44 protein-coding genes (2 of these 44 only partly in view) are annotated in these 57,671 nt (G+C 71.5%); 17 read left to right on the top strand and 27 right to left on the bottom strand.

Going from position 1 to position 57,671, the window contains the following annotated elements; genetic code table 11:
• Window positions 1-232: the beginning of a type VII secretion integral membrane protein EccD gene (gene eccD / locus ACIQ9E_RS28390; RefSeq protein WP_403711831.1), read on the bottom strand. It extends 1,271 nt beyond the left edge of the window; the window shows 232 of its 1,503 coding nt (coding positions 1-232); it begins with the start codon at window positions 230-232; its stop codon lies beyond the left edge, outside the window.
• Window positions 233-906: 674 nt separating this feature from the next.
• On the opposite strand from eccD, the gene eccCa reads away from it, so the two are divergent.
• The 4 genes from eccCa (at window position 907) to ACIQ9E_RS28370 (ending at window position 8,614) form a co-directional block, all read left to right on the top strand.
• Entirely contained in the window at window positions 907-4,881 is a 3,975-nt protein-coding gene (eccCa, locus tag ACIQ9E_RS28385; RefSeq protein WP_403711807.1) for a type VII secretion protein EccCa, read from the top strand.
• A gap of 221 nt (window positions 4,882-5,102) precedes the next feature.
• Entirely contained in the window at window positions 5,103-5,609 is a 507-nt protein-coding gene (locus ACIQ9E_RS28380) for a hypothetical protein (protein ID WP_403711805.1), read from the top strand.
• Between the two features lie 130 nt (window positions 5,610-5,739).
• The gene (locus tag ACIQ9E_RS28375; protein ID WP_403711803.1) at window positions 5,740-8,022 is read left to right on the top strand and encodes a hypothetical protein; all 2,283 of its coding nucleotides are present in this window, start codon (window positions 5,740-5,742) and stop codon (window positions 8,020-8,022) included.
• Window positions 8,023-8,062: 40 nt separating this feature from the next.
• On the top strand, window positions 8,063-8,614 hold the full coding sequence (locus tag ACIQ9E_RS28370) for a hypothetical protein (RefSeq protein WP_403711800.1): 552 nt from the start codon (window positions 8,063-8,065) through the stop codon (window positions 8,612-8,614).
• A gap of 108 nt (window positions 8,615-8,722) precedes the next feature.
• Here the strand turns inward: ACIQ9E_RS28370 and ACIQ9E_RS28365 are convergent, their stop codons facing one another.
• The 7 genes from ACIQ9E_RS28365 to eccB form a co-directional block, all read right to left on the bottom strand.
• On the bottom strand, window positions 8,723-9,022 hold the full coding sequence (locus ACIQ9E_RS28365) for a WXG100 family type VII secretion target (protein ID WP_366259689.1): 300 nt from the start codon (window positions 9,020-9,022) through the stop codon (window positions 8,723-8,725).
• A 63-nt stretch (window positions 9,023-9,085) separates the two neighbouring features.
• Entirely contained in the window at window positions 9,086-9,451 is a 366-nt protein-coding gene (locus ACIQ9E_RS28360; protein ID WP_403711798.1) for a WXG100 family type VII secretion target, read from the bottom strand.
• Window positions 9,452-9,517: 66 nt separating this feature from the next.
• Complete coding sequence (locus ACIQ9E_RS28355) at window positions 9,518-10,765, bottom strand: S8 family serine peptidase (protein ID WP_403711797.1); 1,248 nt, start codon at window positions 10,763-10,765, stop codon at window positions 9,518-9,520.
• 25 nt (window positions 10,766-10,790) lie between these two features.
• Window positions 10,791-12,503: a hypothetical protein gene (locus tag ACIQ9E_RS28350; protein WP_403711795.1), complete on the bottom strand. Its 1,713-nt coding sequence runs from the start codon at window positions 12,501-12,503 to the stop codon at window positions 10,791-10,793.
• 3 nt (window positions 12,504-12,506) lie between these two features.
• The gene (locus ACIQ9E_RS28345) at window positions 12,507-12,887 is read right to left on the bottom strand and encodes a hypothetical protein (protein WP_403711793.1); all 381 of its coding nucleotides are present in this window, start codon (window positions 12,885-12,887) and stop codon (window positions 12,507-12,509) included.
• Between the two features lie 407 nt (window positions 12,888-13,294).
• A complete protein-coding gene (mycP, locus tag ACIQ9E_RS28340) occupies window positions 13,295-14,530 on the bottom strand; it encodes a type VII secretion-associated serine protease mycosin (RefSeq protein ID WP_403711791.1) in 1,236 nt (411 codons plus the stop codon).
• Between the two features lie 14 nt (window positions 14,531-14,544).
• Window positions 14,545-16,065, bottom strand: a complete 1,521-nt coding sequence (eccB, locus tag ACIQ9E_RS28335) for a type VII secretion protein EccB (RefSeq protein WP_403711789.1) — start codon at window positions 16,063-16,065, stop codon at window positions 14,545-14,547.
• Window positions 16,066-16,260: 195 nt separating this feature from the next.
• Here eccB and eccE point away from each other — a divergent pair, with 195 nt between their 5' ends.
• From eccE to ACIQ9E_RS28290, 9 genes are all read left to right on the top strand, one after another.
• A complete protein-coding gene (eccE, locus tag ACIQ9E_RS28330; RefSeq protein WP_403711787.1) occupies window positions 16,261-17,622 on the top strand; it encodes a type VII secretion protein EccE in 1,362 nt (453 codons plus the stop codon).
• A 56-nt stretch (window positions 17,623-17,678) separates the two neighbouring features.
• Window positions 17,679-18,329 carry a hypothetical protein gene (locus tag ACIQ9E_RS28325; protein ID WP_403711829.1) on the top strand — a complete coding sequence of 217 codons (651 nt, stop codon included), beginning with the start codon at window positions 17,679-17,681 and terminating at the stop codon, window positions 18,327-18,329.
• 303 nt (window positions 18,330-18,632) lie between these two features.
• Complete coding sequence (locus tag ACIQ9E_RS28320) at window positions 18,633-18,866, top strand: DUF397 domain-containing protein (RefSeq protein WP_366259702.1); 234 nt, start codon at window positions 18,633-18,635, stop codon at window positions 18,864-18,866.
• Between the two features lie 378 nt (window positions 18,867-19,244).
• The gene (locus ACIQ9E_RS28315) at window positions 19,245-22,226 is read left to right on the top strand and encodes an SCO5717 family growth-regulating ATPase (protein ID WP_403711785.1); all 2,982 of its coding nucleotides are present in this window, start codon (window positions 19,245-19,247) and stop codon (window positions 22,224-22,226) included.
• A gap of 204 nt (window positions 22,227-22,430) precedes the next feature.
• Complete coding sequence (locus ACIQ9E_RS28310) at window positions 22,431-24,287, top strand: ABC transporter substrate-binding protein (RefSeq protein ID WP_403711783.1); 1,857 nt, start codon at window positions 22,431-22,433, stop codon at window positions 24,285-24,287.
• Window positions 24,288-24,290: 3 nt separating this feature from the next.
• Complete coding sequence (locus ACIQ9E_RS28305) at window positions 24,291-25,367, top strand: ABC transporter permease (RefSeq protein ID WP_403711781.1); 1,077 nt, start codon at window positions 24,291-24,293, stop codon at window positions 25,365-25,367.
• The gene (locus ACIQ9E_RS28300) at window positions 25,364-26,251 is read left to right on the top strand and encodes an ABC transporter permease (protein WP_403711779.1); all 888 of its coding nucleotides are present in this window, start codon (window positions 25,364-25,366) and stop codon (window positions 26,249-26,251) included. Before ACIQ9E_RS28305 ends, ACIQ9E_RS28300 begins: the two co-directional genes overlap by 4 nt.
• Window positions 26,248-27,246 (top strand): ABC transporter ATP-binding protein, encoded by a 999-nt coding sequence (locus tag ACIQ9E_RS28295; protein ID WP_403711777.1) that lies wholly within the window; start codon window positions 26,248-26,250, stop codon window positions 27,244-27,246. Before ACIQ9E_RS28300 ends, ACIQ9E_RS28295 begins: the two co-directional genes overlap by 4 nt.
• A 58-nt stretch (window positions 27,247-27,304) precedes the next feature.
• Window positions 27,305-28,261 (top strand): ABC transporter ATP-binding protein, encoded by a 957-nt coding sequence (locus ACIQ9E_RS28290; protein WP_403711775.1) that lies wholly within the window; start codon window positions 27,305-27,307, stop codon window positions 28,259-28,261.
• A 355-nt stretch (window positions 28,262-28,616) separates the two neighbouring features.
• On the opposite strand, the gene ACIQ9E_RS28285 is transcribed toward ACIQ9E_RS28290, so the two are convergent.
• The 8 genes from ACIQ9E_RS28285 to rimP form a co-directional block, all read right to left on the bottom strand.
• Complete coding sequence (locus ACIQ9E_RS28285) at window positions 28,617-29,558, bottom strand: bifunctional riboflavin kinase/FAD synthetase (protein WP_403711773.1); 942 nt, start codon at window positions 29,556-29,558, stop codon at window positions 28,617-28,619.
• Between the two features lie 106 nt (window positions 29,559-29,664).
• Entirely contained in the window at window positions 29,665-30,564 is a 900-nt protein-coding gene (gene truB / locus ACIQ9E_RS28280; protein WP_403711771.1) for a tRNA pseudouridine(55) synthase TruB, read from the bottom strand.
• The gene (rbfA, locus tag ACIQ9E_RS28275) at window positions 30,561-31,046 is read right to left on the bottom strand and encodes a 30S ribosome-binding factor RbfA (protein ID WP_403711769.1); all 486 of its coding nucleotides are present in this window, start codon (window positions 31,044-31,046) and stop codon (window positions 30,561-30,563) included. Before rbfA ends, truB begins: the two co-directional genes overlap by 4 nt.
• A gap of 60 nt (window positions 31,047-31,106) precedes the next feature.
• Window positions 31,107-31,400, bottom strand: coding sequence for a DUF503 domain-containing protein (locus ACIQ9E_RS28270; RefSeq protein ID WP_403711767.1), 294 nt, complete (start codon window positions 31,398-31,400; stop codon window positions 31,107-31,109).
• A 140-nt stretch (window positions 31,401-31,540) separates the two neighbouring features.
• Window positions 31,541-34,663 carry a translation initiation factor IF-2 gene (gene infB / locus ACIQ9E_RS28265; RefSeq protein ID WP_403711765.1) on the bottom strand — a complete coding sequence of 1,041 codons (3,123 nt, stop codon included), beginning with the start codon at window positions 34,661-34,663 and terminating at the stop codon, window positions 31,541-31,543.
• A 148-nt stretch (window positions 34,664-34,811) separates the two neighbouring features.
• Window positions 34,812-35,099, bottom strand: a complete 288-nt coding sequence (locus tag ACIQ9E_RS28260) for a YlxR family protein (RefSeq protein ID WP_403711763.1) — start codon at window positions 35,097-35,099, stop codon at window positions 34,812-34,814.
• Between the two features lie 178 nt (window positions 35,100-35,277).
• Window positions 35,278-36,291, bottom strand: a complete 1,014-nt coding sequence (gene nusA, locus ACIQ9E_RS28255; RefSeq protein ID WP_403711761.1) for a transcription termination factor NusA — start codon at window positions 36,289-36,291, stop codon at window positions 35,278-35,280.
• A gap of 2 nt (window positions 36,292-36,293) precedes the next feature.
• Window positions 36,294-36,791 carry a ribosome maturation factor RimP gene (rimP, locus tag ACIQ9E_RS28250; RefSeq protein ID WP_403711759.1) on the bottom strand — a complete coding sequence of 166 codons (498 nt, stop codon included), beginning with the start codon at window positions 36,789-36,791 and terminating at the stop codon, window positions 36,294-36,296.
• A 394-nt stretch (window positions 36,792-37,185) separates the two neighbouring features.
• On the opposite strand from rimP, the gene ACIQ9E_RS28245 reads away from it, so the two are divergent.
• Genes ACIQ9E_RS28245 through ACIQ9E_RS28235 form a run of 3 tightly spaced genes read left to right on the top strand, consistent with a single transcriptional unit; the run spans window position 37,186 to window position 38,928 of the window.
• Window positions 37,186-37,536 (top strand): hypothetical protein, encoded by a 351-nt coding sequence (locus ACIQ9E_RS28245; RefSeq protein ID WP_403711757.1) that lies wholly within the window; start codon window positions 37,186-37,188, stop codon window positions 37,534-37,536.
• Window positions 37,533-37,988 (top strand): ferritin-like domain-containing protein, encoded by a 456-nt coding sequence (locus ACIQ9E_RS28240; RefSeq protein ID WP_403711755.1) that lies wholly within the window; start codon window positions 37,533-37,535, stop codon window positions 37,986-37,988. The genes ACIQ9E_RS28245 and ACIQ9E_RS28240 overlap by 4 nt, the downstream gene beginning before the upstream one ends.
• Before the next feature lie 37 nt (window positions 37,989-38,025).
• Entirely contained in the window at window positions 38,026-38,928 is a 903-nt protein-coding gene (locus tag ACIQ9E_RS28235) for an aminoglycoside phosphotransferase family protein (RefSeq protein ID WP_403711753.1), read from the top strand.
• A 203-nt stretch (window positions 38,929-39,131) separates the two neighbouring features.
• Here ACIQ9E_RS28235 and ACIQ9E_RS28230 read toward each other — a convergent pair whose 3' ends face one another.
• The 11 genes from ACIQ9E_RS28230 to ACIQ9E_RS28180 all read right to left on the bottom strand — a co-directional run bounded on the left by ACIQ9E_RS28230 (window position 39,132) and on the right by ACIQ9E_RS28180 (window position 56,631).
• Complete coding sequence (locus ACIQ9E_RS28230; protein WP_403711751.1) at window positions 39,132-40,829, bottom strand: proline--tRNA ligase; 1,698 nt, start codon at window positions 40,827-40,829, stop codon at window positions 39,132-39,134.
• 78 nt (window positions 40,830-40,907) lie between these two features.
• A complete protein-coding gene (locus tag ACIQ9E_RS28225) occupies window positions 40,908-41,477 on the bottom strand; it encodes a GNAT family N-acetyltransferase (protein ID WP_403711749.1) in 570 nt (189 codons plus the stop codon).
• A 93-nt stretch (window positions 41,478-41,570) separates the two neighbouring features.
• The gene (locus ACIQ9E_RS28220) at window positions 41,571-42,416 is read right to left on the bottom strand and encodes a GNAT family N-acetyltransferase (protein ID WP_403711747.1); all 846 of its coding nucleotides are present in this window, start codon (window positions 42,414-42,416) and stop codon (window positions 41,571-41,573) included.
• A gap of 618 nt (window positions 42,417-43,034) precedes the next feature.
• Window positions 43,035-44,192, bottom strand: coding sequence for a flavodoxin-dependent (E)-4-hydroxy-3-methylbut-2-enyl-diphosphate synthase (gene ispG, locus ACIQ9E_RS28215; protein ID WP_366259738.1), 1,158 nt, complete (start codon window positions 44,190-44,192; stop codon window positions 43,035-43,037).
• 177 nt (window positions 44,193-44,369) lie between these two features.
• Window positions 44,370-45,671 carry a M50 family metallopeptidase gene (locus ACIQ9E_RS28210; RefSeq protein ID WP_403711745.1) on the bottom strand — a complete coding sequence of 434 codons (1,302 nt, stop codon included), beginning with the start codon at window positions 45,669-45,671 and terminating at the stop codon, window positions 44,370-44,372.
• Complete coding sequence (dxr, locus tag ACIQ9E_RS28205) at window positions 45,668-46,924, bottom strand: 1-deoxy-D-xylulose-5-phosphate reductoisomerase (protein WP_403711743.1); 1,257 nt, start codon at window positions 46,922-46,924, stop codon at window positions 45,668-45,670. The genes ACIQ9E_RS28210 and dxr overlap by 4 nt, the downstream gene beginning before the upstream one ends.
• A gap of 202 nt (window positions 46,925-47,126) precedes the next feature.
• Window positions 47,127-49,076, bottom strand: coding sequence for an acyl-CoA dehydrogenase family protein (locus tag ACIQ9E_RS28200; protein ID WP_403711741.1), 1,950 nt, complete (start codon window positions 49,074-49,076; stop codon window positions 47,127-47,129).
• A gap of 314 nt (window positions 49,077-49,390) precedes the next feature.
• On the bottom strand, window positions 49,391-50,836 hold the full coding sequence (locus ACIQ9E_RS28195) for an aldehyde dehydrogenase family protein (RefSeq protein ID WP_403711739.1): 1,446 nt from the start codon (window positions 50,834-50,836) through the stop codon (window positions 49,391-49,393).
• A gap of 263 nt (window positions 50,837-51,099) precedes the next feature.
• Window positions 51,100-52,083, bottom strand: a complete 984-nt coding sequence (locus ACIQ9E_RS28190; RefSeq protein WP_403711737.1) for an EamA family transporter — start codon at window positions 52,081-52,083, stop codon at window positions 51,100-51,102.
• Window positions 52,084-52,535: 452 nt separating this feature from the next.
• The gene (locus tag ACIQ9E_RS28185) at window positions 52,536-54,155 is read right to left on the bottom strand and encodes a PucR family transcriptional regulator (protein WP_403711735.1); all 1,620 of its coding nucleotides are present in this window, start codon (window positions 54,153-54,155) and stop codon (window positions 52,536-52,538) included.
• A 193-nt stretch (window positions 54,156-54,348) separates the two neighbouring features.
• Window positions 54,349-56,631: an ATP/GTP-binding protein gene (locus ACIQ9E_RS28180; RefSeq protein WP_403711733.1), complete on the bottom strand. Its 2,283-nt coding sequence runs from the start codon at window positions 56,629-56,631 to the stop codon at window positions 54,349-54,351.
• 493 nt (window positions 56,632-57,124) lie between these two features.
• On the opposite strand from ACIQ9E_RS28180, the gene gabT reads away from it, so the two are divergent.
• Window positions 57,125-57,671, top strand: the 5' end (the start) of a protein-coding gene (gene gabT, locus ACIQ9E_RS28175; RefSeq protein WP_403711731.1) for a 4-aminobutyrate--2-oxoglutarate transaminase. The gene runs 788 nt beyond the window's last position; 547 of the gene's 1,335 nt are visible here — the first part of the coding sequence; it begins with the start codon at window positions 57,125-57,127; its stop codon lies beyond the right edge, outside the window.

The following is a 57,671-nucleotide window of genomic DNA, read 5'->3' as shown; positions in this document are numbered from 1 at the left end:
TGCCGTCGCGGCGTACGAGGTGGTAGCCGACGGGGGCGCCGGGCTCGGGGCTCTGGCCGGAGAGGCGGAGGATTTCGGGGTAGAGGTCCGCGACGGCGATGTCCTCGGGCAGGGCGACGTCGACGCGTCCGTCCGGCGCGACGACGGTCACCCGGCAGAAACCGGTTCCGCTGCCGGCCGGGGCCACCGGTCCCGGCCGGCCCGGCCCGTGCGCCGCCGCTGAGGTCACCATACTCACCTGCTGCATCCCCTCGTGATGTTCACCTGCACCGGCTCGGGACCCTGCCGTTCCGGGTGCTGTCGTTCTGCGGACCGTGTTCCGTGTCCCTGTCGTATGTCCCGTGTCCCGTGTCCCGTGTCCCGTATTCAGCGTCCCGTACTCAGCGTGCCGTGTCCCTCGTCCTGTGTTCCGCGCTCCGTGTTCCGGTGCGACGACTCCGGTCCGGCCGCGGCCCGTTGTCCGTACGCCGTTCGTACGCGCCCGGCCGCGGGCCCGTCCGGTACGTACACCGACTCCGTACGAAGGCTTCACACTTCGCCTCCATACGGTGGATCCGCATCCCCCTACCGGAACTCTGTGCACGATAGGTCGGCTTTGCACCCCACCCGGACGGCCCGAATTCGCACCCTCGGCCCGTATTCAATTCATCCGGACTATTTTCCACCGGACCGGCACCGCACTCCGAATCACCCGTTTTCTCCGGTGATTCCCCGGTGATCAGCGGGTGATTCCCGGGTGATTCCCCGGATGTTCCGCGCGGGCGGCGCGGGTGCGCAAACCGATCGCGTCACCCTACCCCGCACCCCGTACGCGCCGCGCAAGTAGGATCCCTCACCGCGGACGGGGCGGACGCCACGGGGGCGCCGACAGAAACATTGCCGTCCGGCAAGGGAATTGGTGAGCTTGTGAGTCAGATCGTCGTCAAGCGCCCACCACGGGCCCTGCCTTCCGAGGTGCCCGGCGACCCCCTTCAGTTGCAGCCTCCTCCGGAACTCCCCCGCGGGCAGCAGGAGGGCGCGCTGATGCAGCTGCTGCCGATGCTGGGCATGGGCGGTTCGGTGGTGTTCTTCTTCATGACGCCGAACCCCATCATGCGGATCATGGGCATGATCATGATCGCCTCGACGATCGCCATGGCCATCGCGATGCTGGTCCGCTACCGGCGCGGGACCCAGGGGGAACTGGCGGATCTGCGGCGCGACTATCTGAAGTACCTCAACCAGACCCGGCGTCAGGTACAGCGGACGGCACGGCTCCAGCGGGACGCCCAGTACTACCTGCACCCGTCGCCCGAGCAGCTGTGGGCGCTGGTCGCCGAGGGCAGCAGGGTCTGGGAGCGGCGGATCGGCGACCCCGACTTCGGCCAGGTGCGGATCGGTCTGGGCAGCCAGCAGCTCGCCACCCCGATCCTGGCGCCGGAGACCGCGCCGGTCGACGATCTGGAACCGCTGACGGCGAGCGCCATGCGGCAGTTCCTCACCGCGCACAGCACGCTCGACGGCTTGCCGCTGGCGGTCTCGCTGCGCGCCTTCTACCACCTGACCATAGGCGGACGCCCCGATTCCGTACGCTCCGCGGCCCGTTCCGTGATCGCGTCGCTGGCCTCGCTGCACTCCCCCGACGACCTCACCGTGGTGATCGCCGCGAGCCGGGAGTCCGTGGACCACTGGGAGTGGGCGAAGTGGCTGCCGCATCTCCAGGCGGGCGGTGAGGGCGACGGCGCCGGCAGCCGCCGGCTGATCACCGTCGATCCACGGGAACTCGACGAACTGCTCGCGTCCCGGATCGACGGCCGGCCCCGCTTCCAGGGCGGCGGAGGACCGCTGCTCGACCAGCCGCATGTGGTGGTGGTGCTCGACGGCCAGTCGGTCACGCCGACATCGCCGCTGGCGGCGCCCGAGGGCATTCAGGGCGTCACCGTCATCGAGGTCGTACCGGGTGAACTCAGCGGACCGCGCGGCGGGCTCGCGGTGATCGTCACCCCCGACTCGCTGCGGCTGGAGTCCGGGCACGGCATGGTGTACGACGGCGTTCCCGATCTGCTCGGTACGGAGGCGGCCGAGGCGCTGGCCCGCCAGCTCGCGCCGCTGCGGATGGCCAGTGGCGGGGACGACGACGAACCGCTGCTCGCCAATCTCGACTTCACCGATCTGCTGAATCTGGGCGACGCGGCCTCCGTCGACGTCAGCCGCACCTGGCGGCCGCGCTCCCAGTCGGAGCGGCTGCGCGTCCCCATCGGGGTGGGCGAGGACGGGGTCCCCGTCATGCTCGACCTGAAGGAGGCGGCGCAGGAGGGCATGGGCCCGCACGGACTCTGCGTCGGAGCCACCGGTTCCGGCAAGTCCGAGCTGCTGCGGACACTGGTCCTCGGACTCGCCGTCACCCACTCCTCCGAGACCCTGAACTTCGTCCTCGCGGACTTCAAGGGCGGTGCGACCTTCGCCGGAATGTCGCAGATGCCGCATGTCGCGGCCGTGATCACCAACCTGGCGGACGATCTGACGCTGGTGGACCGGATGGGCGACTCCATCCGCGGTGAACTCAACCGGCGGCAGGAGCTGCTGCGCGACGCGGGCAACTACGCCAATATCCACGACTACGAGAAGGCGCGGGCCGCCGGTGCCCCGCTCCAGCCGATCCCGTCGCTGGTCCTGGTGATCGACGAGTTCAGCGAGCTGCTGACGGCGATGCCGGACTTCATCGAGATGTTCGTGCAGATCGGCCGGATCGGCCGCTCCCTGGGCGTGCATCTGCTGCTGGCGTCGCAGCGTCTGGAGGAGGGGCGGCTGCGGGGTCTGGAGACGTACCTCTCGTACCGGATCGGTCTGCGGACCTTCTCCGCGGCCGAATCGCGGGCGGCGATCGGCGTGCCCGACGCGTACACGCTGCCGAACGTGCCGGGCTCCGGCTATCTGAAGTTCGGTACGGACGAGATGCTGCGGTTCAAGGCGGCGTACGTCTCCGGGGTCTACCGGGAGGGCGGCACCCGGGTGGCCGCCGCGGGCGGTCCGCTGCCGGTGGACCGGCGCCCGGTGCATTTCACGGCCGCGCCGGTGCCGGTGCGGTACGCACAGCCCGCGGCCGGGCCGGCCGTACCCGACGCCCGGCAGCCGGAGGACGACGCGCTCGCCGACTCCGTCCTCGATGTGATCGTGCGGCGGCTGGAGGGGCGGGGCGCCGAGGCCCATCAGGTGTGGCTGCCGCCGCTGGACAATCCGCCGCCGCTGGACGAGGTCGTTCCGGGGCTGGCGAACGTGCCGGGCCGGGGGCTCACCCGGCCCGGTTACGAGGGGGCCGGACGGCTCGTCGTCCCCCTCGGTGTCGTCGACAAGCCCTTCGAGCAGCGACGGGACACGCTCTACCGCGATTTCTCGGGCGCCGCGGGCCATATGCAGATCATCGGCGGCCCGCAGTCCGGCAAGTCGACCCTGCTGCGGACGCTGATCTCGGCGTTCGCTCTCACCCATACCCCGCACGAGGTGCAGTTCTACGGTCTCGACTTCGGTGGTGGCGGTATGTCCGCGGTCGCCGGGCTGCCGCACGTCGGCGGGATAGCGTCCCGGCTCGACCCGGAGCGGGTGCGGCGCACCGTGGCCGAGGTGTACGGCATCCTCACCCGGCGCGAGGAGTACTTCCGCAGCGCGGGGATCGACTCCATCGCGACCTTCCGCACCATGCGGGCCCGCGGCGACATCTCGGTGACGGACCAGCCCTGGGGCGACGTCTTCCTGGTCGTCGACGGCTGGGGCAACTTCCGTACGGACTACGAGGCGCTGGAGCCCGCGGTCCTCGACATCGCCGCGCGGGGCCTGGGCTACGGCATCCACATCGTGCTCACCGCCGGCCGTTCGATGGAGGTCCGGGCCAACCTGAAGGATCTCCTGATGAACCGGCTGGAGCTGCGGCTCGGTGACACCATGGACTCCGAACTGGACCGCAGGGTCGCCGCGAACGTCCCCACCGGAGTGCCCGGACGGGGTCTGACCCCGGAGAAGCTGCACTTCATGGCGGCGGTGCCGCGGATCGACGGAATCAACTCCGACAGCGACCTGTCCGAGGCGACCGCGGCGATGACCCAGGAAGTCACCCGCCACTGGACCGCGCCCGGCGCACCGGCCGTACGGCTCCTCCCCCGCGAACTCCCGGCGGCCAGGCTGCCCGGCGGCCAGGCGGACCCCGGGCGCGGAGTCGCTTTCGGCATCGACGAGAACAACCTCGAACCGGTCTGGCTCAACTTCGAACGCGACCCGTTCTTCCTGATCTTCGGCGACAGCGAATCCGGCAAGTCCAACCTGCTGAAGCTGCTGATCAAACAGCTCACCGAGCGGTACGACGGCGACTCCGCGAAGTTCTTCGTCATCGACAACCGGCGGGCGCTGCTGGACGTGACCCCGGCGACCCATCTGGCGGAGTACGTCCCGATGTCCAACGCCATGGAGCACCATGTCGACGCCCTCGCGGACCTGATGCAGCGCCGTACCCCGTCGGCGGACGTCACCGCCCAGCAGCTGCGGGACCGGAGCTGGTGGCGGGGGCCATCGGTCTATGTCGTGGTCGACGACTACGACCTGGTCTCCACCTCCAGCGGCAACCCGCTGAGCAAGCTGACCGAGAACCTGCCCTTCGCACGGGACGTGGGCGTCCGCTTCATCATCGCCCGGAGCGCGGCGGGCGCGAGCAGGTCCTCGTACGAACCCTTCATGCAACGGATGATGGAACTCGGCGCGCAGGGCGTCCTGCTCTCCGGTGACCCGCAGGAAGGGGACATCCTGGGCGGTGTGCGGATGCGCCCGATGCCGGCGGGGCGCGGGATCTTCGTCTCACGGCAGCGGGGGAATCCGCTGGTGCAGACGGGGCTCATGCCGGAGGACGCGGAGTGAGGGAGGGGCCCGGCGGTCCCCGCCGCCGGGCCCTTCGCATCGCGCCTGCCGACAGGTAAACGCGTACGCCTCACGCATCGGCGTACGCCGGTCTCGGGGCACCGGAAGGCGCCGTCACTCGATTGAACGAATCGACTGCCACAGCAGCACCGACCGGAGACAGGCCGGAAACCCCCGGTTTCATGCCCTCACCGGAAGGCGCGACGGAAGGAGAACACCTGATGGCGTGGGACGAATGGGACCAGCTCAAGGCATCCGCCTCGGAGCGCAGCACCCGGATGCAGCTCAACGGAGTCCCGGAGGACGAACGACTGGCTGCTCCCAAGGAGGGAGACCTCACCGTCGCCCAAGCCGACCTGGCAGCCGTGGGCGATCACGCCTACAAGCTCTACAACCGCCTGTGGCCGGAGGCCCGCCAAGCGGTGATCCCCGGTACGGACAAGGCAGCGGCGAGCCTGACGAGTCAGGATTTCGCCCTCGGCGGTGCTCTCACCCATCTCTCCGGCCGATGGGAGAAACAGCTCAAGTCCCTGATGGATGCATGCGCCCACATCTCGAACCACATGGACTTCAGCAAGAAGACGCACAAGGACGACGACGAATGGATCCAGCGGTCTGTGAGCAGCATCTACGAACTGGACCAAGGCTTCGACGACTCCTACGCACCGGCTGGGGCGAAGAACAGTATCTACGGGGAGAAGAAAGACGAGAAGGAGAAGGACAATTGAGAGAGACCACCGAATTACCGGTGCGCAGCCGGGCAGCACTCGACAACGCCCTCGGAGGCCGGAAAGGAACCACTGGAAGCCGCCGTGACCGTGGGGCAGTCAGGACGAGGAAGAACATCAGGGAAAAGTCGTGAAATTCGAATCACTGCTCTCCGCCAAATTCGAAGCACTAGACGACGCCGTCAGCGACTGGAGCAAGGTCGTCGGGAACCTCGAGAAACTGGAGAGCGAGGCCCGGAACGGACTGCGGGGAAAGGCGAACAAGGCCGACTGGACCGGCGTGAATGCTACGGTGTCCCGGCAGTTCATCGGCAAGACCGCCGGGGAGTTCACGGATGCCCACACCCAGGCCACTTCGATCCGGAACATTCTCCGTGACACCCGCGACGAGTTGAAGGCCTCCCAGAAGGAACTCAAGGACACTCTTCAGCGCTTCCGGAGCAAGAACCTGACCGTGACCCCCACCGCCGACGGCGGGTTCACCGTTACCAAGGTCGTCCATCCCGATCGGGCCGCATCGGGCACCACAGTGCCCGATAGCACCCCGGACGACACAACGGCCCTCAGGGACGCCCTCCAGGCCGTCCTGAACAAGGCCACGGAGATCGACGACACCGCGGCGCGCTTGCTCAGAACCCTCGTCGACCAGACCGACCACGGCTTCTCGGACGCCCGGTACGCCGACCGCGACGCCGGAGCCGATGCTCTGAAGAACGCGGACCGGCTGGCCGTGATCGCGAAGAAGAAGCCCGAGGACCTCACTCCACAGGACTTCGACGCTCTCAACACGGGGCTGAAGAAGTACGCGAACGACGATCTGTTCGCGGAGCGGTTCGCCACCGCGGTCGGCCCCAAGGGGACCCTCGAACTCTGGGCCGGGCTCAACGACCCCCACCGGGCCACGGACATCTGGCAGAACCGCCGCGACGACTACGGCGAACTTCAGAAGAACCTGAGTCTCACACTGGCAAACGCCACCCAGAGCGACACACGTGCCATGAGTCAATGGAAGTACGACATGGTCGACCTGGGCGACCAGCAGGTCGGCCGCACCATGTCGGTCTCGGGCTTCCAGGTCATGAGCAATCTGATGCGCCACGGCAACTTCGACGACCGGTTCCTCAACAACTACGGAACCGCGCTGATGATTTCCGAGAAGGAGCGGACCAGCAACGGCAAACACGACGCGATCGGCTGGCAGCAGCCGAGTCCGCAGTTCAACTACACCGGTACGGACGAGGGCGTCGACCCCGTGGTCGGCTTTATGAAGGCACTCTCGTCGAGCCCGGCGGCAGCCACTGAGTTCTTCGGCGAAACCTTCCTCAGCAAGGGCGAGGACCACGACTTCAAGGACGACAAAGGAAAGACGGCCGAACTCTCGAACTTCGACTATCTGTTCGAGGAGCGCAACTGGCCCGGAGACACCGACGCCAAAGGCAAGGAGAGCATCGCCGGCCGGAACTACATGGCCCTCGCTCTGGAGGCGGCCACGACGGGACACCCGGCGGGCCAGATGCCGACGCAGGACACTCCGCCGCACACGGCTCAGCAGGCGGCGCTGATGGAGAAGCTCGTTGCGTCGGTGAGCGAGGACCCCAAGCGTCTGACGGATCATATGTACATGGCGGACAGCATCGGGCAGATCACTTCCGAGTACCTGCCGGACATCAATCGCACCACGTCGGGCGATGTCAAGGGCAACATCGACGACCTCTTTCCCATCGCTGGGTCTCCCGCCGTATTTAATCACTCCGATGTCAGCCGCTTCCTGGTCACCGTCGGCCAGTCACCCGAGGGTTATGCAGCAGTGCAGACCGGGCAGTCAGCGTATGCAGGGTTCCTCATGGAATACCATCTCGATCCCAACCTACCGGCTGACAAACGGTACCCTCAGGACCCGCAGGAGACTATCGAGGCGATTTCCCGCAGAGTCGCCGAAGTCGACGGTTCGCTGGCCGTCGGGCGCCAAGAGGCGATCCTCGGCCCGGCAGGAAAGGATGCCAAAGACTTTCAGGACGCCATGGCGCAGCAGAAGAACATGTGGTCCGGCGCCATCGGAATGGGCATTGGTGCGGGTGCCAGCATGGTGGCAACGCCTATCACCGGAGCCCTCGTCGGCGGTGCGGCCACCGCTGTCACAAGTGTGGTTCTTGAGCACATCTTCCAACAGGCCGAGACCAATAAGCTCCAGGACGCGGCCCGGGACGTGGCACCTCTCTGGTCTGCCAGCCGGACGGACTCCATCGGCATGCTCCAGGTCGCCGTCCAGGAAGCTGCGGAAAAGCATGGGCTTGATTACAAAAATTCGGCAACGGACTGGGTTCGAGATCCAGTACATAGCGGATATTCCGATGCCTCCACCAACGCCGCACAAATGGCTCAGGATCTCACGACAGAGGTTCAAAAGGGTTGATGTTTCGACAGCTACTCATGGCCATTGGAGATAGGCTCAGATGAACCTTACTCGCACAACTTCCACGTACACTACTCTCGCTGCTGCCGTAGCAATTACTCTGACCTTGTCGGGTTGCGGATCAAACGCTCCAAAGAAAAAGGAGTACGCCGCCCCGCAACAGCTGTGCGGAGTAGCGGTCACCAAGGATCTTGTCGAGCCGATACTCCCTCCCGGGAAAAAGATCGAAATGAAAGAAAGTGGAAACGTCGGGAGCGTAGAGTGCGAGGTCTTTATCGACGGGAAGCCCGTTATGGAAGCTCGTTTGGAGTGGTTCCAGGGGGACCAAACGGTGGTCGGGATCTCAAGGTCGGAGTGGAAAAGCATCATCGAAGATACTAACGCGGACCAGACCTTCGGTTACTCCGACAGGGGAGGCAGCATCTTGGTGAAATGCCCTAACCCCAGCCTTGCGCACCGCAAGAGTATGCGATTCTTTGGCACCATCGTTCTCTACGATGAAATGAAGCGCAACAAGTCGGACGTAAAGGCGCTCGTTACCGCATACGGCAAAGAAGCGTCCAAGGCCGAGGAGTGCGGAGGCAGGAAATAGCATCGCCAAAAGTAGCCAGGGTGGGCATCTCCCGCGCATGCCCACCCTGACGCTATTCATTTAAAGTATCATCTCGTTTGACTGCGACCTGTACAGCCGAGTTCTTTCCTAGAAGTTCCCAGCGGCCTTCCTGTCGCCCGCCTGATACGCCGGAGCCGCCTCACGGACGGCGCGGGCGATGCCCTTCAGGGCGTTGTGGATCTGACGTGTCTCGTTGTCCCACTTCTTGTGGGCCGCATCGGCAGCCGTCTTGGCCTCACCCTCAAAGGTGGCGGAAACGCTGCGGATCTTGTTCTGAAGGTCTTCGAGCGTCTGGTCCAGACGCTGCGCCTGCTTCTCGATCGTGCTCGCCGCCTGCTCCAGCGACGAGTACGTGACGAGCATGACGCCGTCGTTGCCCTGAGCCATGAATCGTCCTCCAACTGCCATGTGTGAAAGTGGTTCTTGTAGTGCGCGGAGCCGAGAGGCTCGTCAGTATCCGGCGATGTTCGAGGTCGCGCCGCGGGTCGCCCCCGCGTCACCGGAGAAGCCGGCGGTCACGTCGACGCCCTGGAGAGCAGCGCGCACCTCGTCTTCGGTGTTGCTGGCCGTGGTCCGGGTAACCTGGATCGCTTCCTGGAAGTTCAGAAGCAGCTTCGCGATGCGCACCATGCCCTGGTTGATCTCGGCCTGCTTCGCATCGAAAGCACCGGCACCGATGCCCTTCCAGGAACCTTCCAGGCTGTCGATGACGCCCTGCAGGCTCTGCAACTGGCCCTTGATGTCCTCGAACTGCCGGGTGATCTCGTCCTGGAAATCCTTGAGACTCTGATCGCCGACCTTCTGGACTGCTGACATATCCCGGTCTTCCTTTCCTTGTTGCTTTCTGGGTCTTGCGTAGTGGCTGGTGTGGGCGCGGCCGGTCTAGACGGAGCGCCGTCGCAGGAAGAAGAAGGATCCCCCGGCGAGGACCACAAGGACCGCGACACCACCGATGATGAGGCCGGTGTTGCTGTCGTCTTTCTTCTCGGTCTTCTTGCTGGAGCCTGCCACTGCGGTATCGCCTTCGGTATTGCCCTTCGGCTGCTGTGACGAGGCTGGTGCAGAAGGGAACGCGGAGGCAGTGGGGGAACCGCCGGTCCGCTGGTTGGTCAGTGGGCTGATGTCCGGGGCGCCGGGATCACCCTTCTTGTCGACGACGATCTGAGCGGGACGGATCAGACCGTGACCGAGGTAGTTGCTCCGGGTGCCCTTGGCCCAGCTTCGGCCTGCGGTGTCGATGAGGGCACGGAGAACTTGGTTGGCGGTCCAGTCGGGGTTGGCGGACCAGACGAGGGCAGCGGAAGCAGAGGCAATAGCCGCGGAGGCGCTCGTGCCACTGTTCTTGCAGTACTTCTTGAAGGACTCGTCGCACCAAGCCACAACATCGGTACCTGGTGCCGTGATATCCACATTGTCACCATGCTGCGAATACTCGGCTACCGTGCCTTTCCGGTCGGCCGAAGCAACACCCACGACGTCCGGATAAGCCGCCGGATAGATCGGCTTGTTCCCGTCCTTGGCATTGTTGCCGGCCGAGGCGAAGAAAAGCTTTCCCTTACTTGCCGCATACTCGACAGCCGCCCGCTCATGGGGGTCCGAGTATTCACTTCCCACGGACATGCTGATGATCTTCGCGTCACTATCAGCCGCTGCCCGGATGGCATCGGCAGCATCTTGGGCGTTTGTCTTGTGGCGATTCTGAAAATCCGTGTTGGCTACGCGCATCGGAATGATCTGTGCGTCGGGAGCTACCCCCCGCAGACCGCCTCCACGTCCGGTGCCTGCGATCAGCTCGGCCATAGATGTGCCGTGGCCGTCGTAGTCGTCCGTTTCCTCACCCGGAGCACCCGAAGCATCGAAGCCCTCCAGAACTCTCCCCTTCAGCGCAGGAGTCGAGGGATTCACTCCGGTGTCGATGACCGCAACCTTGACGCCCTTACCAGTCGCAGACTTCCACATGTCCTCCGCGCCCATGGCCTTGAGGTACCACTGCCCCGGGAGTCCCTTCGCGACCTCAGCAGCCGACGCCGCGGGAGGAATACCCCCGGCCCAGACGCAGACCGCGACCAGAGCGCAGAGCGCAGAGCGAGAAAGGCCCCGCTTCGGCGTGTGGATCATTCGTGCCGTCATCCTGGCTTCCGAACCTTCCCTGTACTCAGTCGATCACAGATGGCCCAGCGTTGCGCCGCTGTGCCGTCCATGTCTCTTCGTCTTCCGTCAGGTAGTCCGGACGGGTCGACTCCGAATTCTCCCGTTCGGAGTCGGACGGAGTTCGTCCTGGGCGCCCACCGACGAGCCCCGTTCCTCCCGTGGTAAATCCTCCCTGCCCCGGCCGCGAGGTCGGACCAGTTCCCGCTCTGGGGGCACCTGAGATCGGCCCTGTGCCGACGACTCCGGCCTGGCCAGGCCGGGCCGTCACGGCCCGAGTGGCACTCGGGCCCACCGCCCCCACAACGGTGCCGTTGGGGATATGCCGCCCGTTCAAACCACCTGTGGCACGCTGGGGGGTCCCACCGACGATCCCGTCCCGGCCCATACGTGAACCACCCGTTGGTGAACCGCTGCGTCCCACCCCGGGCTGCCCCGCAGGTCCTCCGCGGCCGGCCATCGGTCCCTGCCCCCCCGCAGTCGGCCCCGGTCCCGTGGGGTTCGCCCGCCCCATCGGTGTTGATGTACCTCCGCTACTAGCAGGCCCTGCCGGCCGCCCGGCCGAACTCGAACCTCCCGATGCAGAGGATCCACCACCGATGATGCCGGGGCGTGCCTGAGCACTCGGATGACCGCTGCTACCACTCGCCGACGCCCTCCCACCTCCCTGCCCTGGGACTCCCGTGGCCTTGACGAGATTCGGTCCCGGCCCCGAGGGCCCTGGACCGAACTTGCCCGGCACTACACCGAGCACGGGTGGGTTCATGGGCGGAGTCTGCGTGGTCGGAGATGTGCCAACAGGCGGTGGAGATGCGGTGATGGGAGGAGCACCGTTGGGTGTCAAAGGGGTTGGCGGTACAACGCTGTCGATCTGCATCGACGGATCGCGGCCGGGAATCGTCGGCGGGAGCACGCCGATCTCGACCCCTGGCCCTTCGCCCTTCACTGTGGGCTGGCTGCTCCGCTTCCTTACCGGGCGGCTCCCCGGAGATCCTGAGATGGCAGTGTTGGTGCTCCGTTCGAGCGGCAGGAAGTCGTTGCCACGCGGACGTGGCACATCCGCCTTCAGCTCCTTGCTGAACTTCGGTGGTTCCTGGCCCGCCAGGGTCTGTTCCGAGACCGCGTAGAACGACGCCAGGCGGTTCATCTGGTTGATGGCCTCCTGCCGGTTCTTCTCCACCTTCTTGGCCGCGACGAAGTCCGGGTTGGTGTCGACCCGTTCCGGGACCGGCATCGTCTTCGCGTCGTGCTTGATGATCCGCATGTCGCGTTCCGGCATCGAGCTGCGGACCGAGGCGAGGCCCGTGCCCGCGACGCGGATCTGGGTGGCGGCGATGTCGGCGAAGGCGCCGAGCTGGTCGGCGTGGTCGGCGAGGGCGCTGCCGAAGTCGCGGAAGGCCTCTCCGGAGGCGCCCTCCCAGTGGACTTCCCTGATGTTGGCGCGCAGTTCTTCCGCGGCGTCGCGGAGTTCCTTGCGGGCGTTCCAGAGGTTGTCGCCGGCGCTTTCGAGATCGGCGGGGTTGGCGTTCAACACCATGTCGATCATGATGTTGAGCTCGTGACCCTCGAAATCGGTACGGGCGAAGAACCCGTTGCCGCCGAAGACCGAGGTGACCTTGCGGGCGACGTCGGTGACGCCGAGCTGCCGCTCGACCCGGGCGAGATCCTGCTGGTGCTGTTCCGCGGGGGTGAGTTCCGGCTGGTTGTCGTTGTCAGTCATGTGTCACCGCCACTCCGTTCCGGCGTTCTTCTCGTCGACGTTCTCGGGCTCGCCGGCCTTCGGGCGCTCGCGTTCGCGTTCGGCGGCGCGCGCCTCGTCCAGGCGGGCTTGGATCTGGGCGAAGCGGATACGGCGTTCCTCGTCGACGTTGTCGGTGCCGACGTCCGCCGCGTGGACGGCGATGCCGAAGGCGTCGATCTGGTCGGCCAGGCTCCGGGAGAGTGAAATCAGCGCCTGGTGAACACGGTTGTACTGCTGGAAGAGTCCGTCCGCTTCGGCGAAGGGTGCTCCGGTCCCGCTGAGGGACTGGCGCGAGATCGTCTGCTGGGCGATTTTGGACTTGCCTGCGGCACTTTCGTTGAATGCGGCGAGCAGGGTGTTCACTCGCTTCTGGAAGGTCGTGAGCGCCAGGTAACCCTTTTCGAAGTCACCTTTGCGCCTGCTCCCGCCTCCGCCCCCGCCATCGGCTGGATAGACCACTTGCCCTATTCCTCCCCGTTTGCTACTGCTGCACCGTATTGCCAGTACGATGGTGTGGTAATCATCAGAAATGAGACCGCTTACCACTGTAACGACTGGCTATGACAGCCCCAAGTGGCTTACTCGCCGGTCGGCTTCGCCGTGAAGGGAAGGCACGCGGGCGTTTCCGGGGCCGCTACGGTACGGCGACCATCTCATCATGCCGGTGGCATTCCGGGGCCGACGGACGCCTGGTCTCCCCCGGATCTCCCCGAACCCGGATCGGAATCAGGGCGGGGACCAGGACCGGGGCAAGGACAGAAACCCGGCCCTCAGCCTCGTGCGACCCTTTCCGACCTGCGGCGCGCGTCCCTGAGTGCGACCGCCGCACCCGCGATCGTCGCAACCAGGACGCCCCCGCCTATCACCACGTAAGTAGCGAGGCGCGAATCGCGTTCGTGCGCCGTCTCCCCGAGGTCGAACCGGGCGGGGCTCGGGGCCTCGCCCTTGGCCAGGCCTTCCTGTGGGACCGGCCGTTCGATGGGGCGTTCGTCCTCCGTCAGGGCCCGCACCGGATCGACGACTCCCCAGCCCACCAGACGGTCGTGTCCCGGCGTGGAACGCTCCGCCGTCTGCTGGATCTGGGCGACGATCTGACGGGGCGTCCAGTCCGGGTGCTTCGCCTTGACGAGAGCGGCGACCGCGGCGACGTAGGGGGCCGAGAAGCTGGTGCCGTTGTCGGCGCAGTGGCCGCCGAGCGGGACCGTGGTGACCATATCGACGCCGGGGGCCGCGACCCCGACGAAGTCACCGGACTGGGAGAACGCCGCCCGTTCGTTGTTCCGGTCCGACGAGGCGACGGCGAGTACGCCTTCGTACGAGGCGGGGTAGGTCTTCTTGACGTTGCCGCCCAGGCCGTCGTTGCCCGCGGAGGCGACGACCACGACCCCTCCGTCCAGGGCCCTGCGGACCGCACGCTCCAGCGCCTTGGCGGGCGCGACGGCGTTGGCCGTGTCCTGGGAGATGTTGATGACCCCGGCGCCCCGGTCGACCGCCTCGTCGATGGCCTCGGTCAGGCTCGCCGCGTCGCCGTTGCCCTCGGCGTCGTTCTGTTTGATCGGGATGATCGTGGCGCCGGGCGCCAGTCCGACGAAGCCGGTCCCGGGCACGGGCCGGGCGGCGATGATCCCGGCGACCTTGGTGCCGTGGCCGACCTCGTCCGTGGTGCCGTTGGCCGCGCCCCGTTCGATCTTCTCGCCCTTCTTGTTCTTCGCGGGGAGGAGGTTGAGGCCGTTCTTCGCGTCCACGGCCGTCCTGAGCTGGGGGTGCCGGGTGTCGACGCCGGTGTCGATGACGGCGACCTTCACGCCCTTGCCGGTGGACTGCTTCCACAGTTCGTCGAGGAGTACCCGCTGGAGCGCCCAGGGGCGTCCCTGGTACGGCTTGCCGGGGTACTCGCACCGGGTGTTCTCGGCGGCCGCCGTTCCCGCTCCGACGGGTACCGCGACGGCGGCCAGCGCCGTCGCCGCGCAGAGCGTCAGGGCCCGGCCGCGGACCGTCCGTGCCATCTCCGCACCCGCCCTCATGAGCCCTGCGGCTCGTTGGCCGCGCCCGTCGACAGCCGGGGGCCGGTGGGCAGGAGGGCCGACCATGCCGCCGGTACGGGGACCGGGGTCACGTCCTTGTAGCCGAGCTGCCGCTGCGCCAGCCGGGTCTGGGTCTCCTGATCCTTCTCCTCCTTCTCGGTCGTCCCGATCCCGGAGTCGTCGGTGGCGCTGTCGCTGTTGGACTGCATGGCGTACCGCAGTCCGGTGTCGGTGACCAGGAACAGGGCCCCGGCCTCGGTCGCCGACCCCTGGAACTGGCGGAACAGCAGACCTGATCCGGGGGTGACGTACGCACTGGCCGAACCGGTCGGCAGTTCGGCCGGGAAGTCGGTCCCGGCCCAGGTGCTGAGGGTGGTCCGGCCGTCCTCGGCCACCTCCCGCAGCACCGAGCAGACCGTGTTGCGGCTGCCTTCGCCGAGCGCCGGGCTGTTGACGGCAACGGGGGCCTCGGCGGGCCATTTCCGGTCGTCGCCGAAGGCCCTGCCCGGCTGGAACGCGCCGGCGCTGACCCGGGTGGCGCGGCCGTTCTGGCCGAGGCCGATGAGCTTGCGGTCGCTGCTGTTGAGGAGCAGTTTGGCCATGAAGTCGGTGATGGGCGCGATCCGGTCGTCGAGCACCACGTAATGCTGCTCCTCGGTGCCGTCCGTGGCCTTGAGGATCATGCCGATCCGGTTGGCCCCGGGCTCCAGGCTGCCGGGCACTCCGGCATCGTCGCCGACGGTGCCGGGGACCTCGGGGAAGGTGATCCGGTCGCCCTTGTGGAGGGTCGCCAGCCACTGCGGGGAGACCCGCTGGGGCTGCCGGTTCTGCCCGGCCAGCTGACGGAGCAGCCCCTCGTCGTCGTCGACGGGGTACGCCGTACCGGCCGCGTCGACGATGTAGCGGTCCTTCCCCGACTCCACGTACAGCAGTTGACCGCCCTTCAGCCGCCGTTCGCCGTCGACCCTGCCCTTCTCCCGGTCGGCGAGAACGAACGCCGCCTTCTGGATGGCCAGGCCGCCCTGCCCGGGGCGTTCGCAGACCGCCCAGCGCTTCGCGGAACCGGCGTCCTTCGCCTTCGGCAGCCGGTCGGGCGCATAGGGAATTCCGAGGGTGGCGCCGTGCGGGATCTTTCCGCTGTCGAGAACGGACTCGTCGACCTTGATGACCTTCCCTCTGTCGAGATTCAGCAGAAGTTTTGCGGAGGCCATGTTGAGAACGGGATGAAGCTGCTTCTTTCCGCCGGTCTCGACCACCACATAGCGCGTGGTCGATTTACTTGCGATGATGACGTTCTCGCGGGGCTTGTCCCAGCCTTTGGGCGCCACCGGTTTGAACATTCCCCAGGCACCGAATCCGGCGAGAATCACCACACCGATGATGGCCCCGGGGACGACCGCACGCAGGGGTTTCGGCGCGCCTTCCTCCGAGCCCGTCGTATTGGGCTGGAGGAACTGCGCGATCAACCGTCGTTTCGCGAAGGTATAGGCGTTGAGTTCGTCCCGACGTGATGCCATCTGTCCGCTTGTCCCTCTCCCCACGTGGCGGCCGGGCCGCTGCGCCGTCGTTCTCCGAATCGGCCCGCCGTCGTACGGCCCCTACTATGCCTGCTGGGGCTCGTGACTTACCGCTCAGGTAGGGTGATCGCCCTGTCAACGTCCACCGGAAATACCGGAAATTGGTAATTACGGACACGAGGGGGCATCGCGGCGATGGCTACGGCGACGCGCGCGCGAAATGGGCGGACGCCCGGACGACGTGCGGGGGGCGCGCGCACCGACCGGGGGCGGACCGGATCCGGTTCCCGCCCCGGGGGCGTACCGGGGCGCGGCGGCCCGCCGGTTCCGCCCGCGACGACGACCCTGCGTCCGCTGTCCCGGACCCGGCGGCTCGGTCCGCTGCAGCTGCGTCAGCTCGTGCTGGTGGAAATCGCGCTGGTGATTGCCGCGCTCGGCGCGGTCGCCGGGGGCCTCTGGATGGTTCCGGCCGTGGCGGTCGCCGCGGTCCTGGTCGTCCTCGCCTTTCTGCGCCGCCGCGGCCAGGCCGTCCAGGACTGGATCACCACGGCGCTGGCGCTGCGCTCGCGCCGCCGGGCGGCCGGTCCCGCCGGATCGGACACCGATCCCTCGCTGGCCCCGGTCGTCGAGGGCGTCCCGGGTCTGCGCCCGTATCCCTATGTCGACAAGAGCCGCCGGACGGTCGGCATGCTGGGCGACGGGGGCTTTCTGACCGCGGTGGTACGGGTGGAGGCGAGCGGTGCCGCGCTGCGGCCCGCCTTCGGCGCCAGGGCCCTGCCGCTCGCCCTGCTGGGCGGTGCGCTGGAGGTCGACGACATCGTGGTCGAGTCGGTGCAGCTCGTACAGCAGGTGCGGTCCGCTCCGGCGCCGCATCTGCCGCAGCAGTCGGTGGCCAGGCTGTCGTACGCCCCGCTCCAGGAGAAGACCGGTGCCCCGGCGCTGCGGATGACCTGGGTGGCGGTGAAGCTGGACCCGGAGCGCTGCCGGGAGGCGGTCGAAGCGCGCGGCGGCGGTGTCGAGGGGGCCCAGCGCTGTCTGGTCCGGGTCGCGGACCATGTGGCGAGCCGGGTGACGGGCGCCGGTTTCTCGGCGGTCGTCCTCGACCAGCAGGAGCTGAACTCCACCCTCGCCACGGCCGCCTGCGCGAGTCCGCGGCTGGCGGCCCGGGCCGGCCGGCCCGACGCGGTGCCGCAGCAGCGGACGGCCGAGACCGCCCGGGTATGGCGCTGCGACGACCGCTGGCACACGACGTACGCGGTGGGCCGCTGGCCCGAACTGGGCCGTGGTGCGGCGCCGCTGCCCAAGCTGGTGGCGCTGCTGACGGCCGCGCCCGCGTACGCCACGACGTTCAGCCTGACCCTGCGGCGGGGCGGGCACCGGGGGGCGCTGTCGATGGCCGGTCATGTCCGGGTGACGGGTGGTTCGGACACCGAGCTGGTCGGGGTACGGCGGACGCTGGAGCAGCACGCCCGCACGGGCCGGGTCTCCCTGGTCCGGCTGGACCGCGAGCAGTTGCCCGGTGCGCTGGCGACGCTGCCGCTCGGAGGTGCGCAGTGAGGGCCCCGGCGCGGTCCCTGCGGCGGCTGACCGGGCCCCGCCACCCGGGCCACACGATGGCGGCGGTGGATCTGGGCGCGCTGTCGCTGCCGGTCGGCGACGACGGCGTGGTCATCGGCGACGACGCCGAGGGCCGTCCGCTGATGGTGGGCTTCCACCGGTCGACCCCGTACGACGTCCTGCTGATCGGTGGTCTGTGGACGGCCCAGGTGCTGGCGCTCCGGGCGGCGGGCACGGGGGCCCGGGTCGCCGTGGAGACCGGCCGCCCGCAGGCGTGGACGACGCTCGCCCGGGCCGCGGGCGCGGGCCTCGACTGCATCACGCTGCACGAGGTGGGCCGGGTGCCGCCGATGGGTGCCACGGTCGGCAGCCCGGTCGTGGTGATCCGGGACTGCGGGATGCGGCCGCCGCGCGGGCGCGTGGTGTCGGCGCCCTGGCAGTCGGTGCTGACCCTGCTGCCGTATCTGAGCCCGGTGGCACCGCGGTTGCTGCGGTCGGCGACGCTGGTCGGTGTGCAGCGGGTGTCACCGCAGGAGGCCGGGCAGATCGGCCGCATCCTGGGCCTCGCGGAGGCGGAGAGCGGTGCGCTGCCGACCCTTGCGGACGGTGTCACGCTCTGGTGTGCGGGCGCCGAGCGGAACTGGGTGATGACGAGCGGTACGGACGCCGAGACCGGTCTGCTGGGCGTCGCCCGGCGCATGGACTGACGGACCGGGCGACGGCGCCGTCCCCTGCCGCGGTGGTACGGAGCCGGGCGGGGCGGTCGTCGCCGCACCGGCACCGGGGCGCGGTGCACCGGCCCGGCGTTCGTACGGTCTCGTACGGCTCCGCACGGGCGTTCGGCCGGATGCGGCGCGGCACGGAGTCCGCCCGGAGGCGGTGGGGATCTTCCGTGGAACCGGCCCCGGAACCGGGTGCCGTTGAGCCTAAAATCCCTTCAGCGACGCGGACCCGCGGACCTCGCGCGGTCCCGCCCGGCCCGGCCGGGAATGACGAAGGGGAGCGTGACCATGGGCAGCGCACAGGAGAAGGACGAGCTGTACGCACTCGATATCTCGGGCGTCGAGTGGCAGAGCGCGCCCGGTACGAGTGAGGACGAGGAGCGGGTGGAGATCGCCCATCTCCCGGGCGGCGGGGTGGCGATGCGTTCGTCGCTGGACCCGGACACCGTGCTGCGGTACACGGCGGCCGAGTGGGAGGCGTTCGTTCTGGGCGCCAGGGACGGCGAGTTCGACATCCGCTGACGGGGCGACGGCGGCGCGGCGGGCCGGGCCGGGTGTGTTCACCGGGTGTTCGCCCGCTGTTCGCCCGGGGCGTGCCGGGGCCTCCTCGCACCGGCCGCCGTGGGCGCGTTGCACCGTTTCGCCCGGTCCGCGTCCGCGCCGGCCGGGGACACGGGGGCACCGGGGAACCCTTGCGGCGTACGGGACGGCGGGCGGCGGCCCCGCCGCGGCGCCGGGGCTGCCGGGGTGTCGCCGCGGGCGTTTAGGGTGGTGACCGTGGCGGACCGAACTCACGAGCACCACGCCATGTCGTCACCGGTACCGGCCGGGCCGACCGGGAGGCACAGGTCGCCCATCCGCACCGGGACTTGACGGTGCTCGACCACACCAGGAGGCAGAGTGAACAGCGATCGGGACGGGATCCGCGGGGGCTGGGACCTTCCCGCCGACGAGTCCGACGCGGATCCCGCCGAGATGACGGGTGAGTTCACCATCGACTACACCCCGCCCGCCTGGTACACGCAGAACGCGCCGGGTGAGGTGCCGGGCGGTACGCCGCCCCCGCCCCCGCCGCCGGGCAGCCCGCCGGTGGCGGTGCCGGGGCTGCCCGCCGGGAGCGGATTCGCGCCGCAGGCCGAGCCGGGGCCGGGATGGCCGCAGGGCGCCGGGCCCGGTGCGGCCGCACCCACGGCTGGTCTGCCGCCCGCCGCTCCGCACGGCCATGTCCCCGCTCCCGGTCCCGGTCCCGAAGTGCCCGGCCCGCAGGGTGTCTTCCCACCGCCCGCGCCTGCCGCGCCCGTGACCCCGGCCGCTCCGGCTGTTCCCGCGCCGGAGCCGTTCGGCGGCGGTGATGTGGAGAGCGGGGCCACGATGCGCTTCTCCCCCGGTGCGCTCCAGCGGGAGATCGCCGAGCGGGACGCGGCCAGGCGCGCGGCCGAGGAGCCCGCCGAGGGCGGGGAGCCCGGTGCCGGGCCGGTCCCGGAGGCCGACGGCGCTCCTGCCGGATCCGGCGGCGGTACGGAGGAGAGCGCGGGCGGCTCCGCGGACGCGACGGCCGACGGGCCGGCCGCTCCGGAGGCCGACGCCGGTGCGCCGGAGTCGGCCGGGGAGTCCGCCGAGGGCGGGGAGCCTTGGGACGCGGCGCCCGCCGAGGAGTCCGCCGCCGAACCCGCCCCGGCCGGTGAGGCCGTACAGGACGTCGTACCGGTACCCGTTTCCGTACCCCTGCCGCAGGACGCCCCGCCGCCCGCTCCCTGGGCGGCCGGACCCGCGCAGGGTGGTGGGCTGCCGCCGCTGCCGCCCGCCTTCCAGCCCGCGGCCGCCCCGGCCTCCGCGCCGCAGTGGCCGGTGTCCCCGCAGACGGCCGACCAGTCGGCACCGCCTCCGGCCGCGGCGCCGGGCCACACCGGCCCGCAGCCCGTTCCCCCGGCCCTGTCACAGCCGCAGCCGCAGCCGCAGCCGGGGTACGCGTACCCCCATCCGGCGCCGCCGGTTCCGCAGCCGGGTACGGGTTACGGCTTCCCGCCGCCGCCTCCCGCCGCGCACGCGGCCGTACCCCCCGTACCGCCCGGTCCCGAGCAGCAGCCCGGCTACGGCTTCCCGCCTCCGGCTCCGGCTCCGGCCCCCGGTCCGGAGCAGCAGGCACAGCCCCTGCCGCTGCCCCAGCAGCCGGGTCCGCAGCCCCCGGCCGCACCGCTGCCGCCCGCCGCACCTCCCGCGCAACCGCAGCCGCAGCCGGGGTACGCGTACCCCCACCAGGCCCCGGCCGCCCCGCAGGATCCGGGCCTGCCGCCCGCCGATCCGCGGGCGGGCGGCGGCTGGCCCACGCCCGTCGCCCACGACCAGCGCGAGCGTTCCGTCCCCGGCGCGCCCCTCGGCTACACCGCCGCCGTGGAACTCTCCTCCGACCGGCTGCTGCGCAGCAGCAAGCAGAAGGCCAGGTCCAGCCGGAACCCCTCCGCGTCGTCCCGTTTCAAACTGGGCGGCCGCAAGGAGGAGGCCGAGCGGCAGCGGAAGCTGGACCTGATCCGTACGCCGGTCCTGTCCTGCTACCGGATCGCGGTCATCAGCCTCAAGGGCGGCGTCGGCAAGACGACCACCACGACCGCGCTGGGGTCCACCCTGGCGACCGAACGCCAGGACAAGATCCTGGCCATCGACGCCAACCCGGACGCCGGGACACTGGGGCGCCGGGTGCGGCGCGAGACCGGGGCGACCATCCGGGACCTGGTGCAGGCGATCCCGTATCTCCACTCGTACATGGACATCCGCCGTTTCACCTCGCAGGCGCCGTCCGGTCTGGAGATCATCGCCAACGATGTGGACCCGGCGGTCTCGACGACGTTCAACGACGAGGACTACCGGCGGGCCATCGAGGTGCTGGGCCGTCAGTACCCGATCATCCTCACCGACTCCGGCACCGGGCTGCTGTACAGCGCCATGCGCGGCGTACTCGACCTGGCCGACCAGCTCATCATCATCTCCACCCCGTCCGTGGACGGGGCGAGCAGCGCCAGCACCACGCTCGACTGGCTCTCCGCGCACGGCTACGCGGAGCTGGTGCAGCGGTCGGTCACGGTCATCTCCGGCGTCCGCGAGACCGGCAAGATGATCAAGGTGGAGGATATCGTCGCGCATTTCCAGACGCGCTGCCGCGGGGTGGTCGTGGTGCCCTTCGACGAGCATCTGGCGGCGGGCGCCGAGGTCGATCTGGACATGATGCGGCCCAAGACCCGCGAGGCCTACTTCCATCTGTCGGCGCTGATCGCCGAGGACTTCTCGCGGGCCCAGCAGCAGCAGGGGCTGTGGACGGCGAACGGCAATCCGCCGCCGACGATGGCACCGCCGATGCCGGGACACCCGCAGCCGGGGGCGCCGGGGCAGCCGTATCCGGAGCAGTCGTATCCGGGACCGCCCCAGCCGGGCGGGTCCTACCCCGGACAGCCCTACCCCGGACAGCCGCAGCCCGGACAGGCCTATCCCGGTGGGCCTCAGCCCGGCGGTCCCCGGCCGGGGCAGGCGTATCCGGGCGGGCAGACGCCGGGACCGCCCGCCGCACCGCCGCTCCCCGGGCAGCCGTACCCGCAGGCACCGGGCAGCTCGCCGTACCCGCAGGCACCGGGCGGACAGTTCCCTCCGTACGGAGGACAGCAGCCGGCCCCGGGGCCCTATCCGCCCCCGCCTCAGCCCACCGCTCCCCCGGCCCAGCACGGCTGGCCCCAGCAGCCCCCCGGGCAGCAGGCGCCCCTGCCGCCGCAGGTTCCGCTGCCCCCGCAGCAGCCGGCGGGCGATCCGTCGGAGCAGTCCGAGCCCGGCGGTGCCGTACCGCCCGCCGGATGGCCGGCCCAGCCCCCGCAGTCACCGCCGCCCCCTCAGCGGTAGGACGGCACAGACGTGGACCACTGAGGGCCCGCGGCGCTTCGGCGCCGCGGGTCCTCGGCGCGTCACCGCAGCCCAGCGGGGGTACAGGGGGGTACGACAGCAGCGTTACGGGGTATGAACCAGCGCCGGGTTTCATCCGCCCGTCCACCGGCGCCCCCTGAACACCCATCCGCTCCCCGCGAGCGCCGACGCGAGGTCACCGCCATGGTCACCACGGTCCCGTCGCACTCCCCGGCCCCACCGCCCCGGTGCCGTCTCCGCTTACGCCTCTGCGCACTCGGCGCCGCGGCCGGTCTCCTCGCCGTACCCCCGCTGCCCGCCGCGGCCGCCCACCAGGACGGCGACGGCGGGACGAAGAAGGTTCTGACGATCGCCGTATCGCAGAGCGTGGACTCCCTCAACCCCTTCCTTGCCCAGCGGCTCGTCTCGACCAGCGTCCACCGGCTGGCCTACGAGTACCTGACCAACTACGACGTGAAGGACGGGCGGCCGATCCCCGGTCTGGCCACCTCCTGGACCACGTCGCCGTCCGAACTGACCTGGACCTACACCATCCGCCAAGGGACCCGCTGGTCCGACGGCCGGCCGGTGACCGCCGACGACGCGGCCTGGACCTTCAACAAGATCATGGCGGACGAGGATGCGGCGACGGCGAGCGGCAGCTTCACCGCCGGGTTCCGCCGGGTGACCGCTCCCGACCCGGGGACCCTGGTCGTCGAGCTGGAGAAGCCGCAGGCCACGATGCTCGCCCTCGATATCCCGATCGTCCCCCGGCATATCTGGGAGAAGGTCGGCTCGGTCAAGGACTTCACCAACGACCGGCGGTTCCCCGTCGTCGGCAGCGGCCCGTTCGTCATCACCGGCTTCAAAGTCGACCGCTATCTCCGGCTGCGGGCCAACCGGGACTTCTGGCGGGGCGCACCCCACTTCGACGAGTTGCTGCTGAAGTACTACAAGGACGGCGACGCGGCCGTCGCCGCGCTCCGCAAGGGCGAGGTCTCCTTCGTCCAGGGCCTGACCCCCGCCCAGGCCGCCGCCCTGAAGAACCAGGGGGACATCCGGGTCAACGACGCCCCCGGCCGCCGCTTCCTCGCCCTGGCCACCAACCCCGGCGCCCGCTCCCGCGACGGAAAGACCTTCGGCAACGGCCATCCGGCGCTGCTGGACCCGGCCGTGCGCCGGGCCCTCTTCCACGCCGTCGACCGCGGCACGCTGGTGGCGAAGGTGTTCCGCGGCCACGCCGTGGAGGGCGAGGGCTACATCCCGCCCCGCTACGCCTCGTACCACTGGAAACCGGCCGCCGGACAGCACATCGGCTACCACCCCGGCCGGGCCGCCGCCCTCCTCGACCGGGCCGGATACCGCAGGAAGACCGGCGGCAAACGGCTCGGCAAGGACGGCCGGCCGCTCTCCTTCCGCATTCTGTGCCATGCCACCGACCCCAACGACCGGGCGATCGGCAAATACCTCCAGGAATGGTGGGGCGCACTGGGCATCGGGCTGCGGGTGGACTGCCTCGACAATGTCTCCGACCCCTGGCTCAAGGGCGACTACGATCTCGCCTTCGACGGCTGGTCGGTCGGCCCCGATCCCGATTTCGCGCTCGCCATCCACACCTGCGCCGCCCTGCCCGCCACCCCCTCGGCGACCGGTTCGACGGACAACTTCATCTGCGACCGGCGCTACGACGAGCTGTACCGCGCCCAGTCGGCCGAGTACCGGCCCGCGGTCCGGGCCGGCCTGGTGAAACAGCTCCAGTCCCGGCTGTACGACACGGGCTGGATGAATGTCGTCGCCTATCCGAACGCGGTCGAGGCATACCGTACCGATCACATCGCGTCGATCACGACGATGCCCGAGGCCGGAGGCAATATCTGGGGCCAGGACGGCTACTGGAGCTGGTGGTCGGCGCGGCCGGCCGCCGGGGCCGGTGACGGCGGCCCGGACGACGGTGCCGTCCGGGGGCTGCTGCTCGGCCTCGGCGCGGCCCTGGTGCCCGCGGTGGTCCTGGGTGTGCTGGTCGTGATGCGGCGCCGCGCGACCGTGGAAGACCGTGAGTAGCCGATGACCTCGCCTTCGACCTCCCCCTCGGCGACGCCCGCGGCCGCCCTGGAGACCGGCGCCCGGACCGACGGGGTGCCCGGCGAACGGCTGCGGATCCGGGCCCGGGCGTATCTGCCCTATCTGGCGGGGAAACTGGGCGCCGCGGCCGTCTCCCTGCTCGCCGTGCTGGTGACCGGCTTCTTCCTGTTCCGGATCGTGCCCGGCGACCCGGTGAAGGCCATGACGCACGGCGCACCGACCTCGGCGGAACAGCTGGCGGCCCTGCGGCGGCAGTTCGGGCTCGACGAACCGCTGTGGCAGCAGTTCACGGAGTACTGTACGGGCGCGCTGTCCGGTGATCTGGGGACCTCGTACCAGTTCCGGGCGCCCGTCGGGGAGCTGATCGCGGCGAAGCTGCCCGCGACGCTGCTGCTCACCGGGGTCGCTGTGGTGCTGTACTCCGCTCTCGGGCTCTGGCTGGGCACCCGTTCCGCCTGGCGGCACGGCGGGCTCGGGGACCGGATCACCACGGGGGTGGCGCTGACGCTGTGGTCGGTGCCGTCGTTCTGGCTGGGACTGCTGTTGATCACCGTGTTCTCGGTGGGCGCGGGTCCGGTCCCCGGGCTCTTCCCGACCGGTGGCATGGAGTCCGGCGGGACGAGTGGTTTCGCGTACGTCCTCGACGTCGCCCACCATATGGTGCTGCCGGTGCTGACCCTCGTCGCCGTCGGATACGCCCAGACCCTGCTGGTCATGCGGTCGTCGCTGCTGGACGAGATGGGCGGGGACTATCTGACGACGGCCCGGGCGAAGGGGCTGCGGGACGCGGCCGTCCGGCGGCGGCACGCCGTACCGAACGCGCTGCTGCCGACGGTGACCATGGTGTTCATCAATCTGGGCCATGTGGCGGCCGGGTCGATCCTGGTCGAGACGGTGTTCTCGTGGCCGGGGCTCGGCGGGCTGTTCTACCAGGCCCTGAGCGTGCCGGACCTGCCGCTCGTGCAGGGCCTGTTCGTGGTGTTCGCGGGGGCGATGATCCTGATGAACCTGCTGGCCGATCTGCTCTATCCGTTCCTGGACCCCCGGGTGGCCCGATGAGCCCCTCTCTGGCCCGGGCCCGCCGCCGGGCGTCCGCCGCCCGCTTCCGGCAGGCGTACCGCGCCCGCCGGGCCGGTCTCGCCGGTCTCGCCGCGCTGGCCCTCATCGCACTGGCGGCGCTGGCCGCGCCGCTGCTCACGGGCGAGGACGTGCAGAGCGTCACCCGGGCGCCGGGCGGCCCGCTGGAACCGCCGAGCGCCGAGTTCCCCCTCGGTACGGACCAGTTCGGGCGGCCCCTGCTGGGGCTGCTGGTGTGGGGGGCGCGGATCTCGCTGACCGTCGGTCTGCTGGCGGCGGTCCTCTCGGTGGCGATCGGCACCCTCGTCGGGGTCGTCGCCGGGCATTACGGCGGCCGCCTCTCGGGCGTTCTGATGCGGATCACCGACTGGTTCCTCGTGATGCCGACACTGGTGCTGGCGATCGTGCTGGCGACGGTGATGTCGCGCAGTGCGTGGACGGTCGTGGTGGCGATCGGGGTGACGAGCTGGCCGACGACGGCCCGGCTGGTACGGGCGCAGACCATCGCGGTCGAGTCCCGGCCGTACATCGAACGGGCGCGGGCGCTCGGCGGCGGCCACCGCCATGTGATGGGCCGCCATGTGCTGCCCAATGTGATGCCGCTGGTCCTGGCGCAGACCACACTCGGCATCTCCACGGCCATCCTCACCGAAGCCACGCTCGCCTTCCTCGGCCTCGGGGATCCGACCGTGGTGTCCTGGGGCGGCATGCTCCAGGACGCCCGGGAGGCGGGGGCCGTCTCCGCCGGGCACTGGTGGTATCTGACCCCGCCCGGACTGGCGATCGCGGCCGTCGCGCTCGCGTTCACCCTCTGCGGCCGGGCCGTCGAATCCGTACTCAACCCTAAGCTGGGGGCGGGCTCATGACGGACGGTCCCCTGCTCCGGGTGCGGGATCTGCGGGTGACGTACGGCTCCGGGGAGGCGGCCGTGCCCGCCGTCCGGGGTGTCGACCTCGACCTGGCGGCGGGCGAGAAGCTCGGTATCGCCGGGGAGTCCGGCTGCGGGAAGTCGACGCTGGCCCTGGCGCTGCTGAGGCTGCTGCCCCCGGCGGCGACGGTCGAGGGACAGGTCCTCTTCGACGGGGAGGACGTCCTCACGATGCGCTGGGGACGGCTCCGGGCCGTCCGCTGGGCCGGGGCGTCCCTGGTCTTCCAGGGCGCGATGCACTCCCTGAACGCGGTCCACCGCATCGGCGACCAGATCGCCGAACCCCTGCTGCTGCACCAGCGGGTGACACAGGCCGGGACCCGGGAGCGGGTCGCGACCCTGCTGCGGCAGGTGGGGCTGCCCGCCGACCGGGCCCGGTCCTATCCGCACGAACTCTCCGGCGGACAGCGGCAGCGCGTGATGATCGCCATGGCGCTGGCCTGCGATCCACGGCTGATCATCGCCGACGAACCGACAACCGCGCTGGACGTCATGATCCAGGCGCAGATCCTGCGGCTGATCGGGCAACTCGTCGCCGAACAGCGCATCGGGCTGATGATGATCAGTCACGATCTCGCGGTGCTGGGCGATATCTGCGACCGGCTGGCGGTGATGTACGCGGGCCGGGTCGTCGAGGACGGCCCGGCGCGGGCGGTCCACACCGCGGCCCGCCACCCCTACGGGCGGGCGCTGGCCGCGGCGTTCCCCCGGGTCGGGGATCCCGCGTCCCGGCTGGCGCCGCGCGGACTGCCCGGGGACCCGCCGGATCCGGCGGCGCTGCCCGGCGGCTGTACGTTCCGGCCGCGCTGCCCGGCGGCGGTGGCGGCGTGCGCCGACGGGGAGCCCGCGCTCGCCGGTTCGGGCGGACACCGGGTGGCGTGTGTGGTCACGGTTCCCGGGGAGCCGGCCCCGGAGAAAGAAGGCTCCCTGTGACCGGACCGTTCCTGAGCGCGGTACGCATCCGCCCGGCCTTCCGGAAAGGCCGCCTCCGGTGACCCGCGCCCTCCTGAGCGCCGAGGACCTGTACATCGCCTTTCCCGGGCGGCGCGGTGGGCCCGTCGCGCGCGCCGTCGACGGGGTCGATCTGACGATCGGCGCGGGCGAGATCGTCGCCCTCGTCGGTGAGTCCGGCTGCGGTAAGACGACGCTGGCGCGGGCGCTGCTCGGGCTCGTACGGCCGACATCGGGCACGGTCTCCTTCGACGGCCGGCCGCTCGACTACACGCCGCGGGCCCTCAAGGCCTACCGGCGCCGCGCCCAGCTGGTCCTCCAGGACCCGACGGGCTCCCTGAACCCCCGGCACACGGTGTACGACGCGGTCGCGGAGGGGCTGCGGGTGCACCGGGCGCCCGGGGACGAGCAGGCGGCCGTGGCCCGGGCCCTCTCCCTGGCCGGACTCCGCCCGCCGGAGCGCTTCTTCCTGCGCTATCCGCACGAACTGTCCGGCGGACAGCGGCAGCGGGTCGTCATCGCGGGCGCGCTCGTCCTCGAACCTGCGCTGATCGTCGCAGACGAGCCGGTGGCCTCCCTCGACGCCTCGGTACGCGGCGAGATCCTCGCGCTGCTCCTGAGGCTCCGCGCCGAACTGGGGCTCTCCGCGCTGATCGTCACGCACGATCTGGGGCTGGCGTGGAACATCGCGGACCGGGTGGCCGTGATGTATCTGGGGCGGGTGGTGGAGTCGGGCCCGGTGGAGACGGTCCTCACCGCACCGCGCCACCCCTATACCCGGGCCCTGCTCTCGGTCCTCCCGGAGTCGCCGCTGCCACCGGCGGTCCTCACGGGGGAGCCCCCGGACCCGGCACGTATCCCGCCGGGCTGCCGCTTCCACGCCCGCTGCCCTGCGCTGGCCGCCGGGGCGGCGGAGGAGGCGGGGGTGGCGGCCCGCTGCGTGGCGGAGCAGCCGGGTCCCGTACGGGGCGACGGGGTGGCGTGCCACCTTGTGTGAAGGGTGGGCCCTCCGGGCCGGAGTTGCCCGCGGGGTGCGGGCTGCTCCTGCGCCTCGAACTCCCCCGAAGCCACCTTTGGGGGCCAGGCTGCGACAAGAAGGGACGCGTTTCGGGGCGGTGCATCGCAGTCTGCGAGGAGGTGAGCCCGGAGGCCACCGACCGACCCGCACCCGACAAGACCCCGCGCCTACCCCGCGGAGCAACGCGACCCGACCACCGTGGGGCCCGCACACCACAGGGGCAGCAAGCACAGGTACCCAGGGGCGCTGGGGGTCCCCCCACCGCCGAAGGCGTAGGGGCGGAACTGCGCGACCAGCCCCCACCGGCCCGCAGCCGGAAAACGCACCCCACGCCTTACATGCCCAGCAGCTCCCGGCACTGCTGGACGTCGCGGCCCATCGCCACCAGCAGGTCGTCCACCGACGCGAACTTCTCCTGGCCGCGTACGTACGCGAAGAAGTCGATCGCGACGTGCAGCCCGTACAGGTCCAGGTCGACGCGGTCGATCGCGTACCCCTCGACCGTCCGCTCGACGCCGTCGAACTGCGGGTTCGTGCCGACGGAGATCGCCGCCGGCATCCGTTCGCCGTTCGCCGTGAGCCAGCCCGCGTACACGCCGTCCGCGGGGATCGCGGTATGCGGCAGGGTCTCCAGGTTGGCCGTGGGGAAGCCCAGTTCGCGACCGCGCTGTGCGCCGCGGACGACGATGCCCTCCACGCGGTGCGGGCGGCCGAGGATTTCGCGGGCGCCTTCGACGTCGCCCGCGGCCACGAGCCGGCGGGTGAGGGTGGAGGAGAAGGGTTCGCCGCCGCCCGCCTCGCCGCTGACGTAGAGGTCGACGACCTCGACGTCGTAGTCGTAGGTGGCGCCCAGTTCGGCGAGGTAGTCCACGGTGCCCGCGGCCCGGTGGCCGAAGCGGAAGTTGGGGCCTTCCACGACGGTCCTGGCGTGCAGCTTGTCGACGAGGACCTTGACGATGAAGTCGGCGGGCGAGAGTTTCGAGAACTCGGCGGTGAAGGGGAGGATGAGGACCGCGTCGACCCCCAGTTCGGCCATCAGTTCGGCCCGCCGGTGGTGGGGCGCGAGGAGCGGCGGGTGGCTGCCGGGGCGGACGACCTCGCTGGGGTGCGGGTCGAAGGTGACCACGACCGAGGGAACGGACAGCTCACGGGCCCGCTCCACCGCCCGCCCGATGATCAACTGGTGGCCGCGGTGGACACCGTCGTAGGAACCGATGGTGACGACGCTGCGCCCCCAGTCCTGGGGGATGTCCTCCAAGCCACGCCAGCGCTGCACTGTGACCGCTCCTCGCCGAACCATCAGTTACTCAAGACCAGTATTCGCAGGTCTAAGACTGCCATGCCCACGCCCCCCGGCCGCCACCGGCCGCCCCCTCGGCGCCTCAGACGAAGACCGCGAGGCTCTTGGCCTTGCCCTTCTGCTCCTCGACGAGCGCCACGAACCGTTCGTCGGGGCCGAAGGCGGCCACGGGTGAGCGGTCGTAGGCGGGCATGTCGAGCCGTACCCCGTTGGCGAGCAGTCCGGCCCGCCGGGCGTCGAGATCCCAGCGGGGGAAGGCCGCGGCGGCGGCTTCGGCGACGGGCATCACGGTCAGCTCCTCCTGGAGCTGGTCGAGGGTTTTCGCCGCGTCCAGTCCATAGGGTCCGACGCGGGTGCGCCGCAGGGCGGTCAGATGGCCGCCGACGCCGAGACCGGCGCCCAGATCGCGGGCGAGGGCCCGGATATAGGTGCCGGAGGAGCAGACGACGGAGACCACGAGGTCGAGGACGGGGGTGCCGTCCTCGGCGGTTTCCGGCCGGACGTCGTAGACCCGGAAGGAGGAGACGGTGACCGGGCGGGCGGGGATCTCGAAGTCCTCGCCGCCGCGGACGCGGGCGTACGACCGCTTGCCGTCGATCTTGATGGCGCTGACCTTCGACGGCACCTGCATGATCGCGCCGCTGAGGGCGGCGACTCCGGCACCGATCGCCTCTCGGCTGATCCCCGAGGCGTCGGCGGACGCGGTGATCTCGCCTTCGGCGTCGTCCGTGACGGTGCTCTGGCCGAGCCGGATCGTGCCCAGATACTCCTTCTCGGTGAGCGCGAGATGGCCGAGGAGCTTGGTGGCCCGCTCGATGCCGAGGACGAGGACGCCGGTCGCCATGGGGTCGAGGGTGCCTGCGTGGCCCACCCGGCGGGTGCGGGCGATACCGCGCATTTTCGCTACGACGTCATGGGAGGTGAAGCCCGACGGCTTGTCGACGATGACCAGGCCGTCGGGCGCGGGGGTGCGCTGGGTCATGCGGACGCGGAGCCCCCGCTGCGGTCACCGTCGGTGGCGCCGCCGTCGCCTTCGGTGTCCTCTTCGGGCTTGCGGTACGGATCGGCGTCACCGGCGTAGGCGGCTCCCGAGGAGACCTCGCGGACCCGGGCGTCCGAGGCACGGGCCTGGTCCAGGAGGTCCTCGATGGTCTTGGCGTTCTCCGGGAGGGCGTCCGCGACGAACGTCAGCGTCGGGGTGAACTTGGTGCCCGCCGCGGCGCCGACCGCGCTGCGCAGGACGCCCTTGGCGCTCTGGAGCCCGGCGGCGGCGCTGGCCCGGTCCTCGTCGTCGCCGTAGACCGTGTAGAAGACCGTGGCCTCCCGCAGATCGCCGGTGACCCGGGTGTCGGTGATGGTCACATGCGAGCCGAGCCGCGGGTCCTTGATACCGCGCTGTAGCTTCTCGGCGACGACTTCCCTGATCAGGTCCGCCAGTTTCTTCGCCCGCGCGTTGTCGGCCACTGGTCCTTCTCCTTCTTACCTGCTGTGCCCCGCCACGATGGCCGTGGTGGGCGTTCCACTTCAGTCTTCGTCGCTGTGGAGCCTGCGTCGAACCGAGAGCAGTTCGACTTCCGGCCGGGCGGCGACGAAGCGTTCGCACCGGTCGAGTACGTCGGTGAGATGTGCGGTGTCTCCGGAGACCACCGCCAAGCCGATCGCGGCCCTTCGGTAGAGGTCCTGGTCGCCGGTCTCCGCCACGCTGACCGCGAATTTGCGGTGCAGCTCGGCGACGATCGGACGGACCACGGAGCGCTTCTCCTTCAGCGACCGTACGTCGCCGAGGAGCAGATCGAAGGACAGCGTTCCCACATACATGGAGTTATCCGGATATCCCGCCGGTTCGGGTTCAAGGGCTCCTGCCGGTGTTCGACAGGGACACCGGAACCGTACACGCAGCGGCCGGGGCCGATCGACGGAAATAATCCCGTCGACCGGCCCCGGCCGACCGCAGCGCATCAGCCGCGCGGCTTCTCGCGCATCTCGTACGTCGCGATGACGTCGTCGATCTTGATGTCGTTGAAGTTTCCGAGGTTGATACCGCCCTCGAAGCCTTCGCGGATCTCGGTGACGTCGTCCTTGAAGCGGCGCAGACCCTCGATGTTGAGGTTCTCGGCGACCACCTTGCCGTCGCGGATGAGACGGGCCTTGGTGTTCCGCTTGACCTCGCCGGAGCGGATGAGGACACCCGCGATGTTGCCCAGCTTGGACGAGCGGAAGACCTCGCGGATCTCCGCCGTACCCAGCTCGACCTCTTCGAACTCCGGCTTGAGCATGCCCTTGAGGGCCGCCTCGATCTCCTCGATGGCCTGGTAGATCACCGAGTAGTACCGGACGTCGACGCCCTCGCGCTCCGCCATCTGCGAGGCACGGCCGGCCGCGCGGACGTTGAAGCCGATGACGATGGCGTCGGAGCCCATGGCCAGGTCGATGTCCGACTCGGTGACCGCACCGACACCGCGGTGCAGCACCCGGATGTCGACCTCTTCGCCGACGTCGAGCTGGAGCAGGGAGGATTCGAGGGCCTCCACCGATCCGGACGCGTCGCCCTTGATGATGAGGTTGAGCTGCTGGATCTCGCCCGCCTTGAGAACCTTGTCGAGGTCCTCCAGGGAGACCCGGCGCACCCGCTTGGCGAAGGCGGCGTTGCGCTCGCGAGCGGCGCGCTTCTCCGCGATCTGACGGGCGGTGCGGTCCTCGTCGACGACGAGGAAGTTGTCGCCGGCGCCCGGGACGTTGGTGAGGCCGAGGACGAGGACCGGGGTCGAAGGACCGGCCTCCTCCACGTTCTCGCCCTTGTCGTCGAGCATGGCCCGCACCCGGCCGTAGGCGTCGCCCACGACCATGGTGTCGCCGATGCGGAGCGTTCCGCGCTGGACCAGGACCGTCGAGACGGCGCCGCGGCCGCGGTCGAGGTGGGACTCGATCGCGATGCCCTGGGCGTCCTGGTTCGGGTTGGCGCGCAGGTCGAGAGAGGCGTCGGCGGTGAGGACGACGGCCTCCAGCAGCTCCTCGATGTGCAGGCCCTGCTTGGCGGAGATGTCGACGAACATGGTGTCGCCGCCGTACTCCTCGGCCACCAGACCGAACTCGGTGAGCTGGCCGCGCACCTTCGTCGGGTCGGCGCCCTCGACGTCGATCTTGTTCACTGCGACCACGATCGGCACATCGGCCGCCTTGGCGTGGTTGAGCGCCTCGATCGTCTGGGGCATCACACCGTCGTTGGCCGCCACCACGAGGATCGCGATGTCGGTCGACTTGGCACCACGGGCACGCATGGCGGTGAACGCCTCGTGACCGGGGGTGTCGATGAAGGTGATCCGGCGGTCCTCGCCGTTGACCTCGGTCGCGACCTGGTAGGCACCGATGTGCTGGGTGATGCCGCCGGCCTCGCCCGCGACCACGTTGGTCTTGCGGATCGCGTCGAGCAGTCGGGTCTTTCCGTGGTCGACGTGGCCCATGACCGTGACGACCGGCGGACGGGAGACCAGTTCCTCTTCGGTGCCCTCGTCCTCGCCGAACTCGATGTCGAAGGACTCCAGCAGCTCGCGGTCCTCCTCCTCCGGGCTGACGATCTGAACCGTGTAGTTCATCTCGCCGCCGAGGAGCTGGAGCGTCTCGTCGGAGACGGACTGCGTGGCCGTGACCATCTCGCCGAGGTTCATCATGACCGCGACGAGGGACGCCGGGTTGGCGTTGATCTTCTCCGCGAAGTCGGTGAGGGACGCACCGCGCGACAGGCGAATGGTCTCGCCGCTGCCGCGGGGCAGCATCACGCCGCCGACCGACGGGGCCTGCATGGCCTCGTACTCCTGGCGCCGCTGCCGCTTCGACTTGCGGCCACGACGGGCCGGGCCGCCGGGACGGCCGAAGGCGCCCTGTGTGCCACCACGGCCACCGGGGCCGCCGGGACGGCCACCGAAACCGGGACGGCCGCCGAAGCCACCGCCGCCGCCACCGGGGCCACCGCCGCCGGGACGGCCGGCGAAGCCGCCGCCGCCACCGGGACGACCGCCGCCGCCACCGCCGCCGCCGGGACGGCCGGCGAAGCCGCCGCCACCGCCGCCGCCGGGACGGGCACCGGGACCGCCGGGACGACCGCCGCCGCCGCCGGGACGGGCACCGGGGCCGCCGCCGGGACGGGGGCCCGCGGCCGGACGCTGGGGCATCATGCCCGGGTTCGGGCGGTTGCCCGCGGGGCCGCCGCCGGGGCGGGGGGCCTGCGGACGCGGCATCGCGCCGGGCGTGGGACGGGGAGCACCCTGGCCCTGCGGGCGCGGGGCGCCGCCGGGGCCGCCCTGCGGACGCGGGGCACCGGAGCCCGGGGCACCACCGGGACGGCCGCCGCCGGGACGGGGCGTCTGGGGACGCGCCATTCCGGTGGAACCGCCGGAGGTGAAGGGGTTGTTGCCCGGACGGGGACCGGCCGGACGGTTACCGCCGGGACGCGGTCCACCCTGGCCGGGCGCCGGGCGCGAGGGACGCTCGCCACCGGGGCGCGGGGCACCCTGGCCGCCGCCGGTCTGGCCGGGGCGGGCACCGGGACGCGGGCCGGGGGCACCGGGCCGGGGACCGGAGTTCCCGGCAGGCGCGGACGGCGCGGCGGGAGCCGACGGGGCAGCAGGCTGCGCGGGCGCCGGGGCGGAGAACTCCGCCGCGGGCACGGGCGTGACCGGACCGGGCCGGGACGCGGGCTTCGGGCCCGGACGCGGACCGGCAGGCGCGGCCGGAGAAGGCGTGCTGCCGGGGGCCTCGGCGGCGGTCGGCCGGGGGGCCGGGGCGCCGGGCTTGGGGGCAGCGGGACGGGGCGCGGCCGAACCGGGCGCGCCGGGGGTGGGGCCGCCCGGTCGGGGGGCGGCGGGGGTGGGTGCGGCCTTACGGGGCGCACCCGGCTTGGCAGCGGTCTTGCCGGCACCGGAGCCGGACCCCTGCAACGCGTCAGTCAACTTGCGCACAACCGGCGCCTCGATCGTCGAGGACGCCGAACGGACGAATTCACCGAGTTCCTGGAGCTTGGCCATGACGACCTTGCTCTCCACACCGAACTCCTTGGCGAGCTCGTATACCCGGACCTTAGCCACTTCGCTCCTTTGAGGTCCGGATTACCGCCGGACCGTCGCTACTTCATGGGCGTACTCATCGCGTACTCATCGAGTGCTCATCGCAATCTCGACCTACTTCCGACTCGCGAGGTACCTGACCGCACGGGGTCCCGTGCCGTACTTCTTCTTACTCGTCCCGCTCCGTCACCGCCTGCACGTGCAGACGGAGTGCGGCCGTGTCGAGCGGGACCTCGGACCTGAGGGCCCGGGGAAACGCCCGGCGGCGGACCGCCTGGTCGAGACAGACCACGGCGGGGTGTACATACGCACCCCGGCCGGGCAGCGTACCGCGATCATCGGGGACGCACTCGTCCCCGATCCTCACGATGCGCAGAAGGTCGCTCTTGGCCGTCCGTTCGCGGCAGCCCACACACGTACGTTCAGGGCATGCGCCGACATGCGTCCGGCCAGACACGGTTAAGTCTACCTCCCCATAGCGACCTCACCCGTTTGGGGCAAAAATCGAACACTCATCTGTCTTGTTCGGCCACAGTGGGTGGCCGCGGGGCGCGGTTCCGGCCGGAGCCGGGTCACCGCCGGACCGTGATCCCGCAGCCCCGGGGCGACCGGGGTACGGAGCCTGCCGAGCGGGTTCAGCGGCCGTTCTGCTCCACGGGGGCATCGGCGGGCTGCTCGGTGTCCGAGCGGATGTCGATGCGCCAGCCGGTGAGGCGCGCGGCGAGCCGGGCGTTCTGCCCTTCCTTGCCGATCGCCAGCGAGAGCTGGTAGTCGGGGACGGTGACCCGGGCCGAGCGGGCGCCGAGGTCCACGACCTCCACCTTGCTGACCCGGGCCGGGGAGAGCGCGTTCGCCACCATCTCGGCCGGATCGTCCGACCAGTCGACGATGTCGATCTTCTCGCCGTGCAGTTCGGCCATCACATTGCGGACCCGGCCGCCCATCGGGCCGATGCAGGCGCCCTTGGCGTTCAGCCCGGCCCGGGTGGAGCGGACCGCGATCTTGGTGCGGTGGCCGGCCTCGCGGGCGATGGCGGCGATCTCGACGCTGCCGTCCGCGATCTCGGGGACCTCCAGCGCGAAGAGCTTCTTCACCAGGCTCGGGTGGGTGCGGGAGAGGGTGACGGACGGACCGCGCACCCCCTTGGCCACCCGGACGACATAGGTGCGCAGCCGGAGCCCGTGGGTGTACTCCTCGCCGGGGACCTGCTCCTGCACCGGCAGGATGGCCTCCAGCTTGTCGTCCAGCTTGACCAGGACGTTCTTCGGGTCCTTGCCCTGCTGTACCTGGCCGGAGACGATATCGCCCTCCCGGCGGGCGTACTCGCCGAAGGTGACGTCGTTCTCGGCGTCCCGCAGTCGCTGCTGGATGACCTGGCGGGCCGTGGTCGCGGCGATCCGGCCGAAGTCGGTCGGGGTGTCGTCGAAGTCCTTGGGCTCCTGGCCCTCCGGCACATCGGCCGGGTCCTCCTTGGCCCAGACGGTCACATGGCCGGTCTCCCGGCTCAGCACGACCCGGGCCTGGCGGCGGCTGTCCGGGGTGCGGTGGTACGCGATGAGGAGGGCCGACTCGATCGCCTCGACCAGCAGGTCGAAGGGAATCTCCTTCTCCTGTGCCAAGCCCTTCAGGAGCTTTACGTCGATATCCACGGCTACGCCTCCTCTTCCTTCTTGTCCTTGCGGTTGAACTCGATCTCGACACGCGCCGCGGCGATCTCGCCGAAGTCGATCCGGCGGGCGGTCGGCTTGCGCCCCTTGACCCCGGGAACCTCGGTGTCCACCCCGTCCTCGTCCACGGCGAGCACCCGGGCGACCAGTTCGCCGCCGTCGTGGAGGCGGAACTTCACCAGACGGCCGGCGGCGCGCACATAGTGGCGCGGTTCGGTCAGCGGACGGTCGGCGCCGGGCGAACCGACTTCGAGGGTGTACTCCTCTTCGCCCATCACATCGGACGCGTCGAGCGCGCCGGAGATCTCACGGCTCAGCTCGGCACACGCGTCGAGGGTGAGGCCCTCGTCGGAGTCGACGACGATTCTCAGCTGGCGGCGACGGCCCGCCCGGGTCACCTCGATCTCTTCGAGATCCAGTCCGGCGGCGCTGACGAGCGGATCCAGCAACCCGCGCAGCCTCTCGCTCTGGGTGGTGCTCATCCGGGTGACTCCTCGGCCGCGTGTGCTGTTGTGGGTCCGTCGCGTCCGTGCGGGGTGCCGTCACGGATGGTCGCGTGTCAGATCAAAGGGTATCCGGTCCGGAAGGGTGTTGCCGTCCACCCGAGGGTGACCCGCGGGTACGCTCGCCTGCGGCGATGATCATCACGGAACCACCGGCCGAATGAGGGAGAGACGCGTGAGGCGCCCGGGAACGACGAGACGAAGAGCGCTCGCAGTGACGGGCGCGACAGCAGGTGCGGTGGTGACAGGGGCGCTCTCCGGCTGCTCGGGTGAGCCGTCGGAGCCGGGCGGACGCGACCGCGCGCACGGCGCCGAGGGGGCGCGTGAACGGGGAAGCGCGCCGGGGGCGGCGGACGCGGCCCTGAGGAAACGGTTGGCCGCATCCGGTGGGGCGCTCCGGGACCGCTACGACGCGGTGATCGCCGCGCATCCGGCGCTGGCCGGACGGCTGGCACCGCTGCGGGCCGTATCCGCCGCGCACGCCACCGCCCTCGGCGGCGCCCCCGCGGGCGGCGGAGGCACCCCGGCGGCGGTCCCGCCCGACCCCTCGGCGGCACTGACGGAGCTGGCCGCCGCGGAGCGCCGGTCCTCCGCCGCCCACACCACCGCCCTCGCCGGGGCCGGACCCGAACTGGCACGGCTGCTCGCTTCGGTGGCCGCGGCCGGAGCGGCCAACGCCTATCTGCTGACCCGCCCCGCCGCATCCGGGGGCGAGGGCCGATGAGCGGGGACCGGGAGCCGCTGGCCGCCGTCCAGGCGGCACTCGCCGCCGAACACGCGGCGGTGTACGGGTACGGAGTCGTCGGCGCCCGCGTCGGCCCGGCCCGGCAGGCCGAGGCCCGCGCGGCCCACACCGCGCACCGCGCCCGCCGCGATGCCCTGATCCGGGCCGTCCGCGATCTGGGCGGCACCCCCGTGGCCGCCGCACCCGCCTACGCCCTGCCCTTCCCCGTACCGGACGCCGCAGCCGCCGGACGCCTCGCGGCCCATCTGGAGGACCGGACCGCCGGTGCCTGCTCCGACCTGGTCAGGGCCGCGCAAGGCCCGCTGCGGACCGAGGCGGCCGCCGCACTGCGGGAGGCGGCGGTGCGGTCGGTGCGCTGGACCGGCACCGGCGTAGCCTTTCCTGGGCTCGCCGAGCGGTCGGCGGGCACCGGCCGTCCGGCCGGAGCGTAGGAGTGCCCACACGGGCATGAGAGGAAGTCGCACAGGCATGGATTTCGAAGCGCCCCGGCGTCTGGTGCGGGCGCTCGCCGAAGGCGACGGCACACAGGAGGACGCTCTCTGGCTGGAACGGCTGCCGGAGCTGCTCGCCCGCACGGTCGAAGAGACCGGTGTGGCCGTCGACCGGGTGGTGGCACCCGGCGGCCGGGGCAGCCTCGTCGCCCTCGTCCACCTCCCCGACGGCACCCCTGCGGCCCTCAAGCTCGCCCCGCCGTCCGCCGCGACCGGCCACGAGCGGACCGCCCTGGAAACCTGGGACGGCTCCGGGGCCGTCCGGCTCCTCGGCGCCGCGGGCCCCGCCGGGCTGCTGCTGGAACGGCTCCACCCCGAAGTGTCCGTACGCTCCCTGCCCGAGGCCAAAGCCGTCCTGGAGGCCTCGGGCACCCTGCGCAGGCTCTGGGCCCCGCCGCCCCCCGGGCACGGCCTCCCCTCCGTGGCGGACCGCACGGCCACCGCGGCGGAGCGGCTGCGGACCGCGGACTGCGGCGACACCGTGGCACCCCTGATCTCCGCCGCGCTGGAGGTACGGGAGGAGCTGCTGGCCGCCGGGGAACCCGAGGCCCTCCTGCTGCACGGCTGCTTCCACCAGGGCAAGGTGCTGGCCGGTGACCGGGCCCCGTGGCTCGCGGTCGGCCCGTCGCCGCTCGTCGGGGAACGCGCCTACGATCTGGCGCGGCTGGCCCGGGACCGCGCGGAGGACCTGGTCGCCACCACCGCGGGCCCCTCGACGGCCCGCCGCCGGGTGGGGCGCCTCGCCGACTCGCTGGACCTGGACCGGGACCGGGTCCTCGGCTGGACGCTGTTCCGCACGGTCACGGCGGCGATCGCGGCGATGCGCGCGGGCCGCGCGCGGGAGGCGGAACCGCTGCTGGAGTTCGCGTCCTGGCTGTAGCGCGGGCCGCTGGGGCGCGGTGCGTGCCGCTGGGGCGCGGTGCCCGGCGGGGGCTGTATTCCGGCTGCGGGCCGTGGCCGGCTGGTCGCGCAGTTCCTCGCGCCCCCAGGTACGTGTGCTCTCCGCCCCCGCGGTGGCCGGGTCGTTGAGGAGCAGCCCGCAGCCCGGGGCCGGGGGCAACCCCAGCCCCGGCCCCCGGGGGGCTACGGCGTCAGACGGGCGATCGCCTCCGCCAGCGGCAGTTCCTCGCGCTCACCCGTGCGGCGGTCCTTCAGTTCCACCACGCCCTCGGCGACCCTGCGGCCGGCGACCAGGATCTTCGGGACGCCGATCAGCTCCGCGTCGGTGAACTTGACACCCGGGGAGACCCCGGGGCGCTCGTCGACCAGGACCCGCAGGCCCGCCGCCGCCAGCTGCTCGGCCGCTTCGAGGGCGAACTCGGTCTGGGCGGCCTTGCCCGCGGCGACCACGTGGACGTCCGCGGGGGCGATCTCCGCGGGCCAGCACAGGCCCTGCTCGTCGGCGGTCTGCTCGGCGAGCGCGGCGACGGCGCGGGAGACCCCGATCCCGTACGAACCCATCGTCACCCGCTCGGGCTTGCCGTTCCGGCCGAGGACGTCGAGCTGGAAGGCATCCGCGTACTTGCGGCCCAGCTGGAAGATATGGCCGATCTCGATGGCCCGGTCCAGCTTGAGGCCGTGGCCGCACTTGGGGCAGGGGTCGCCTTCCTCGACGACGACCACGTCGAGGTACTCGTCGACCTCGAAGTCGCGGCCCGCGACGACGTTGCGGGCGTGGAAGCCCGCCTCGTTGGCGCCGGTGATCCAGGCCGTACCGGCGGCGACGCGCGGGTCGGCCAGATAGCGGACCTTGTCGAGACCCTGGGGGCCGACGTAGCCGCGGACCAGGTCGGGGCGGCCGGTGAAATCGTCGGCGGTGACGAGTTCGACCTCGGCGGGGGCGAGGTGCTCGGCGAGCTTGCCGAGGTCGACCTCGCGGTCCCCGGGGACGCCGACGGCGACGATCTCGCCGTCGACCTTGACCAGGAGGTTCTTCAGGGTCGCCGACGCGGGCACCCCGAGGTGGGCCGCCAGGGTTTCGATGGTCGGGGTGTCCGGGGTGTCCAGCCGCTCCACGGCCGGGTGCTCCACCGTCTCCGCGGCGGGCACGGTGAAGGTGACCGCTTCGGTGTTGGCGGCGTAGTCGCAGGAGGTGCAGTGGACGAAGGTGTCCTCACCGGCGGCGGCGGGCGCCAGGAACTCCTCGGAGGCGGAGCCGCCCATCGCGCCGGAGACGGCGGAGACGATGCGGTGGTCCAGCCCCAGCCGCCGGAAGATCTTGATGTACGCCTCGCGGTGGAGCGCGTAGGACTCCGCCAGACCCTCGTCGGTGGTGTCGAAGGAGTACGAGTCCTTCATCAGGAACTCGCGGCTGCGCAGGATGCCGGACCGGGGCCGGGCCTCGTCGCGGTACTTCGTCTGGATCTGGTAAAGGACGACCGGCAGATCCTTGTAGGACGAACACTGGTCCTTCACCAGCAGGGTGAAGATCTCCTCGTGGGTGGGGCCGAGGAGGTAGTCGGCGCCCTTGCGGTCCTTGAGCCGGAACAGCTCGGCGCCGTACTCGTCCCAGCGGCCGCTGGCCTCGTAGGGCTCCTTCGGCAGCAGCGCGGGCAGCGACACCTCCTGGGCGCCCGCGGCATCCATCTCCTCACGGACGACCCGGGTGATGTTGTCGAGGACGGCCTTGCCCAGCGGCAGCCAGGACCAGATGCCGGCCGCGTTGCGCCGTACGTACCCGGCGCGGACCAGGAGCTTGTGGCTGAGGGTCTCCGCGTCTGCCGGGTCGTCGCGCAGTGTCTTGACCATCAGACGGGACATGCGCTGGACCTGGGCTGCCATGGGAATCTCCTGCGTGAACGACCTGCGTGAAGAAGGTGATGGGCAGGAGGTTAGCCGGGCGGCGGGGGCAGGCGGAAATCAGTTGCCGCGCGACAGCGGCAGCGGAGCGCCCATCACGGCGTACGGGCGGGGTGCGCTGGGGAAGTGGACACGGCGCGCGAGATCCCGGTAGCCGAGGCTCCGGTAGAGGGCGCGGGCGGGTGATTCGGTGTCGATGGCGGACAGGATGGAGCGGGGTTCGGCGGCGCCGTCGGTGATGGCGGTGATCAGCCCGCGGCCCAGGCCCCGCCCCTGGAACCGGGGGTGGACGTGCAGTTCGGTGATGACGAACGAACCGTCCAGCCAGGGTTCGCTGCCGGTGGCGCGGAGGTACGGCTCCACCACGGTGGACCACCAGTGGGCGCGGCTGTTGGGCATTCCGTACACGAAGCCGACGAGCCGTCCGGTGCCGGTGAGGGCGGCGAAGCCGCGGGCGCCCGGCTGGAGCAGATGGCGCTGGACGATGGGGCGGCGGACCTCGACCTCGGCATGGGTCAGTCCGAAGGCGAGTGCCTGCACCATCAGGGCCTCGTCGAGCCGGGCCGCGAGATCGACCGGCTCGACGGTGGCGGCGGGGAGGTGGGGGACGTCCCCGAGGTCTGATGCCATGCGCGCACCCTACTGGCCCGGACCGGTGCGGCGGGTGGTGGTTTCCGTGGCGCGGGTGGCGCGGGGGGCGCCGGGAGAGGGGTGGACCCGGGTTCAGAAGAGGATGCTCATAAACGCGCCGACCTCTCGGAAGCCGACCCTCCGGTAGGCGGCCCTGGCGGGGGTGTTGTAGTCGTTGACGTACAGGCTGACGACGGGGGCGACATCGGCGAGGGCGTACCGCAGTACGGCGGCCATCCCCGTCTCCGAGAGTCCGCGCCCGCGGTACTCGGGGTCGACCCAGACGCCCTGGATCTGGCAGGCCTGGGTGGTGGCCGCGCCGATCTCGGCCTTGAAGACCACCCGGCCGCCGTCGATCCGGGCGAAGGAGCGGCCGGAGCCGACGAGCTCGGCGACGCGGGCCTGGTAGAGGAGGCCGCCGTCGCCCGCCATCGGGGAGACCCCGACCTCCTCGGTGAACATGGCCACGCACGCGGGCATGATCACCTCCATCTCGTCCTTGCGGATGCGGCGGACGTGCGGATCGGGCTCGATACCGGGCGCGGTCGTCTCGGTCACCATCAGCGGCTGATGGGCGCGGATATCGCGGGCGGGGCCCCAGTGGGGTTCGAGGAGCCGCCACAGCTGGGAGGTCGGCCCGGCCGGGCCGACGATGGAGGAGCAGCGGCGGCCGGTGCGGCGGGCCCGGTCGGCGAAGGCGCGCACGGCCTCGGGGGTGGCGCAGACGGGGACGAGGTTGGCCCCGGAGTAGCAGAGGGAACGGAGCCGTCCTTCCGCGTACCAGCCCCACATCTCACCGCCGAGGCGCCAGGGGTCGAGCCCGGCGACCTGGACCCGTGAGGTGACAAAAGCATTCTCCACGGGTTCGCTCTCCAGCACGGCGAGCGCGGCGCCGAGGTCGCTGGGTTCGAGGACCCGGGTGGTGGTCTGCGTCAACACGAAGGGGCCTCACCGTACGGTCTGCTGATCTCCGCACTGTACCCGCCGGGTGCCGCGGGTGCCGAGCGTACGGACGCCGGTCCGCGGCCGCGGATGCGGGCGGTACGCGGCGCGGGAGTTCCGGCGGCGGGGGTGGTACGGGGGTGCTCTCCGCGCCCGGCGCGGCCGCGGGCGCAGGGGGCGTGCGCGGGGCCGGTCCGCGGCCGCTCCGGAGCGGGTGGCTCCCGGGCCCTGGTGCTCCGGGATACCCCGGCCGGTACGGATCCGGAAACTCGGGCGGCCCCGGACCCGAGACGGCCCGCGCCCGGGGCCGCGTCCGCCCGGGAGTGGAGGCTCCGCCCCGTGGAACCGTCACCGGACGCCGGCCCGGGCGCTTCCGGTGCCCGGCACCGGCGGCGCCGAGCCGTACGGGGTGGCGAGGCCGCCCGGCCTCCGACCGGGCCGGCTGGGCCCGGGGGTGGTGCGCGGCGGGTCCGGGAACGGCCGGCCCGGAGCGGCCGGAGTCCGGGAGCCTCCTGAGGGGCCCGGCCGGGTACCGGCCTCGCGGCGCAGGGGGCCCTGGGCGGAAAGACCCGGGCCCGGTCCGGGCCCGGATCGCCGCGATGCTCCCCGCAGGGGTCAGGCGCCGATGGCGACCGTCGGTTCGCCCGAGGCGACGCCGTCCTTCTCCATCTGCTCCGCGATCTTCATCGCCTCTTCGATCAGGGTCTCGACGATCTTCGACTCGGGGACGGTCTTGATCACCTCGCCCTTGACAAAGATCTGGCCCTTGCCGTTGCCGGAGGCGACGCCGAGGTCGGCCTCGCGCGCCTCTCCCGGACCGTTGACGACGCAGCCCATGACGGCGACCCGCAGCGGGACCTCCATGCCCTCCAGACCGGCGGTCACCTCGTCGGCGAGCTTGTAGACATCGACCTGGGCGCGGCCGCAGGAGGGGCAGGAGACGATCTCCAGACGCCGCTGGCGCAGATTGAGCGATTCGAGGATCTGGATGCCGACCTTGACCTCCTCCGCGGGCGGGGCGGAGAGGGAGACCCGGATGGTGTCGCCGATGCCCTCGCTGAGGAGCGCGCCGAACGCCACCGCGGACTTGATGGTGCCCTGGAACGCCGGACCCGCCTCGGTGACACCGAGGTGGAGCGGGTAGTCGCACTGGGCGGCCAGCTGCCGGTAGGCGTTGACCATCACGACGGGGTCGTTGTGCTTGACGGAGATCTTGATATCGCGGAAGCCGTGCTCCTCGAAGAGGGAAGCCTCCCAGAGCGCGGACTCGACCAGCGCCTCCGGGGTGGCCTTGCCGTACTTCTGGAGCAGACGGCGGTCCAGGGAACCGGCGTTGACGCCGATCCGGATCGGGGTGCCCGTCTCGCCCGCGGCCTTGGCGATCTCCTTGACCTGGTCGTCGAACTGCTTGATGTTGCCGGGGTTGACCCGGACCGCCGCGCAGCCGGCGTCGATCGCGGCGAAGACGTACTTCGGCTGGAAGTGGATGTCGGCGATCACCGGGATCTGGGACTTGCGGGCGATCACGGCGAGGGCGTCGGCGTCGTCCTGGGTCGGGCAGGCGACCCGGACGATCTGGCAGCCGGACGCGGTCAGCTCGGCGATCTGCTGGAGGGTGGCGCCGATGTCGGAGGTCCTGGTGGTGGTCATGGACTGGACCGAGACGGGCGCGTCCCCGCCGACGGCGACTGATCCGACCTGGATCTTCCGGCTCACGCGGCGGTCCGCGAGCTTGGTCGGAACGGAAGGCATACCGAGAGAAATCGCGGTCATCAGCAGTGCTACCCCATGGTGTGGACGTGGCCCCGAAGAACGGCGGGCTCAGGCCATCGAGGTTACGGCACCGGGGTTGACGCGAGCACATCGCGCGCCCGAACCGCCCGAAGGTGACGGCGGCCGAGCGTGTGTGCGCTCGGCCGCCGTAGCCGGTTTCCCTAGGTCAACCGCCGATCAGGTGATTTTGACCGGATTGACGATATCGGCGACCAGAACCAGCAGGGTGAAGCAGATGAAGATGCCCGCGACCACATAGGCGACCGGCATCAGCTTGGCCACGTCGAACGGGCCGGGGTCGGGCCGCCGGAAGAGCCGGGCGATCCGGCGCCGTACCGACTCCCAGAGCGCCCCCGCGATATGGCCGCCGTCCAGTGGCAGCAGCGGCAGCATATTGAAGAGGAAGAGGGAGAGGTTGAAGCCCGCGAGCAGCATCAGGAACATCGCGAAGAGGTTCTGCGCGGGTGCGTCGAGGGTCATCACCTCTCCGCTGATCCGGGCGGCGCCGACCACACCGACCGGGGAGTCGTCCTTGCGCTCGGCGTCGGCGAAGGCGGCGTTCCACAGGTCGGGGACCTTGGCGGGGAGCGCGATGATCGACTCGACGCCGTTTTCGAGCATATCGCCCATACGGTCGACGGAGTCGCCGAAGGAGAGCGGGAGGATCTCGGTCTTCGCGGCGAAGCCCAGATAGCCGGCCGGAACGTACTCGCCGGGAACGACCTCGCCGTCGGAGTCCTTCTTGGCCACCATGTTCTCGCGGAGGGTCGCGTGCAGGACGACTTCCTGCCCGCCGCGCTCGACGGTGATGGTGGCCGGGCCGATGGTGTCGCGGATCCGGTCGGAGAGGGTCGCCCAGTCCTTCACCGGTGTGCCGTTGAAGGCGGTGATCGTGTCGCCGGTCCGCAGCCCGGCGGCCCGGGCGGGCGAGACGGGATCGCCGGCGGCGCAGGTGTCGCGGTCGGCGCTCTGCGAGATCACGCACTGCTGCACCCCGGCGACCTGGGTGGTCTGGGTGGAGAAGCCGAAGGTCATCGAGACGCCGAGGAAGATCGCGACGGCGAGCACCAGGTTCATAAAGGGCCCGGCGAACATCACGATCACGCGCTTCCAGGGCCTGCGCGTATAGAAGAGCCGGTTCTCGTCGCCGGGTTCCAGTTCCTCGTACGCGGCGGTCCTGGCGTCTTCGATCATGCCGCGCCAGGGGGAGGTGGAGCGGGCCTCGACCCGTCCGTCGGCACCCGGCGGGAACATGCCGATCATGCGGATGTAGCCGCCGAGGGGGACGGCCTTGATGCCGTACTCCGTCTCGCCCTTCTTCCGGGACCAGAGGGTCGGCCCGAAACCGACCATGTACTGCGGTACCCGGATGCCGAACAGCTTGGCCGTCGACAGATGGCCCAGTTCGTGCCAGGCGATGGAGAACAGCAGCCCCACCGCGAACATCACGATGCCGAGCACCGTCAACAACATCGTCATGCGCGCGCCTCCGCCGTGGCTTTCGCCGCCAGTTCCCGGGCCCGGGCGCGGGCCCGGTCCTCCGCCTGCAGGACGTCCTCGACCGTGAGCCGGGTTCCCCTCGCGGGCACCCCGTGTTCGGTGACGACCTCCGTGACCGTATCCATGATTCCGTTGAACGGCAGCTTTCCGGCGAGGAACGCGTCCACGCACTCCTCGTTGGCTGCGTTGAATACGGCGGGGGCGGTACCGCCGAGTTCGCCGACGTGGCGGGCGAGTCCTACGGAGGGGAAGGCCTCGGTGTCCAGCGGGAAGAACTCCCAGGTGGAGGCCTTGGTCCAGTCGAAGGCGGGGGCGGCGTCCGGGATCCGTTCGGGCCAGCCGACGCCGATGGCGATGGGGCCGCGCATATCGGGCGGGGTGGCCTGGGCGAGGGTGGAGCCGTCGCTGAACTCCACCATGGAGTGGACGTACGACTGGGGGTGGACGACGACCTCGATACGGTCGAAGGGGATGTCGTACAGCAGATGTGCCTCGATGACTTCGAGGCCCTTGTTGACCAGGGTGGCGCTGTTGACGGTGATCACCGGGCCCATCGCCCAGGTGGGGTGCGCCAGGGCGTCCGCGGGGGTGACGGCGGCGAGTTCCGAGCGGGTACGGCCGCGGAAGGGGCCGCCGGAGGCGGTGACCACCAGCTTCCGCACATCGGCGCGGGTGCCGGCGGCCAGCGCCTGGAAGAGCGCGGCGTGCTCGGAGTCCACGGGGATGATCTGGCCGGGCCGGGCCAGCTCCTTGACCAGCGGCCCGCCGACGATCAGGGACTCCTTGTTGGCGAGGGCGAGGGTGCGCCCGGCCTTCAGCGCGGCGAGCGTCGGCGCCAGACCGATGGAGCCCGTGATGCCGTTGAGCACGGTGTGGCAGTCGGTGGCGGCCAGTTCGGCGGCGGCGGCGGGCCCGGCGAGGATCTCGGGCTGCGGCTCGCCGCCGTACTCGGCGGACAGTGCCTCGCGCAGGGCGGGTACGGCGTCCTCCCGGGCGACCGCGACGGCCGTCACCCGCAACGTCCTGGCCTGCTCGGCGAGGAGACCGACCCGGCCGCCCGCCGCGGAGAGCGCGGTCACCCGGAACCGGTCCGGATTGCGCAGCACGAGGTCGATGGCCTGCGTGCCGATGGAGCCGGTCGAGCCGAGGACGACGAGGTCCCGCGGGCCGGTGCCCGGGTCGGGCGCGAAGACGGTGTGCGGATCGGCGAGGGGGGATGGGCTGTCGCTCATGCCCCCCATTGTGTCCGTAATACCGCCGCCTTGGACCAGCGCGGGTCGGTCGGCGGCGCGGCGGGGCGCCTCCGGCGCGGGCCGGGCGGGCGGATCCGTCCCGGGGAACCGGTCTTCCCCGGGCCGTGCGCCCTCGCGCGCGGGGCGTCGGGGGCGCCCGGGCCTGCCGTGGTGACCGCCGCCGGGAGGCGGGCCGCGGGCGTCAGGGGATCGGGCGGTGGACGTTCTCGCGGCGGGAGGGTCCGGGGGTGGCGTCGGCGATCCACGGGGCGTCGCCGCTGGGGTCGATCACGCCCTCCTCCAGCCAGGTGTACGCACCGGCCAGCACCCTGCCGACGACCTTGCGGTCGATATCGTCGGTGTTCTTCCAGAGCCGTCCGAACAGCTCCTCCACCCGCAGTCTGGACTGCCGGCAGAACGCGTCGGCCAGCTGGTACGCCTCCCGGCCGTGGCCGTCCCCGCCGCCGCGCAGCAGCTCCGCGCGGACACAGGCGGCGCTCATCGCGAACAGCTCGGCGCCGATGTCGACGATCCGGCCGAGGAAGCCCTGTTTGGTCTCCATCCGGCCCTGCCAGCGGGCCATGCCGAGGAAGGTGGCGCGGGCGAGCCGGCGCGAGGCACGTTCCGCGTAGCGCAGATGGGTGCCCAGATCGGGGTGGCCGTCGGGGTGGAATTCCTGGTACGAGGTGGGGAGCCGCCCCGGGCCGGTGACGAGCTGCGGCAGCCAGCGGGCGTAGAAGGCCCCCGCCTGGGCGCCCGCCTTCGCCTTGTCGCCCAGGGAGGTGTCGGGGTCGATGAGCCCGCCCGCGACCTTGAGGTGGGCGTCGACGGCCTCGCGGGCGATCAGCAGATGCATGATCTCCGTGGAGCCCTCGAAAATACGGTTGATCCGCAGATCGCGCAGCAGCTGTTCGGCGGCGACGGCCCGTTCGCCGCGGGCGGCCAGCGATGCGGCGGTCTCGAAGCCGCGGCCGCCGCGGATCTGGACCAGTTCGTCGGCGATCAGGCAGGCCATTTCGGAGCCGTACAGCTTGGCGAGGGCGGCTTCGATGCGAATGTCGTTGCGGTCCTCGTCGGCCAGCTGGGAGGCCAGGTCGACGACGGCTTCGAGGGCGAAGGTGGTGGCCGCGATGAAGGAGATCTTCGCGCCGACGGCCTCGTGGCGGGCGACCGGCCGGCCCCACTGCTCACGGACCTCCGACCATTCGCGGGCGATCTTCAGACACCACTTCCCCGCGCCGACGCACATCGCGGGGAGGGAGAGCCGGCCGGTGTTGAGGGTGGTGAGGGCGATCTTCAGGCCGGCTCCCTCGGGGCCGATCCGGTTGGCCGCCGGGACCCGGACCCGGTGGAAGCGGGTGACGCCGTTCTCCAGACCGCGCAGCCCCATGAAGGAGTTGCGGTTCTCGACCGTGATGCCTTCGCTGTTCGCCTCGACGACGAAGGCGGTGATCCCGCCGGGGTGGTCGTCCGACTTCGGCACCCGGGCCATCACCACCAGGAGGTCGGCGACGACGCCGTTGGTCGTCCACAGCTTCACCCCGTCGAGGACGTACGCGTCGCCGTCCGGCAGGGCCGTGGTGGCCAGCCGGGCCGGGTCGGAGCCCACGTCCGGCTCGGTGAGCAGGAAGGCGGAGATGTCGTGGCGGGCCAGCCGGGGCAGGAAGGCGTCCTTCTGCTCCTGGGTGCCGAAGAGCTTCAGCGGCTGCGGTACGCCGATGGACTGGTGCGCGGAGAGCAGGGCGCCGATCGCGGGGCTGGCGGAGCCGGCGAGGGCGAGTGCCTTGTTGTAGTAGACCTGGGTGAGGCCGAGGCCCCCGTACTTGGGGTCGATCTTCATGCCGAGCGCGCCGAGCTTCCGCAGCCCGTCGATCATCTCGTCGGGGATCCGGTCCTCCCGTTCGATCAGCGCGCCGTCGACCGAGGATTCGCAGAAGGCCCGGAGCCGGGAGAGGAACTCCTCGCCGCGCCGTACGTCCTCGCCCGCGGGGAGGGGGTGCGGGTGGATCAGGTCGAGCCGGAACCGTCCGAGGAACAGCTCCTTGGCGAAGCTCGGCTTGCGCCAGTCCTGTTCGCGGGCGGCCTCGGCGACCTGCCGGGCCTCCCGCTCGGTGACCCTGGGGGGCCGGTCCTTCTCCAGTGGTGCGGTCATGAGGTCCACCTCGCCGCGGTGTCGTGGTGCGGGCGTCGTCGGGTTGCGGCCGGGCGGGCGCGGGCTCGCTACCGGCCGGTGCTACTGCCTCGTACTCCCTCGTACACCTTTCGTCCTACCCGATCTCCGGCGGGTACACCATCCCGCCGGATCCGGTCGGGGGACGGATTCCCGGGCGACTCCGGCCGCGGGGGACGGGTTCCCGCACGGCCCGGCACCGGGGGCGGCCGGGCCGGCGTCCGCACCCGGGAAACACGGCGGCCGGAGCCCCCGCACAGCAGGGCTCCGGCCGCCGGGCCTGAAGGGAGCGGGCCTCAGAGGGCCAGACCGGTGAGGACCAGCACGCGCTCGTAGGTGTAGTCGTCCATCGCGTACGCGACCCCCTCACGGCCGACGCCGGACTGCTTGGCGCCGCCGTACGGCATCTGGTCCGCACGGTAGGAGGGTACGTCGCCGACGATCACGCCGCCGACCTCCAGGGCCCGGTGGGCGCGGAACGCGGTTTGGACGTCATGGGTGAAGACGCCCGCCTGGAGGCCGTACTTGGAGTCGTTGACGGCCGCGAAGGCGGCGTCCTCGCCGTCCACCCGGGTGACGGTGAGCACCGGGCCGAAGACCTCCTCGCAGGAGATCGTGGTCCCGGCCGGAACCTCGGCGAGCACGGTCGGCGCGTAGGTGGCGCCGTCGCGCTTGCCGCCCGCCAGCAGGACGGCGCCCGCGGCGACGGCCTCGTCGACCCAGGACTCCACCCGGCGGGCGGCGTCCTCGCTGACCAGCGGGCCGACATCGGTGGCGGCGTCCGACGGGTCGCCGGTGACCTGGGCCTCGACGGCCGCGACGATCTTCGGCAGCAGCCGGTCGTAGACAGAGGCGTCGGCGATCACCCGCTGGACGGAGATGCAGGACTGGCCGCCCTGGTAGTTGGAGAAGGTCGCGATCCGGCTCGCGGCCCAGTCCAGATCGGCCTCGGAGGACCAGTCGGCGAGGACGACGGCGGCGCCGTTGCCGCCCAGCTCCAGGGTGGTGTGCTTACGCGGCACCGAGTCCATGATCGCGTACCCGACCGGGCCGGAGCCGGTGAAGGAGATCACCGGCAGCCGCTCGTCCTGGACCAGGGCGGGCATCCGCTCGTTGGGGACGGTCAGCACGGACCAGGAACCGGCCGGGAGGTCGGTCTCGGCCAGCAGCTCGCCCAGGACCAGCGAGGAGATCGGGGTCGCCGGGGCGGGCTTGAGGATGATCGGCGCGCCGACGGCGATGGCCGGGGCGACCTTGTGGGCGCTGAGGTTCAGCGGGAAGTTGAACGGCGCGATGCCGAGGACGACGCCGCGCGGCACCCGGCGGGTGAGCGCGAGCCGGCCGGTGCCTCCGGCGTCGGTGTCCAGCCGCTGCGCGTCGCCTCCGTTGAAGCGGCGGGCCTCCTCGGCGGCGAACCGGAACACGGACACGGCCCGGCCGACCTCGCCGCGGGCCCACTTGATGGGCTTTCCGTTCTCGGCGGAGATGAGCTGCGCGATCTCCTCGGTGCGCTCGGCGAGCCGGCGCGAGACGTGGTCGAGGGCGGCGGCCCGGACATGGGCGGGAGTCGCCGCGAATTCGTCCCGTACGGCGTAGGCGGCGGCGACGGCCTCCTCGACCTGCTCCTCGGTCGGTACGGAGACCGTGCCGACGAGCCGTCCGTCCCACGAGTTGGTGACGTCGAACGAGGTCTCACCGGTGGCCTGGCGGCCGGCGAGCCAGAAGGCGTGGGTGGAGGTCATGTCCCGGCCCTTCCGAGGTAGGAGTTGGGGGTGTGCGGTCCCACGGTAGGTGCGGGAGGCCGCGGGGTCGTTTGTCCGGGGTGGAGTGGTCGGCTCCGGGGACCTGACGCTTTGGCGCGGCAGGGAGGGTACGGGGCGGTGCGGGGCCCCGGGCCGGGGCGGGGTCTCCGGGCCGGGGCGGGGTCTCCGGGCCGGGGCGCGGGTCAGCGGGCCGGGGCGCGGGTCAGATGGCCGGGGCGCGGGTCAGATGGCCGGGGCGCGGGTCAGCGGCGGCGTTCGGTGCTCACGATGAGACAGACCGCGGCGACCACGATCCCGCCGCCGAGGAGGATCGGCCAGGTGACGGGCTCGCTGAGGAACACGGCGCCGAGGAAGACCGCGACGACCGGGTTCACATACGCGTAGGTGGCGACCAGTGACAGCGGCGCGGAGTGCAGCAGCCAGGCGTAGGCGGTGAACGCCACCAGGGAGCCGAAGACCACCAGATAGGCGAGGGCCAGCCAGGAACGGGTGGACACCTCGGCGACCGAGAACCCGAGGTGCTCGCCGCGGCCGAGCCCCACCAGGGCGCAGCCGATGCCGCCCGCGACCATCTCGTAAGCACTGGCGGTGAAGGGATTGCCCGGCATCGGGATCCGGGAGGAGAAGAAGGACCCCACGGACCAGCTCACGGTGGCCGCGATCACGATCAGTACGCCCCAGAGCCGGACGTCGCCGCTGAGACCGGGCAGGGTGAGGACCGCGAGCCCGGCGAGGCCGATGGCGACACCGGTGTACGCGCGGCCGCCCGGCCGCTCGCCGGACGCGCGCCGGAGCACGACGACCCAGGCGGGCACGATGGCGACGAGGAGCGCCGCGAGCCCGGAGGGGATGGCGGTCTCGGCGAGGACGACGAGACTGTTGCCGCCGAGGAGGAGCAGCAGGCCGACGAGGACGGCGGAACCGAGCTGCGCCCGGGTGACCTTCAGGGCGGCGGGGCCCTGCCGCCAGGCGACGATCGCCCCGAGGAGCAGTCCGGCGAGCGCGAACCTGGCCCCGGCCGAGAGGAACGGCGGCAGGGTCTCGACGGCGACGGCTATGCCGAGGTAGGTCGAGCCCCAGACGACGTACACGATGGCGAGGGCGCCCCAGACGGCGCCGGTGATCCGGCGTCCGGTGGGGGTGGTGCCCGCGGGGGCGGTACCCGTGGGGAGAACCGGTTCGGTACCGGCGGCGGGCAGGCCCACGGCGGGGGCGGGTCGGGTCATCGAGGTCCTTCACGGGGCGCTCGGACGTATCCGGGGCGGCCGGGCGTCCGGGAACGGAGGGGAGGGCGACGGAGCGGTCCCGAGCGGACCGAACGTCAGCAACGACGAGGACTTTAGGTACTGACAGCGGCTGCTGCCAAGAGTTCTGCCCGTCATCGGGCAGAAACCAGGGAGCTGCGGGCCCGGCCGAGGTCCGGGGGCCGCTGCGGGGTCGGCCGGAGGCGGGCGGCGCGGCTCTTTCGGAGGCGGGGCGCTGTCACGGGCCGGGGTGCCACGGGCCGAGGTGCCACGGGCCTGCGAGTCGCAGGCCGGCAAGTCACAGGCCGGGGTGCGGAAGCCGGGTGCGGAAGCCGGGAATGTTGGCGCCGGGGATGTTGGCGCCGGGGCTTCCGGAAGCCGGGGCCGGAGCTCGGATGCCGGAGAGGGGCGTTCGTGGCGGCCCGGGAGCCGCGTCAGGCGCGGGGCGGGGGTTCCGTCGTCTTCAGGGCCAGCCACAGCTCCATCCGGACATCCGGATCGTCCAGGGAGCGGCCGAGGATCTCCTCCACGCGCCGCATCCGGTAGCGGAGCGTATGGCGGTGCACTCCGAGGTCCGCCGCCGCCGCGTCCCACTGTCCGTGTCGGGAGAGCCAAGCCCTCAGGGACGCGACGAGATCGCCGCGTCCGGTGGCATCGTGCTCGTACAGAGGCCGCAGCAGCCCGTCGGCGAAGGCCCGTACCGCATCGTCCGCGAGGAGGGGCAGGACCGAGCCCGCGACCAGCTCACTGTGCTCGACCACGGCCCGGCCCCGGCGCCGGGCCACGGACAGCGCCTGTTCGGCCTGGCGGAGGGCGGCGGGTGCGGCGGCGGGGCCCGGACCGGGCGGGGTGGCCGCGGAGAGTCCGAGGTGCAGCGGCGGCTCTCCCCCGCCGCCGGGGGAAGACCCGACCTGCACGGCCTGCGCGGGCTGTTCCGGTTGCGGGCCGGCGCAGGACTCCAGGACCGCTCCCCCGTCGGCCGCCAGGGCCACCAGCCGGCCGGCCGGTTCCCGTACCGCGATGACGGGCTCGCCCGCCCGGGATGCGGCGGACTCCAGCGACTCGGCCAGGTTCCCGAGGATCTCGCCGGCGTCCGGCGCCGCGGGGTCGGCGGGTTCGGCGACCAGTACCCGGAAGGGGGCGTCGAGGAGGGTGTCGTACAGGTCCCCGGCGACCGTGCGGGCATCGTCCGGGTGCCCGGCCAGCAGCATCCGCAGCACGGCCGCGCCGATCCGCCGTTCGGCGTGCCGGAGGGAGCGGGAGCGTTCCGTGGCGAGGGTGAGGAGGGCGATGGCGGCGTGGACCGCGTACCGCTCGGCCGTACCGAGGGGTACGCCGGTGCCCACCGCCAGCACGCCCCGGACCCGGCGCCCGGTGCCCAGGGACTGGAGTTCGACGCGGTCGTTCCCGGTGCCGGTGTCGGCGACGACGACGCTGGCGGGCGCGGGGCGCTCCCGGAGCCGTTCGGCGTCGGCGGAGTGCAGGGCTGCCCGCCGGGCCGCCCAGTCGGGTGCGGCGGCGACGACGGCGCCGGAGGTGTCGTAGAGCGCCGCCCAGCCGTCGACGTATCCGGCGAGCCGGGCGAGGACCGCACCGGGGCCGCCCGCGAGCGCGGCCCGGGTCAGTTCCCGCTGGGCCGCGAAGCCCGCCGTCACCGCACGGTACTGATCGGCCGCGATGGCCGCCGAGACCACCTTGACGATGGCGAGGAACGGCGTTTTCCGGGGCACTTCGAGGAGCGGGAAGTCCGCCTCCCGGGCCGCTTCCAGCAGCGCGTCCGGTACGGCGTCGTGGTGGACACCGACCGCGAATCCGAGCCCGACGACGCCGGCGTCCGTCAGCCGCCGGACATAGCGCCGCATGGCTTCCGGGTCGTGCACGTCGAGCCTGATCGCGGTGACGAGCAGCAGCTCCCCGCCCTCCAGATACGGCACGGGGTCGGCCAGCTCGCTGACGTGCGCCCACCGCACCTCCCGGTCCAGCTCGCCCTCGCCCGCCCGGACGGTGAGTCTGAGCGAGGAGTGCTGGACCAGCGCGGCGAGCGTGAGGGGCATGGGACCGTGGGCCCTTCGGGGAGGGGGCGCCGGACGGGGTGCGGCGGCGCGGGGAGCAGGCATTGCGCCGTCGCGTATGAACGGCCTGCTCCGATTCTGCCAGGTCGTAGCAGTACGGCAGCCCGGGGCGGGGCGGCCGGGCGGTGGCGGGCAGGCGGTTCCCGGGGCCGCCTGCCGGGGTGCCGCGGCGGTATCAGGTCCTGAGGTCCACCAGCAGCGGCGGCGTGTGGTCGCCCCCGACCGTCGTCAGGGAGAGCACGGCGTGCCCGGCGGGAACCTTGTGCGCCAGATCGGAGGCGGACCAGCGGGCCCGCTCCACCTCGCGGACGGTGACCGCCTCCGCGGTCGCCGCCCGCCCGGTGACCAGGCGGCGCATCATGTGCAGGGCCTTGGTCAGCGGCTCGTCGGAGATGATCTGCCGGTTGGTGACGTCCCGGGTCTGCACCCACTCGGTGCCCCAGGCCTCGGCGAACCGGTTGCCGTCCCAGGGCGCGAGCCCGGAGAACACCATCCGGCAGCCCACCGCGCCGAGCAGCGGCCCGCGCAGCGGCTCCGGGACGTCCTCCAGGGTGCGCAGCGCGAGCACGACCCCGGCGTTGGCGGAGCGCAGCCGCTGGACGGCCCGGACGGAGTCGGCGGTGACGGTGTACGCGGCGTCGTCCAGGACCAGCGCGGCGAACAGGGACCGGTCGGACCGGGCCGGCGCCGCCTCCGTGAACTGGGCGAGCACCAGCCGGGCCACGATCCGGGACGCTTCGGCGTGGCCGCGCTCGGGCAGGTCGATCCGGACCCGCAGCGGATGCTCGACGGCGCGCAGCGAGAACTGGCGTCCGCTGCCGTCGGTACGGAACGAGCCGGCGAACGCGGGCCGGTCCAGGAACGCGATCCGCTCGGCGAGGAGCACGCCGATGTCGTCGGCGCGCGCCGACTGGCGCTCCCGGGCGTCCAGCTCCCGCAGCTGGGCCGCGGCCTCGGGGCCGCCCCGTGCCTCCAGGGCCGTCCGCAGGGCGCCGGACGCGGCGGGTGAGCCGCTCAGCAGCTCCCGGAGCTCCGGGACGGCCGGAAAACGGCCGTGGACACTGCGGTACGGGCCGATCAGCTGGGCCAGCGCGGTCGCCGCCCGCCTGCCGTCGCCGCCGGGGAGGGTGGCGGCGAGATCGCCCACGAGTGCCTCGGCGAGGGTACGGGCCGCCTCGTCGGGATCGTCGGAGCCGCCGTACAGGTCGAGGTCGTGGGTCGCCCCGGGGCGGCCGACGGCGACCACCAGGTCGAAGGCGTCGTCCGGGGCGAGCCCGGAGCCGTACGCGGTCACGGCGACGACGGCCGCGCGGTTGGCGAGGGCGTGCAGGCAGAGCGACTCGACGACCGGACGCATCAGCCGGACGCTCTTCCCGGAGCCGGAGGGGCCGACGGCGAGCAGGGAGGTGCCCAGGAGGGCGGGGTCGAGGGCGACGCCGGTGGTCCGGCGGGGGTAGGGATTGCGCTCGCTGTCGACCGCCGTGCCGATCCGCACCTGACCGGTGGCGAGGTCGTGCAGGGCGCTGCGGACCGGGAGGTCCCGTACGCCGGAGGGGTGCGCGCAGGCGGCCGGTCCGTGGTCGCGGACGGTGCCGGTGAAGGCCGCGAGCCGGTCGGGCCGGGCGCTCACTCCTTGCCAGGCGCGGCGGATCCGCGCGTAGTCGACATCACCGAGGGTGCCGCTGTGGACCGCCCGGGTAAGGCTGTCGGCGGCGTCGACGAGTCCGGCGGCGCGGAGTTCCGGCCAGGTGGTGGGGTCGTGGCGGGGTTCAGCGGCCGAGGGCTCCTGCGGGCTGCCGTCCAGCCTGCGGCGGACGGCGGGCCAGGTGCCGATCCGCCCGACGACGGCGATCACCGTCACCACGAGGAGTACGTAGTAGAGGTTGGAGACCCAGGTGAGCCAGCTCACCCGGGGCATTTCCCGCCATACGCCCTGCACCACGAAGAAGAGCGGCCAGAGCGGTACGCCGTACCGCCGCCACACCTCGGCCCAGTTGCCGACCCTGCCCATGCCGACGGAAAGACCCCCGATCACCAGACCGTAGTAGAGGTAGGTGATCGCGACGTACAGATCGAAGCTGCCGTGCCCGGGGGTGGTCCACGCGTCCGGTACGAGCCACTCCATCGGCAGCTCCCACCAGTCGGTGATGAAGATCCACCACCCCTCCAGGAACCCGTTCCACAGCAGCGACCACAGCAGCCACCCCACCAGGAACGCGATCAGTGCCCCGCTGAAGAGCTGGCGGCCGGGGACCAGGTCGGGGGCCTCGTCCGGGCGGGGGACATGGCCCGGGCGCCAGATGCCGGGGGCCGCCGGGGGGCGGGGGGTGCGCAGCCAGTCGGCGACGGCCGGGCGGGTGACCGGGGCATGCCCGGGAACGGCGGGGACGGCGGGGCGGGGGACTGCGGGACGGGCCCGGTCCTCCGCCGGGCCGGGTGCCGGGGGCTGTGCGGGCATCGGCGGCGGCAGCGGCACGGGGCGTGAACCCGCGCCGTGCGCGCCGTACCCTCCCGGCGTTCCGTACGCGTCGTGAGCACCCGAGGTACCCGAGGAATCCCTGTCCATGAACCGCTGCCCCCTGACCAGCCAGGCCCGCCGCTGTGCGGGCCCAATCTAGTGCCCCGGGGCGGGGAGTTCACCGATCCGCCCCACCCGGACGCCCTCCGCGTATCCACCGCAGGTCCGGGGCGAGTCCCGGGCACGAGTGTCCGCCCCCGTACCGGAGGCCCTCCGCCGCCTCACCGCCCCGCCCGGCACCGCTATGTCCGGCGCGGACAAGGGGACCGCCGCCAACACTCCCGAACGGCGCATGCCCACCCCCCTCCCCCGGCCCTAACCTGCGCATGACGAGTCCGAACGATTCCGATCAGAACGATTCAGCACAAGCCGGCAGAACCGCTGAGCAGTACCGCCGAGCACCCCCACTCCCGAGCACCCCCAGGAGCCCCTCATGACTGCGATTCCGCAGGAGCGCCGCGTCGTCACCGCCATCCCCGGCCCGAAGTCGGTCGAGCTCCAGGCCCGCAGGACCGCCGCGGTCGCCGCCGGTGTGGGTTCCGTGCTGCCGGTGTTCACGGCCCGTGCGGGTGGCGGGATCATCGAGGACGTCGACGGGAACCGGCTGATCGACTTCGGCTCCGGCATCGCCGTGACCAGCGTCGGCGCCAGCGCCGAGGCCGTGGTGCGCCGGGCCTCCGCCCAGCTGGCCGACTTCACCCACACCTGTTTCATGGTGACCCCGTACGAGGGCTATGTGGAGGTCGCGGAGGCGCTCGCCGAGCTGACCCCGGGTGACCACGCCAAGAAGTCCGCGCTGTTCAACTCCGGCGCCGAAGCCGTCGAGAACGCGGTGAAGATCGCCCGCGCCTACACCAAGCGCCAGGCGGTCGTGGTCTTCGACCACGGCTACCACGGCCGCACCAACCTCACCATGGCGCTGACGGCCAAGAACATGCCGTACAAGCAGGGCTTCGGCCCGTTCGCGCCCGAGGTCTACC

The organism is Streptomyces sp. NPDC094448, from assembly GCF_044763775.1.
GTDB lineage: Bacteria > Actinomycetota > Actinomycetes > Streptomycetales > Streptomycetaceae > Streptomyces.
Note: the sequence above shows the minus strand (reverse complement) of the source record. Positions and strands in the feature narration are given on the sequence as shown.

What these genes read in the sequence shown, in the direction of transcription:
- ACIQ9E_RS28380 (WP_403711805.1), top strand. Translation starts at nt 5,103, where the DNA reads ATGGCGTGGGACGAATGGGACCAGCTCAAGGCATCCGCCTCGGAGCGC.
- ACIQ9E_RS28370 (WP_403711800.1), top strand. Translation starts at nt 8,063, where the DNA reads ATGAACCTTACTCGCACAACTTCCACGTACACTACTCTCGCTGCTGCC.
- ACIQ9E_RS28365 (WP_366259689.1), bottom strand. Translation starts at nt 9,022, where the DNA reads ATGGCTCAGGGCAACGACGGCGTCATGCTCGTCACGTACTCGTCGCTG.
- ACIQ9E_RS28360 (WP_403711798.1), bottom strand. Translation starts at nt 9,451, where the DNA reads ATGTCAGCAGTCCAGAAGGTCGGCGATCAGAGTCTCAAGGATTTCCAG.
- ACIQ9E_RS28355 (WP_403711797.1), bottom strand. Translation starts at nt 10,765, where the DNA reads ATGACGGCACGAATGATCCACACGCCGAAGCGGGGCCTTTCTCGCTCT.
- ACIQ9E_RS28350 (WP_403711795.1), bottom strand. Translation starts at nt 12,503, where the DNA reads ATGACTGACAACGACAACCAGCCGGAACTCACCCCCGCGGAACAGCAC.
- mycP (WP_403711791.1), bottom strand. Translation starts at nt 14,530, where the DNA reads ATGGCACGGACGGTCCGCGGCCGGGCCCTGACGCTCTGCGCGGCGACG.
- eccB (WP_403711789.1), bottom strand. Translation starts at nt 16,065, where the DNA reads ATGGCATCACGTCGGGACGAACTCAACGCCTATACCTTCGCGAAACGA.
- eccE (WP_403711787.1), top strand. Translation starts at nt 16,261, where the DNA reads ATGGCTACGGCGACGCGCGCGCGAAATGGGCGGACGCCCGGACGACGT.
- ACIQ9E_RS28325 (WP_403711829.1), top strand. Translation starts at nt 17,679, where the DNA reads ATGGCGGCGGTGGATCTGGGCGCGCTGTCGCTGCCGGTCGGCGACGAC.
- ACIQ9E_RS28320 (WP_366259702.1), top strand. Translation starts at nt 18,633, where the DNA reads ATGGGCAGCGCACAGGAGAAGGACGAGCTGTACGCACTCGATATCTCG.
- ACIQ9E_RS28310 (WP_403711783.1), top strand. Translation starts at nt 22,431, where the DNA reads ATGGTCACCACGGTCCCGTCGCACTCCCCGGCCCCACCGCCCCGGTGC.
- ACIQ9E_RS28305 (WP_403711781.1), top strand. Translation starts at nt 24,291, where the DNA reads ATGACCTCGCCTTCGACCTCCCCCTCGGCGACGCCCGCGGCCGCCCTG.
- ACIQ9E_RS28300 (WP_403711779.1), top strand. Translation starts at nt 25,364, where the DNA reads ATGAGCCCCTCTCTGGCCCGGGCCCGCCGCCGGGCGTCCGCCGCCCGC.
- ACIQ9E_RS28295 (WP_403711777.1), top strand. Translation starts at nt 26,248, where the DNA reads ATGACGGACGGTCCCCTGCTCCGGGTGCGGGATCTGCGGGTGACGTAC.
- truB (WP_403711771.1), bottom strand. Translation starts at nt 30,564, where the DNA reads ATGACCCAGCGCACCCCCGCGCCCGACGGCCTGGTCATCGTCGACAAG.
- ACIQ9E_RS28270 (WP_403711767.1), bottom strand. Translation starts at nt 31,400, where the DNA reads ATGTATGTGGGAACGCTGTCCTTCGATCTGCTCCTCGGCGACGTACGG.
- rimP (WP_403711759.1), bottom strand. Translation starts at nt 36,791, where the DNA reads ATGAGCACCACCCAGAGCGAGAGGCTGCGCGGGTTGCTGGATCCGCTC.
- ACIQ9E_RS28240 (WP_403711755.1), top strand. Translation starts at nt 37,533, where the DNA reads ATGAGCGGGGACCGGGAGCCGCTGGCCGCCGTCCAGGCGGCACTCGCC.
- ACIQ9E_RS28235 (WP_403711753.1), top strand. Translation starts at nt 38,026, where the DNA reads ATGGATTTCGAAGCGCCCCGGCGTCTGGTGCGGGCGCTCGCCGAAGGC.
- ACIQ9E_RS28230 (WP_403711751.1), bottom strand. Translation starts at nt 40,829, where the DNA reads ATGGCAGCCCAGGTCCAGCGCATGTCCCGTCTGATGGTCAAGACACTG.
- ACIQ9E_RS28225 (WP_403711749.1), bottom strand. Translation starts at nt 41,477, where the DNA reads ATGGCATCAGACCTCGGGGACGTCCCCCACCTCCCCGCCGCCACCGTC.
- ispG (WP_366259738.1), bottom strand. Translation starts at nt 44,192, where the DNA reads ATGACCGCGATTTCTCTCGGTATGCCTTCCGTTCCGACCAAGCTCGCG.
- ACIQ9E_RS28210 (WP_403711745.1), bottom strand. Translation starts at nt 45,671, where the DNA reads ATGACGATGTTGTTGACGGTGCTCGGCATCGTGATGTTCGCGGTGGGG.
- dxr (WP_403711743.1), bottom strand. Translation starts at nt 46,924, where the DNA reads ATGAGCGACAGCCCATCCCCCCTCGCCGATCCGCACACCGTCTTCGCG.
- ACIQ9E_RS28200 (WP_403711741.1), bottom strand. Translation starts at nt 49,076, where the DNA reads ATGACCGCACCACTGGAGAAGGACCGGCCCCCCAGGGTCACCGAGCGG.
- ACIQ9E_RS28195 (WP_403711739.1), bottom strand. Translation starts at nt 50,836, where the DNA reads ATGACCTCCACCCACGCCTTCTGGCTCGCCGGCCGCCAGGCCACCGGT.
- ACIQ9E_RS28190 (WP_403711737.1), bottom strand. Translation starts at nt 52,083, where the DNA reads ATGACCCGACCCGCCCCCGCCGTGGGCCTGCCCGCCGCCGGTACCGAA.
- ACIQ9E_RS28185 (WP_403711735.1), bottom strand. Translation starts at nt 54,155, where the DNA reads ATGCCCCTCACGCTCGCCGCGCTGGTCCAGCACTCCTCGCTCAGACTC.
- ACIQ9E_RS28180 (WP_403711733.1), bottom strand. Translation starts at nt 56,631, where the DNA reads ATGCCCGCACAGCCCCCGGCACCCGGCCCGGCGGAGGACCGGGCCCGT.